40 protein-coding genes and 1 pseudogene are annotated in these 49,714 nt (G+C 68.8%); 19 read left to right on the top strand and 22 right to left on the bottom strand.

Features of this window, described 5'->3' with window-relative positions:
• From GVN21_RS16615 to GVN21_RS21250, 11 genes and pseudogenes are all read right to left on the bottom strand, one after another.
• A pseudogene (locus GVN21_RS16615) lies at positions 1-228 on the bottom strand (hypothetical protein); the annotation flags it as partial.
• Between the two features lie 65 nt (positions 229-293).
• Positions 294-2,390, bottom strand: a complete 2,097-nt coding sequence (gene flhA, locus GVN21_RS16610) for a flagellar biosynthesis protein FlhA (protein WP_166575855.1) — start codon at positions 2,388-2,390, stop codon at positions 294-296.
• 15 nt (positions 2,391-2,405) lie between these two features.
• Positions 2,406-3,776 carry a sigma-54 dependent transcriptional regulator gene (locus GVN21_RS16605; protein WP_166575854.1) on the bottom strand — a complete coding sequence of 457 codons (1,371 nt, stop codon included), beginning with the start codon at positions 3,774-3,776 and terminating at the stop codon, positions 2,406-2,408.
• A gap of 28 nt (positions 3,777-3,804) precedes the next feature.
• Positions 3,805-4,143: a flagellar motor switch protein FliN gene (gene fliN / locus GVN21_RS16600; RefSeq protein WP_166575853.1), complete on the bottom strand. Its 339-nt coding sequence runs from the start codon at positions 4,141-4,143 to the stop codon at positions 3,805-3,807.
• On the bottom strand, positions 4,136-4,804 hold the full coding sequence (locus tag GVN21_RS16595; RefSeq protein ID WP_166575852.1) for a flagellar assembly protein FliH: 669 nt from the start codon (positions 4,802-4,804) through the stop codon (positions 4,136-4,138). Before GVN21_RS16595 ends, fliN begins: the two co-directional genes overlap by 8 nt.
• On the bottom strand, positions 4,804-5,835 hold the full coding sequence (gene fliG / locus GVN21_RS16590) for a flagellar motor switch protein FliG (RefSeq protein ID WP_166575851.1): 1,032 nt from the start codon (positions 5,833-5,835) through the stop codon (positions 4,804-4,806). Before fliG ends, GVN21_RS16595 begins: the two co-directional genes overlap by 1 nt.
• Complete coding sequence (fliF, locus tag GVN21_RS16585; RefSeq protein ID WP_166575850.1) at positions 5,832-7,505, bottom strand: flagellar basal-body MS-ring/collar protein FliF; 1,674 nt, start codon at positions 7,503-7,505, stop codon at positions 5,832-5,834. Before fliF ends, fliG begins: the two co-directional genes overlap by 4 nt.
• A gap of 193 nt (positions 7,506-7,698) precedes the next feature.
• Complete coding sequence (locus tag GVN21_RS16580) at positions 7,699-7,983, bottom strand: DUF1153 domain-containing protein (protein ID WP_166575849.1); 285 nt, start codon at positions 7,981-7,983, stop codon at positions 7,699-7,701.
• A gap of 168 nt (positions 7,984-8,151) precedes the next feature.
• Positions 8,152-9,555 (bottom strand): flagellar hook protein FlgE, encoded by a 1,404-nt coding sequence (locus GVN21_RS16575; RefSeq protein ID WP_166575848.1) that lies wholly within the window; start codon positions 9,553-9,555, stop codon positions 8,152-8,154.
• A 100-nt stretch (positions 9,556-9,655) separates the two neighbouring features.
• Complete coding sequence (locus GVN21_RS16570; RefSeq protein WP_166575847.1) at positions 9,656-10,312, bottom strand: flagellar hook assembly protein FlgD; 657 nt, start codon at positions 10,310-10,312, stop codon at positions 9,656-9,658.
• Between the two features lie 9 nt (positions 10,313-10,321).
• Positions 10,322-11,629 (bottom strand): flagellar hook-length control protein FliK, encoded by a 1,308-nt coding sequence (locus GVN21_RS21250; protein WP_166575846.1) that lies wholly within the window; start codon positions 11,627-11,629, stop codon positions 10,322-10,324.
• Between the two features lie 425 nt (positions 11,630-12,054).
• Between GVN21_RS21250 and flgK the strand changes: the two genes are divergently transcribed.
• Positions 12,055-14,166, top strand: coding sequence for a flagellar hook-associated protein FlgK (gene flgK, locus GVN21_RS16560; protein ID WP_166575845.1), 2,112 nt, complete (start codon positions 12,055-12,057; stop codon positions 14,164-14,166).
• A gap of 8 nt (positions 14,167-14,174) precedes the next feature.
• Complete coding sequence (locus tag GVN21_RS16555) at positions 14,175-15,101, top strand: flagellin (RefSeq protein ID WP_166575844.1); 927 nt, start codon at positions 14,175-14,177, stop codon at positions 15,099-15,101.
• A gap of 24 nt (positions 15,102-15,125) precedes the next feature.
• On the opposite strand, the gene GVN21_RS21245 is transcribed toward GVN21_RS16555, so the two are convergent.
• On the bottom strand, positions 15,126-20,372 hold the full coding sequence (locus GVN21_RS21245) for a Calx-beta domain-containing protein (protein ID WP_166575843.1): 5,247 nt from the start codon (positions 20,370-20,372) through the stop codon (positions 15,126-15,128).
• Positions 20,373-20,663: 291 nt separating this feature from the next.
• On the opposite strand from GVN21_RS21245, the gene GVN21_RS16545 reads away from it, so the two are divergent.
• Genes GVN21_RS16545 through GVN21_RS16535 form a run of 3 tightly spaced genes read left to right on the top strand, consistent with a single transcriptional unit; the run spans position 20,664 to position 22,321 of the window.
• Positions 20,664-21,077 (top strand): VOC family protein, encoded by a 414-nt coding sequence (locus tag GVN21_RS16545; protein ID WP_166575842.1) that lies wholly within the window; start codon positions 20,664-20,666, stop codon positions 21,075-21,077.
• Between the two features lie 22 nt (positions 21,078-21,099).
• Complete coding sequence (locus tag GVN21_RS16540) at positions 21,100-21,498, top strand: DUF4345 family protein (RefSeq protein ID WP_166575841.1); 399 nt, start codon at positions 21,100-21,102, stop codon at positions 21,496-21,498.
• A 7-nt stretch (positions 21,499-21,505) separates the two neighbouring features.
• Positions 21,506-22,321 carry an alpha/beta hydrolase fold domain-containing protein gene (locus GVN21_RS16535; RefSeq protein ID WP_166575840.1) on the top strand — a complete coding sequence of 272 codons (816 nt, stop codon included), beginning with the start codon at positions 21,506-21,508 and terminating at the stop codon, positions 22,319-22,321.
• Between the two features lie 63 nt (positions 22,322-22,384).
• On the opposite strand, the gene GVN21_RS16530 is transcribed toward GVN21_RS16535, so the two are convergent.
• Positions 22,385-24,931: a TonB-dependent receptor gene (locus tag GVN21_RS16530; RefSeq protein WP_166575839.1), complete on the bottom strand. Its 2,547-nt coding sequence runs from the start codon at positions 24,929-24,931 to the stop codon at positions 22,385-22,387.
• A gap of 310 nt (positions 24,932-25,241) precedes the next feature.
• On the opposite strand from GVN21_RS16530, the gene GVN21_RS16525 reads away from it, so the two are divergent.
• On the top strand, positions 25,242-26,687 hold the full coding sequence (locus GVN21_RS16525; protein WP_166575838.1) for a protein adenylyltransferase SelO: 1,446 nt from the start codon (positions 25,242-25,244) through the stop codon (positions 26,685-26,687).
• Here the strand turns inward: GVN21_RS16525 and GVN21_RS16520 are convergent.
• The 4 genes from GVN21_RS16520 to GVN21_RS16505 form a co-directional block, all read right to left on the bottom strand.
• A complete protein-coding gene (locus tag GVN21_RS16520) occupies positions 26,684-28,153 on the bottom strand; it encodes a HAMP domain-containing sensor histidine kinase (RefSeq protein ID WP_166575837.1) in 1,470 nt (489 codons plus the stop codon). The two genes, GVN21_RS16525 and GVN21_RS16520, sit on opposite strands and share 4 nt — an antisense overlap.
• 58 nt (positions 28,154-28,211) lie before the next feature.
• Positions 28,212-29,249, bottom strand: a complete 1,038-nt coding sequence (locus GVN21_RS16515; protein ID WP_166575836.1) for a quinone-dependent dihydroorotate dehydrogenase — start codon at positions 29,247-29,249, stop codon at positions 28,212-28,214.
• 196 nt (positions 29,250-29,445) lie between these two features.
• Entirely contained in the window at positions 29,446-29,787 is a 342-nt protein-coding gene (locus GVN21_RS16510; protein ID WP_166575835.1) for a DUF952 domain-containing protein, read from the bottom strand.
• Entirely contained in the window at positions 29,784-30,293 is a 510-nt protein-coding gene (locus GVN21_RS16505) for a histidine phosphatase family protein (protein WP_166575834.1), read from the bottom strand. The genes GVN21_RS16510 and GVN21_RS16505 overlap by 4 nt, the downstream gene beginning before the upstream one ends.
• A gap of 66 nt (positions 30,294-30,359) precedes the next feature.
• On the opposite strand from GVN21_RS16505, the gene GVN21_RS16500 reads away from it, so the two are divergent.
• Genes GVN21_RS16500 through GVN21_RS16490 form a run of 3 tightly spaced genes read left to right on the top strand, consistent with a single transcriptional unit; the run spans position 30,360 to position 32,868 of the window.
• On the top strand, positions 30,360-31,499 hold the full coding sequence (locus GVN21_RS16500; protein WP_166575833.1) for a homoserine O-acetyltransferase: 1,140 nt from the start codon (positions 30,360-30,362) through the stop codon (positions 31,497-31,499).
• Complete coding sequence (gene metW / locus GVN21_RS16495) at positions 31,469-32,143, top strand: methionine biosynthesis protein MetW (RefSeq protein ID WP_166575857.1); 675 nt, start codon at positions 31,469-31,471, stop codon at positions 32,141-32,143. Before GVN21_RS16500 ends, metW begins: the two co-directional genes overlap by 31 nt.
• A complete protein-coding gene (locus GVN21_RS16490) occupies positions 32,140-32,868 on the top strand; it encodes an endonuclease/exonuclease/phosphatase family protein (protein ID WP_166575832.1) in 729 nt (242 codons plus the stop codon). Before metW ends, GVN21_RS16490 begins: the two co-directional genes overlap by 4 nt.
• On the opposite strand, the gene GVN21_RS16485 is transcribed toward GVN21_RS16490, so the two are convergent.
• On the bottom strand, positions 32,865-34,373 hold the full coding sequence (locus GVN21_RS16485) for a phospholipase D-like domain-containing protein (RefSeq protein ID WP_166575831.1): 1,509 nt from the start codon (positions 34,371-34,373) through the stop codon (positions 32,865-32,867). The genes GVN21_RS16490 and GVN21_RS16485 overlap by 4 nt on opposite strands.
• Positions 34,374-34,431: 58 nt before the next feature.
• Positions 34,432-35,697 carry a phosphoribosylamine--glycine ligase gene (gene purD, locus GVN21_RS16480; RefSeq protein ID WP_166575830.1) on the bottom strand — a complete coding sequence of 422 codons (1,266 nt, stop codon included), beginning with the start codon at positions 35,695-35,697 and terminating at the stop codon, positions 34,432-34,434.
• A 143-nt stretch (positions 35,698-35,840) separates the two neighbouring features.
• Between purD and pstC the strand changes: the two genes are divergently transcribed.
• Genes pstC through phoB form a run of 5 tightly spaced genes read left to right on the top strand, consistent with a single transcriptional unit; the run spans position 35,841 to position 40,784 of the window.
• Positions 35,841-37,277 (top strand): phosphate ABC transporter permease subunit PstC, encoded by a 1,437-nt coding sequence (pstC, locus tag GVN21_RS16475; protein ID WP_166575829.1) that lies wholly within the window; start codon positions 35,841-35,843, stop codon positions 37,275-37,277.
• Positions 37,270-38,550 (top strand): phosphate ABC transporter permease PstA, encoded by a 1,281-nt coding sequence (gene pstA, locus GVN21_RS16470; protein ID WP_166575828.1) that lies wholly within the window; start codon positions 37,270-37,272, stop codon positions 38,548-38,550. The genes pstC and pstA overlap by 8 nt, the downstream gene beginning before the upstream one ends.
• A gap of 4 nt (positions 38,551-38,554) precedes the next feature.
• Positions 38,555-39,394: a phosphate ABC transporter ATP-binding protein PstB gene (gene pstB, locus GVN21_RS16465; RefSeq protein ID WP_166575827.1), complete on the top strand. Its 840-nt coding sequence runs from the start codon at positions 38,555-38,557 to the stop codon at positions 39,392-39,394.
• Positions 39,395-39,405: 11 nt separating this feature from the next.
• Positions 39,406-40,095, top strand: coding sequence for a phosphate signaling complex protein PhoU (phoU, locus tag GVN21_RS16460; RefSeq protein ID WP_166575826.1), 690 nt, complete (start codon positions 39,406-39,408; stop codon positions 40,093-40,095).
• Positions 40,092-40,784: a phosphate regulon transcriptional regulator PhoB gene (phoB, locus tag GVN21_RS16455; protein WP_166575825.1), complete on the top strand. Its 693-nt coding sequence runs from the start codon at positions 40,092-40,094 to the stop codon at positions 40,782-40,784. Before phoU ends, phoB begins: the two co-directional genes overlap by 4 nt.
• 22 nt (positions 40,785-40,806) lie before the next feature.
• Here phoB and GVN21_RS16450 read toward each other — a convergent pair whose 3' ends face one another.
• On the bottom strand, positions 40,807-41,478 hold the full coding sequence (locus GVN21_RS16450) for a YggS family pyridoxal phosphate-dependent enzyme (protein WP_346764282.1): 672 nt from the start codon (positions 41,476-41,478) through the stop codon (positions 40,807-40,809).
• Between GVN21_RS16450 and GVN21_RS16445 the strand changes: the two genes are divergently transcribed.
• On the top strand, positions 41,460-42,089 hold the full coding sequence (locus GVN21_RS16445) for a thiamine phosphate synthase (RefSeq protein WP_166575824.1): 630 nt from the start codon (positions 41,460-41,462) through the stop codon (positions 42,087-42,089). The genes GVN21_RS16450 and GVN21_RS16445 overlap by 19 nt on opposite strands.
• Here GVN21_RS16445 and GVN21_RS16440 read toward each other — a convergent pair.
• Both GVN21_RS16440 and phaZ read right to left on the bottom strand, forming a co-directional pair.
• Positions 42,086-42,811, bottom strand: a complete 726-nt coding sequence (locus GVN21_RS16440) for a SprT family zinc-dependent metalloprotease (RefSeq protein ID WP_166575823.1) — start codon at positions 42,809-42,811, stop codon at positions 42,086-42,088. The two genes, GVN21_RS16445 and GVN21_RS16440, sit on opposite strands and share 4 nt — an antisense overlap.
• A gap of 40 nt (positions 42,812-42,851) precedes the next feature.
• On the bottom strand, positions 42,852-44,138 hold the full coding sequence (phaZ, locus tag GVN21_RS16435) for a polyhydroxyalkanoate depolymerase (protein ID WP_166575822.1): 1,287 nt from the start codon (positions 44,136-44,138) through the stop codon (positions 42,852-42,854).
• A 149-nt stretch (positions 44,139-44,287) separates the two neighbouring features.
• Between phaZ and GVN21_RS16430 the strand changes: the two genes are divergently transcribed.
• The 4 genes from GVN21_RS16430 to GVN21_RS16415 all read left to right on the top strand — a co-directional run.
• Entirely contained in the window at positions 44,288-44,842 is a 555-nt protein-coding gene (locus tag GVN21_RS16430; RefSeq protein ID WP_166575821.1) for a sigma-70 family RNA polymerase sigma factor, read from the top strand.
• An 81-nt stretch (positions 44,843-44,923) separates the two neighbouring features.
• A complete protein-coding gene (locus GVN21_RS21410) occupies positions 44,924-45,646 on the top strand; it encodes a cupin domain-containing protein (RefSeq protein ID WP_166575820.1) in 723 nt (240 codons plus the stop codon).
• Between the two features lie 174 nt (positions 45,647-45,820).
• Positions 45,821-48,946 carry a M10 family metallopeptidase C-terminal domain-containing protein gene (locus GVN21_RS16420; RefSeq protein WP_166575819.1) on the top strand — a complete coding sequence of 1,042 codons (3,126 nt, stop codon included), beginning with the start codon at positions 45,821-45,823 and terminating at the stop codon, positions 48,944-48,946.
• 84 nt (positions 48,947-49,030) lie between these two features.
• On the top strand, positions 49,031-49,714 hold a 684-nt coding region (locus tag GVN21_RS16415), incomplete at its 3' end, for a DNA translocase FtsK 4TM domain-containing protein (protein WP_205690131.1).

The following is a 49,714-nucleotide window of genomic DNA, read 5'->3' as shown; positions in this document are numbered from 1 at the left end:
GCCGGGGGCCGGGGCGGTGACGGTGTCACCCTGGGTGGCGGGCACTTCAGCCGGTTCTTCGACCGGGGCCGGCGGCTTCATCGGCTTGGGCGGCGTCTGGGTCGGGGCGACGATCGGCGGGGCGGTGGCTGCCGGCGGAGTCGGCGGCGAGGGGGTCTGGGCCTGGGCCGCGAAGCCGAGCGCGGCCACCGCGGCGGCGGTCAGAAGGGATGACAAGGTCTTGTTCATGGGGCTTTCTCCTGGCCCCCCAACCCATGGCTAACAGCAATTGGCGAGAATCGTTCCGCGGGAGTTCAGACCATGCCGACCGTGCGCAACCGCGCCTTGGGGTGGACCTCGCTCTGGCTCATCACCACCGTCTGGCCCCGGAAGCGCTCGATGATCGAGCGGACGTAGGGGCGGGCCATGGGGCTGGTCAGCAGGACGGCGGCGTCGCCGGCCAGGGCGGCGCGTTCGAAGGCCTCGCGCACCGACTTGATGAATTCCTGCAGCTTGGACGGGGCCATGGCCAGCTGGCGCTCCTCGCCGCCGCCGATCAGGCTGTCGGCGAAGGCCTGCTCCCAGTCCGGTGACAGGGTGACGATCGGCAAGGCGCCGTCCTCGCCCCGGTTGGCCCAGCAGAGCTGCCGGCCGAGGCGGACGCGGACCGCTTCGGTCAGCTGGGTGAGGCTGCTGGTATGGGGGGCCGCCTCGGCGATGCCTTCGAGGATGGTGCCGAGATCGCGGATCGAGACCCGCTCGCGCAGCAGGGACTGGAGCACCCGTTGCAGGGTGGAGGCGCTGATCACGCTGGGGATCAGCTCGTCCGCCAGCTTCTTCTGCTCGGGGCCCAGTTCTTTCAGCAGCTTCTGGACCTCGGCGTAGGACAGCAGGTCGGCCATGTTGTCCTTGAGAATCTCGGTCAGGTGGGTGGTCAGCACCGTCGCGGGGTCCACCAGGGTGTAGCCGCGGAAGGTGGCCTCCTCCTTCAGGGCGTCGTCGATCCAGGTGGCCGGAAGCCCGAACGCCGGCTCGCGCACATGTTCGCCGGGGATGTCGACCTGGCCGCCGCGCGGGTCCATGGCCATCAGGCTGCCGATGCGCACCTCGCCCGCGCCGCTCTCCATCTCCTTGACGCGGATGGCGTAGCCCTGGGTCGGCAGGCGCATGTTGTCGAGAATGCGCACGCTGGGCATCACGAAGCCGAAGTCGCCCGCCAGGGTCTTCCGCAAGGCGCGGATCTGGTCGGTAAGGCGGCGGCCCTCCAGGTCGTTGATCAGGGTCAACAGGCCGTAGCCCAGCTCGATCTTGATGTCGTCGATGGCCAGGGCGGCGCCGATCGGCTCCTCCTCCGGCTCGGCCGCAACCGGCAGGGTGGAGACATCGACCACCGGTCCCGCCTTGGCGTCCTGTGCCCTTCGCCAAGCCAGCCAGCCGGTGGCGATGGCCACCGCGATGAAGGGCAGCTTGGGCATGCCGGGGACCAGGGCCATGACCCCGGCGGCGGCCGAGACCATGCCCAGGCCCACCGGGTTCATGGCCAGCTGGGTGACCAGGGCCTTGTCGGCGGCGCCGTCGACCCCCGCCTTGGAGACCAGCAGGCCGGCGGCGATCGAGATGACCAGGGCCGGCACCTGGCTGACCAGGCCGTCGCCGATGGTCATGATGGTGTAGGTCGAGGCCGCCTCGCCGGCCGGCATGCCGTGTTGCAGCACGCCGATCAGGATGCCGCCGATGATGTTGATCGCGGTGATGATCAGGGCGGCCACCGCGTCGCCGCGCACGAACTTGCTGGCGCCGTCCATGGCCCCGAAGAAGGTCGATTCCTGCTCCAGTTCCTTGCGGCGTTTCTTGGCCTCGTCCTGGTCGATCAGCCCCGACGACAGGTCGGCGTCGATGGCCATCTGCTTGCCGGGCATGGAGTCGAGGGTGAAGCGGGCGGCCACCTCGGCGATGCGCCCCGAACCCTTGGTGACGACCACGAAGTTCACCAGGATCAGGATGGCGAAGACGATCACCCCGATGATGAAGTTGCCGCTCATCATCATCTCGCCGAAGGCTTCGATGACCTTGCCGGCCCCATGGGTGCCCTCGTGGCCGTGGCTGAGGATCAGGCGGGTCGAGGCGAGGTTCAGCCCCAGGCGGAACAGGGTGGTAACCAGCAGCACCGTCGGGAAGGCGGTGAACTCCAGCGGCTTCTTGATCAGCAGCGCCGTCATCAGGATCAGCACGCTGGAGGTGATCGACAGGGTCAGCAGGAAGTCGAGGATGAACGACGGGATCGGCAGGATCAGCAGGACGATGATCCCGACGATCCCGATCGCCAGCCCCACATCCCCACGCGCCACCCATCCCCAGACCTGGCGGACGGTCATTGGGTTGGAGGCGGAGGTGGGGGACAGGTCGCTCATCGCTTACTCGAAACTCTAGGCGGCGTTGGCGCCGAGGCCCGCCTGGGGCGGCGGCACCGACACCCCGGCGTCGCCGTACTCCTTGAGCTTGTTGCGCAGGGTGCGGATCGAGATGCCGAGGATGGTGGCCGCGTGGGTGCGGTTGCCGGAGCAGTGGACCAGGGTGTCCAGGATCAACTGCTGTTCGACCTCGGCCACCGTCTGGCCGACCAGGGTGCGGCTGACGGCCTCGGCCGCCATCGAGGCGGTCCGAGCGACCGCCGCGTCGGGGGCCGGCGACAGGGGCTGGCCGTCCGGCAGGCGGATGGCGAACTCCTCGATCTCCGGGCCCGTGGACAGCAGCACCGCCCGATGCATGGCGTTTTCCAGCTCCCGCACGTTGCCGGGCCAGCGATGGGCGGCCAGGCGGCGGCGGGCCTCGGCCGCGAGCGGCTTTTCAGCCATGCCGTTGGCCTTGGCGTACTTCTTGAGGAAGTGGTCGCAGAGGGCGGCGATGTCGCCCGGACGCTCGCGCAGGGGCGGCAGCCGCAGGTTCACGACATTGAGGCGGTAGAGCAGGTCTTCGCGGAAGGTCCCCTCCTTCACCGCCTGAGCCAGGTCGCGGTTGGAGGTGGCGAGGATGCGGATATTGACCTTCACCGGCTTGGCGCCGCCGACCCGGTCGATCTCCCGCTCCTGGATGGCCCGCAGGAGCTTGGCTTGCAGCCGGCCGTCCATCTCGCTGATTTCGTCGAGCAGGAGCGTGCCGCCGTCGGCCTCCTCGAACTTGCCGACCCGGCGGGCCACGGCGCCGGTGAAGGCGCCCTTCTCGTGGCCGAACAGTTCGCTTTCCAGCAGGTTCTCGGGGATGGCGGCGCAGTTGACGCTGATGAACGGCTTGGACGAGCGCTTGGACTTGGTGTGGACGTAGCGGGCCATCACCTCCTTACCGACACCGCTCTCGCCGGTGATCAGGATGGAGGCGTCCGAGGGCGCGACCTGGTCGGCCAGCTTGATGACCTGTTCCATCACCGGGTCGCGGGCGACCATCGGACGGTTGTCGTCCGACACGGCGGCCAGCACGGCGGCGATCAGGTCGGCTTCCGGCGGCAGGGGGATGAACTCGATGGCCCCGGCGCGGATGGCGTCGCCCGCACGCTGCGCATCGGCCCCGACGCCGCAGGCGACCACCGGCACGCGGATCCGCTCGGCCTCGTTGGCGGCGATCAGCCCGCCGATGTCGAGCTCATAGTCGACCATCAACAGGTCCGCGCCCTGGCCGGCGCGCAGGGCCTGGGTGGCGGCCGCGGTGGTCTCCACATGGGCCACCTTGGCGCCCGTGTTCATCGCCATCTTCACGGCGACGGACAGCTGTCCGTTCAGTTTTCCGACGACCAGAAGCCGCATCTCTTACTCTCCATCGACGCCCCGGCGATCAGGCCGCGGTGTCGCCGTCCTTGATGATTTCGGTCATGGTGACGCCCAGCCGGTCGTCGACCACGACGACCTCGCCCCGCGCCACCAGGCGGTTGTTCACATAGATGTCGATCGCCTCGCCGACCTTGCGGTCGAGTTCGAGGACGCTGCCGTTGCCCAACTGCAGCAACTGGGCGACCGACATGTTGGCCCGGCCGAGCACGGCGGAGATGTTGACCGGCACGTCGAAGACCGGCGCCAGGTCGGTGGCGGTCTTTTCGTCCATATCGACCGGCATCTCGCTGGCCAGGGTCTGGTCGGAGCCAAACTCCTCGAGGGTCAGATTGTCTTCAGCCATGGGTTTCGTCCTGGGGGATCAGGGGTTCGGCGTGGAGGCCTTCGGCGGCGAGTGCCTGGTCGAGGGCGTCCTGGATGCGGCGGGCGGCGTCCTCGGGATCGAAAGCGGCGCGCCCGTCTCCCCAGTCGAGGACGAAGGCGGCGCCGGCAAAGCCGGGTTCGGCCCGAGCCTCGATACGGCCGGGATGGCCGAGGCTTTCGGCTAGGCGGTCGAGCACCGCCTGAACCGGCTCCCGGGCGTCCGCGGCGACCTTGACCACCAGCCGGGGGCTGGCCTCGACCTCGCGGGACAGGGCTTCCAGCGCGGCGGCGACCGGCGCTTCGGGATGACGGCTGAGGGCGCTGTCGGCGATCTTGCGGGCGGCGGCCATGGCCAGGTGGGCGCTGTCGGCGCGGTGGCTGTGGGCGACCTCCGCCAGGGCGCCCAGGCCCAGGCGGGCGCTGGCGGCGACCTGTTCCAGGGCTGCCGCCGTGGCATGTTCGGCGCGGGCAATGGCGGAACGCTCACCCTCGGCGAAGGCCTGCTGGCGGACCTGCTCGACCTCTTCGGGGGTGAAGCTGCGCTTCTGGCGCGGCGGCTCATAGGCGACCGCGCCGCCCTCGTCGAAGACGGTGTCGAAGTTGAAGGGGGTGTGCCCCGAGCTGTTGAGGATGGCGGCCATCAGTAGATCAGCTCATCGTCACCGCCGGCCCCGGCCAGCATGATCTCGCCCTTGGCGGCCAGGTCCTTGGCGACCTGGACCATGGCCATCTGGGCTTGGTCGACGTCTTTCAGGCGGACCGGGCCCATGCCCTCCATGTCTTCGCGCATGATCTTGGCGGCGCGTTCGGACATGTTGGAGAAGAACATCTCGCGCAGGGCGTCGGAGGAGCCCTTGAGGGCCAGGCCCAGCTGGTCCTTCTCCACCGCCCGCAGCAGGGTCTGGACCCCGCCGGGGTCGAGCTTGCCGAGGTCTTCGAAGACGAACATCAGGGCGCGGATACGCTCGGCAGACTCTCGGTTGCGCTCCTCCAGGGCGGCGATGAATCGCCCCTCGGTCTGGCGGTCGAAGTTGTTGAAGATGTCGGCCATCAGTTCATGGCTGTCGCGCTTGGACGTGCGCGCCAGGTTGGACATGAACTCGACGCGCAGGGTCTGTTCGATCTTGTCGAGGATCTCCCGCTGCACCGGCTCCATGCGCAGCATCCGCTGGACGCATTCGAGGGCGAAGTCCTCGGGCAGGCAGGTGAGCACGCGGGCGGCGTGGTCGCTCTTGATCTTGCTGAGCACCACCGCGACGGTCTGGGGGTATTCGTTCTTCAGATAGTTGGCGAGCACCGCCTCGTTCACGTTGCCCAGCTTGTCCCACATGGTGCGACCGGCCGGACCCCGGATCTCCTCCATCAGGTTGTCGACCTTCTCCGGCGGGAGGAAGGCGGACAGCAGCCGCTGGGTCTGCTCGAAGCTGCCCATGATGGCGCCGGAGCTGGACATGCCGGAGACGAATTCGACCAGCAGCTCCTCGACCACGCTGGCCGCGACGGTGCCCAGGCTGGCCATGGCCTGGGAGATCTCCTTGATCTCCTCCTCGTCCAGCTGTTCCCAGATGTGGGTGTGCTCCTCGCCCAGGGCGAGCAGCACAACGGCGGCCTTCTCCGGACCGCTCAGCCGGCCGGCGTCAACGATCGCCTTGCTTTTGCCGGACCTGCTCATGCGGTCTCATGCAGCCAGCTGCGGAGGATCGAGACCGACTCCTCCGGGTGGGTGTCGACGAACTCGCTGACCCGCTTGACGCTGCTGGCCTTCACCTGGCCCTCGATGCGGGCGATGTCGATCCGCTGATCCAGCTCGCCGCCGGGCAGGGCCAGCATCTCGCCGGTGGCGGGGTCGTACTGGGTCTGGAGCTGGGCGACGTCGCCGGCGGCGGGGGCGCGGCCGGCCGCGCCGGCAGAACCGGCGAGCATCGGCAGCGGGCCGCCGATGGCGCCGGACTGGCCCAGGCTCTTGAGCAAGGGCCGAAGCCCGAAGAACAGCAGCAGCAGGACCACGAGCGCGCCGGCGCCGAGTTCGACCGCCCGCATGATGTCGTTCTTGTCGAAGCTGGTCAGCGGATTGCCGGCCTTCTCCCCGGCGTCGCCGACATCCGAATAGGCAAAGGGCACATTGATCACCTTGACCACGTCCTTGCGCTCCGGATTGAAGCCGACGGCGGCCTTCACCAGCTCTTCCAGCTTTGCCATCTCTTCAGGCGAGCGGGGGGTATAGGCGCCGGGCTTGCCGTTGGCGCCGGCCGCCCGGATGCCATCGACGGCGACCGAGACCGACAGGTTCTTGATCATGCCGGGCTCGATCACCTCGGTGCGGACGGTCTTGGAGTTGTTGTAGTTGGTGGTCGAGGTGGCGCCGCGGGCGGTGTTCTTGTTCAGCGGGATGGCCTGAGGGTTTGGCGGCTCGCCCGGAATGTTGGCGGCGGCCGAGACGCCGTTGTTGCCGTCATTGGCGCCCTCTTCGCTGGCCTCTTCGGTTGTCTGTTCTGAAACGATCACCTGGCCGTCGGGGTCGTAGGTCTCTTCCTGCTGGGTGACGCGGGCCAGGTCGATGTCGGCGGCGACCTCGACACGGGCCTTGCCCGGGCCGACGACGGGCTCCAGCTGTTCCTTGATGCGGGCGGCCAGGCGTTGCTCAACCTCGCTGCGGCGATCGTCGGCCATGCGGCCGAGCGCCCCGGCCCCGCCGCCCCCGGCCGACAGGGTCTTGCCGTCCTTCTGGTCGACGACCACCACGCTCTCGGGCTTCAGCCCATCGACAGCGGCGGCGATCAGGTTCTGCACCCCCTGCACCTGTTCGGCGCTGGGCTTGCGGCCGCTGATGGTCAGGGCGACCGAGGCCGAGGGCTGGGCGGCTTCTTCCTCGAACAGCTGGCGCTTGGGCAGCACCAGATGGACCCGGGCGTCGCTGACCCCGCCCAGCGAGCGGATGGTGCGGGCGAGCTCGCCTTCCAGGGCGCGCTGCTTGTTGAGCTGCTGGACGAAGTCGGTCTGGCCCAGGGCGGAGCCACCGTCAAAAAGTTCGTAACCGACCGAACCGGAGGTCACCAGGCCCTTGCCGGCGACCAGCAGGCGGGTGGAAGCGACCTTGTCACGATCGACCAGGATGCTCGATCCGTCGCCCTGGACCTCATACTTGATGCCGGCCTGGTCGAGCGCCTCGGTGACCGCCGCGGCTTCCTTCAGGTCCATGTTGGCGTAGAGCAGCTGCTTGGGCTGGGTGAAGAACCCGGTGGTCAGGGCAAGGATCGCCGCGAGCAGGCCCACGCCCACCCCGACCATCACCAGCAGCCGCACCAGGCCGCCACCCTTCAACGCGCCTAAAAGCCTGTCCACCCTGGGATAGCCCCTCGAAACGACACCAACGCCCGCTTCTGCCGGGTCCGCTAGGCAGGATTTACCGGGTGCAGGGTAAACGGGGGTTTAAGAAGTTGGGGGTGGGTGCAGTGACCCCCAAACAGCAACGGCCGCATCCCCGTCGGGATGCGGCCGCGCTTACACGCCGAGCCTTGAAGGGGGGCGGAGCGGCTCAGCGATACTGTTGCAGACGGGTGGTGCGCAGGCCGGCAAGGCCGTGGCGGTCGATGGAGGACTGCCAGTTGAGGAATTCCTCGTTGGTCAGCCGGTACCTCTCGCAGGCGTCGTCGAGGGTGAGCAGGCCGCCACGGACGGCGGCGACCACCTCGGCCTTGCGGCGGATGACCCACCGCTCGGTGTTGGCCGGCGGCAGGTCGGACAGCGTCAGGGGCGCACCGGTCGGCCCGATGACATATCGCTCGCCCTTGCTGTTCACGCGCTGCTGCTGCTGAAGCATGGTTCTACGCCTCTCTGACGATCACTGTTGAGGCGAACCATAGCGACCGGGCGATAACATGCCGTGAATCGGTCTAGTAAAAGCGACAGTAACCACGGATTTGCCCCTTCTAACCCCGTTGTCTCAACTTGGCACGACAGCGTTAACTGCCGTTAGTCTCTTAGTTAATTATCTCTTGATGTTCAGAAGCTCTTCCAGCATCTGGTCGGCCGTGGTGATGACCTTGGACGAGGCCGAATAGGCCCGTTGGGTCACGATCAAACCGGTGAACTCGCTCGACAGATCGACCGTCGAGGCCTCCAGGGTGGAGGGCGCGATGGAGCCCGCCCCGCCGGTGCCGGCAGCCTTCAGGCTGTAGGTGCCGCTGTCCTGGGTCACCCGGTAGGCGTTGCCGTTGGTGGCGCGCAGGCCGTCCGGGTTGGCGAAGGTGGCGATGGCCACCTGGGCGATCCGGCGGCTGATGCCGTTGTCGAAGATGGCGGTCACGAAGCCCGCGTCGTCGATCTCGATGTTGGTCAGGTTGCCGAAGGCGGTGCCGTTGGTGTTGACCCCCTGGACGATCGACTGGCTGTCGTACTGGGTCAGGCCGCCGGCCCCACCGGCCAGGTCGATGCGGATCTCCTGGGTGTCGACGCCCAGGCTCTCGGCCCAGGACACTTCACCCGCGCCCGGCGTGGTGTCGGTCGAGGCGCCGAAGGTCAGGATCGGGTTCTCGGGATCGAGCAGGGTGGTGGCGTCGGTATCGAGACGGCCATCGGGGGTGAAGGCGACGATACCGGTCTTCAGCTGGCCATTGGACAGGCCGGCCCCGGTGACCACGTCACTGGCGGGCACGGCGCGGATTTCGGCCAGCCACTGGTTGGGCTCGTCGCTCTTGAGGAAGTCGATCTGAATCGTCCGCTTGCCGCCCTTGGAGTCGGAGACCGGAACCTGGATCGAGAAGTCCGGCTTCACCCCGACGCCCAGCTCGGCGTCGTACATGGCCATCGAGTTGGTCACCGAGTCGTAGCCGGCCAGCTCCGGCGAGACCGCCTGGCTGGATTTCAGGTTGGCGCTGATCGCCGCCCGGGTGGTGCGCTCGGCGGCGCCGCCAACGTTGGAGACGTTGATCGAGCTCAGGCGGCCCAGGTCCGACGGGTCGGTGGTGATCACCCCGGCATCGTCGACCAGCCAGCCCTGCAGGTAGAGGCCGGCGTCGTTCTTCAGGTAGCCCAGGTTATCGAGCTGGAAGCTGCCGGCGCGGGTGAAGGCGCGAGCGTCGCTGGCCTGCAGGCCCTCTGGCTTTTCGGTCACCACGAAGAAACCGGCCCCGCTGATCGCCAGATCGGTGGAGTTGGTGGTGGTCTGGGGCAGGCCCTGCTGGGTGACATACTGGCGCGTCTGGGCGCTGACGCCGCCGGCGGCGTAGGTGGCCGTGCGGTTGTTGCCCGACACCAGGGTCTGGAAGTTGGCCTGGCTCCGCTTGTAGCCGACCGTGTTGACGTTGGAGATGTTGTCGGAAATCGCGGCCAGGGCCGACGAATTGGCGACCAGTCCAGACACCCCGGCGAGCATGGCGCTGTTGATGCTCATGTCGTTTTTTCCTTTTGAACGCTGTGTTGAGGCGCCTGCTGCGGATGCGGACGGGCCGCGTCGGGGCGGTTCTGGCCCCGGAGATTGAGGAAGGCCGTCATCAGACCGTGTTGGCCACGGCCGTGACGGCGCTGATCGGCACCTTGGTCTTCCCAATGGTGACAATGTTGGTTCCGTTGACGGTCTGAACGGCGCTGGCGATACCGGTCAGGGTCTGGGAGGCGGTGATGGCGGACCCGGCGGTATCCTTGGCGGTGATCCGCAGGCCGTAGTCTCCGTCGGCCAGCTGGTTGCCCAGGCTATCCTTGCCGTTCCATTCGAAGGTCTGGTCGCCGGCCTTTGTTGCGGTCAGCACCTTGCTGGCCACCACCTTGCCGGAGGTGTCGATCACGTCGAGCTGCACCGAGGCGGCGTCGCGCGGCAGGTTGTAGCTCCAGTTTGCTTGGCCGTCTTGCAGGTAGGAGGCGCCGGTCGTGGCGGTCACCGTCTTGCCGATCAGGTTGACCGACTCCGCCAGCCCGCCATCGTTCATCCCCACCAGGGCGGCCAGCAGGTCGTTGGTCAGCAGCTGCTGCTCGACCCCGGTCATCTGCACGATCTGCTGGGTGAACTGGGTGGAATCCATCGGCGACAGCGGATCCTGGTTTTTCAGCTGGGCGGTCAGCAGGGCCAGGAAGGTCTCGGTGCTGTCGGCCAGCCGCGTCCGGGACGAGCTGATCTTGTCGAGGGTGGAGCCAACTGAGGCGACATCGGTCATGGCGGGCTCCTAGACCAGCAGGTCCAGGCCGCGTCGGGCCTGGTAGCGAATGGGGGCGGCGTCGGCCTCGGCTTCCAGGCCAAGGGCGCGGGCGAAAGCCTGGCCGGAGGCCGTGGAGGGCTGGCTCTCGCCCTCGGGGGTCTGACGGCGCTGTTGGCCGGTGAAGTCGAAGGACAGGCTGTTTTCGGCCAGGGAGAATCCGGCCTGTTCCAGCGCCTGGCGCAGTTCCTGGGCGCGGCCGCGCAGCTCGCTCAGGCCCAGAGCGCTGTCGAAGCCCAGCTGAGCGGTCAGCCGGCCGTCGGAAGCGATCTCGACGCTGACGTCGACCTTGCCAAGACCATGGGGGTCGAGCTGCATGTCGAACCGGGTCGTCTTGCCCTCGAGGCGGTCGAGAATGCCGGCGGCCAGCTTGGCCACCGTCTCGGGCGCGCCCCGCACCTGGGCGGCCACGGCGGCGGCGTTGGCCGACAGGGCGTCGAGCCGGCCGATCAGGGCCTGGGTAATGGTTTCAGGCCGCTCGGCCTGCCGGGCCGGGGCGGCGACCTCGACCTCAGTCGGCGGGACTTCGGGCGGCGGCGCCTCGGTCGCGGTCTCGGAGGCTTCGGCGGCGGCGGCGGTTTCGACCGGCTGGACCGCCTCGAGCCCGGCGTCCTGGCGCTCGGTCTTCAGTTCGGCGGCGGCGCTGGCCGCGGCGCCCTTGCGGGCGTCGGTGGGCCGTGGATCGGTCGGCGCGGCGGCGGCCGCCGCCTGACGAGCGGCCTCTGGGGCCGCGGCCTGGGCGGTGGCCACCGGGGTCGGCGTGGTGGCGGTTTCGATCTGGTCGGCGATCGCTGCGGGCAGGGTCTCGGTGGGAACCGCCTCGCGCAGTCGGGCCAGAGCCGCGTCGGCGTCGGCCTGCGTCCGGGCTCCGAAGGTTGCGGGCGTCGCGCCGCGCCAGGGCGTCTCCGCCGCGGCTTGACCGGTCGTGGCCGGCGCCTGTGTCGCCTCGTCCTCGCCCAGCAGGCCATCGACGATCGACTTTACCGACACGGCGCAGGTCTCGGGCGACTCCTCGGCTTCGGCCTCCGCGCCCAGGGTCTGGGCGAGCACGGCGTTCTCGGGCACACGGGCCAGCCAGCCGGCCAGGCTGGGATTGCCGGCGGTCTCTTCCGCGTCGCTCGTCGCGGCGTCCTGCTCGCTGGTCGCGCCCTCCTGCGTCCCGTCCAGAGCCTGGGTCAGCATGGCCAGAAGCGCGTCGAAGCCGGTCAGCCCCGCGCCCACGGCGTCGCCCATCGCCGCGCGGGCGGCGGGCTGGGCAAGGCCGGCGAAGAGGGACACGGGCGCGGTCATGGCGCGGCGAGGCCTTTGGGCGGGAGGGATGGAAGGCGGCGCCTGCTGCGCCCGGCTCATTCGATCCGGTCCAAGCAACGATAGGGCCAACTGTGCCAGAGGGCGTTATCGCTTTGATTTTACGACCTTATTTCCGACCAGGAACCGAACCGGTCGTTCCGCCCTCATGCGGAAATTGCCGAGCTTGCCCGGTCGAAAACGCCCCACCTTCCCAACTCGCAACGGCTGCGAACAGGCGCTGAGCCAACTGGCGCCACTCTTGCGACCCTTCCCCTGACAGCCTTGGGCGCTTCAGAAGGAAGGCCATGTAATTCAAAGGCTTGGTAGATGTCCTCACGTGCGGGCCTCGCGCCCGCCCGGCAGAAACAGCCGGTTCGCGTCAGGCATTGCCGGGCAGGAAAGTGCGACGGGCCATGTCCCTGAACAGTATCATGTCCTCGGCCACCACCGGCCTGATGGCGGCGCAGACCGGCCTGCGCGCGGTCTCGGACAACGTCGCCAACGTCAATACCGCCGGTTACGTCCGCAAGCTGGTCCAGCAGAAGCCGCTGATCTCGGCGGGCCTGGGGGTCGGGGTCGATGTGGCCCGGATCATCCTGGCCTCTGACCAGTATCTGCAGAAGGCCGCCGCCACCGCCAACGCCAGCGCCGCCCAGGCCAGCGTCACCGCCGACAGCCTGGACCGGGCCCAGGCCCTGTTCGGCGACCCCAGCGGCAAGGACAGCTTCTTCGCCCGGCTGGACACCCTCTACGCCGCCTTCAGCGCCGCCGCCGACGAAGCGGCCTCCTCCGTGCGGCGCGGGGCGGCCCTGGACACCGTCAACACCTTCCTCAGCGAAGCCGGCCGTATCGACGCCTCCCTGGGGGACCTGGCCCGCGAGGCCGACAGCCGCATCGCCGCCGGGGTCGACCGGGTCAACCAGCTGCTGCTCGAGATCAACGACCTGAACGGCCAGGTGACCAGCGCCCGCGTGCACGGCGATTCCACCGGTTCGGAAACCATCCAGAACGGCTTGATCGACGAGTTGGCCACCCTGATCGACATAAACGCCACCCGGCGGGAGAACGGGGCGGTGGTCATCCGCGCCTCCGACGGCGTGCCGCTGGCCGGCATCGATGGGGCCGCCAAGCTCAACTATGTGCGCAGCGACGGGGCGACCGGCGAGATCACCGTGACCCTGCCGGGCGCCGCCGGCCAGTCCTCGCTGCGGGCCCGGCTGACCGGCGGGGAGCTGCGCGGGCTGCTGGACCTGCGCGACAAGGAGCTGCCGGCCATCGGCCAGCAGCTGTCCGAATTCGTCACCCGGGCGGTGGACGAGCTGAACCGGGCCCACAACGCCGCCTCGGCCGTCCCGCCGCCGGCCAGCCTGACCGGCCGCAACACCGGGCTGGACCTGCCCACCGCCGTCTCCGGCTTCAGCGGGACGACCAGCCTGGCCATCGTAAGCCCCAACGGGACCCTGCAGCGCCAGGTGGACATCAACTTCTCCGCCGGGACCATGAGCGTCGACGGCGGCGCGGCCACCGCCTTCACCCCGGCCAACTTCCTGACCCAGCTCAACGGCGCCTTGGGCGGCATGGGCACGGCCAGTTTCGCGAACGGGGCGCTGAGCCTGAACGCCTCGGGCGGCAACGGCATCGCCTTCACCGAGAGCGCCGCCAACCCCTCGGCCAAGGTCGGCAAGACCTTCTCCCATTTCTTCGGGCTGAACGACCTGGTCACCTCCGACCGCTTCGCCTTCTATGACACCGGCCTGAAGGCGACCGACGCCCACGGCTTCACCGCCGGCGAGACCATCACTTTCCGGGTCGCGGACAGCGAGGGGGCGCGGATTCGCGACGTGGCCGTCGCCGTGCCGGCGGGCGGGAGCATGCAGGACCTGCTGAACGCCCTGAACGCCACCAGCGGCGGGGTGGGGCTGTATGGCCAGTTCAGCCTGGACGCCGACGGCCAGATGGCCTTCTCCCCCACCAACGGCGGGATCAGCGTCATCTCCGACAACACCCAGCGCGGTGCGGGCGGCCCCTCGATCAGCGAGCTGTTCGGCATCGGCGGCGCCCAGCGCAGCGGCCGCGCCGGCCGGTTCGAGATCCGCGCCGACATCGCCGCCGATCCCTCGAAGCTGGCGCTGGCCAAGCTGGACCTGACGCAGGACGCCGCCGGTCGGCCGGTGCTGTCCAGCGGCGACGGGGCCGGCGCCCTGCTGCTGGCCAAGGCCGGCGAGACCAACGCCGCCTTCGACGCGGCCGGGGGCCTCGGCTCGGTCACCATGTCGGTCAGCCGCTACGCCTCGGAACTCGCCGGCTCGGTCGGCCGCCGGGCCGAGGCCGCCATCGCCCGCCGCGATACGGCCCAGGCCGTGGCGGCGGAAGCCACCGAACGACGCGCCTCGGTCGAGGGCGTCAACCTCGACGAGGAGCTGGTCGCCATGACCACCTATCAGCAGGCGTTCAACGCCTCGGCCCGGGTCATCCAGGCCAGCAAGGACATGTACGACACCCTGCTCGGCATGATGGGAGCGTGAACTGATCCATGACCCGCGTCGCCACCGCCAATAACTACTCCATCGTCCTGTCGGACCTGATGCGGGCCCAGTCCCGGCAGGCCGAGGCCAACCAGCAGGTCTCCAGCGGCAAGTCCGCCGATGATCTGAAGGGTTTCTCCCGCCACGCCGAAACCCTGATGGCCGCCCGTTCGGTGCAGACCCGGGTCGAGGGTTTCCTCGAGCAGGGCAAGGTGCTGACCGCCCGGCTGGAAGCCCAGGATCTGGCCCTGAACCAGGCCGCCGACTCCGCCCAGGGCGCCCGGCAGGCCATCGCCGAGGCGCTGGCCGCGGGCCGGGCCGACGCCCTGGCCGGGGAACTGTCGAGCTGGTTCGGCTCGGCGACAGAGGCGCTGAACACCCGCCACGGCGGCCGTTATCTATTCTCCGGCGGCCAGATCGACACCAAGCCGGTAACGGCCGAGGGCCTGGCCGACCTCACCGCCGCGCCGGCCATCGCCGACCTGTTCACCAATGATGGCCTCAAGCCCGTCAGCCGGCTGGACGAATCGACCACCATCGAGAGCGGCTTCCTGGCCGACGAACTGGGCAGCGACCTGTTCGAGGCCTTTCGCCAGGTGCAGGCCTATATCGAGACCAACGGCGCCTTCTCCAGCCCGATGACCGATGCTCAGGCCAGCTTCCTGGAAGGCATGCTGGACGACTTCGACGCCGCCCGCGTGGGCCTGACCGAACAGACCGCCCGCAACGGCCTGAACCAGAACCGCCTCGACGCCTCCCTGGAGCGGCAGGAGGCGCGCAGCGCCATGCTGCAGGGCGTGGTCGCCGATGTGACCGAGGTCGACATGGCCGAGGCGATCAGCCGGCTGCAGCAGGCCCAGACCGCCGTCCAGGCCAGCGCCCAGGTGTTCTCAACCCTGCGCGACAGCTCTCTCCTGAACCTGCTGCGCAGCTAGCGCGGCAGGTCAGGGCGAGACGCCTCAACCGAACAGGTACCAACCGCCGCCCGGCGCATCCTGCTGGCCCACGATGGTGGTGTTGCCGGTCTGGTTGCCGTTGATGCGCAGGGCGTAATCGACGTTGTTGTCCCCATTCACATCGAGCTGGAACAGCGTGGTGTTGCTGCTCAGCGTGTAGGTCAGCTTGGCCTGGTAGGCCGTGCCGTTGAAAGCCGACTGGAAGTGCAGTTCGGTGATGCCCAGGCCGATCACCTCGCCGGCTTCGTAGTCGGTGATGGTGTCCAGCGGGGCGCCTTCACCCGGCAGCGATGCGCGAACAACGTCGGCGGCTTCGAAATAGTCCCGGCCGGCGCCACCGATCATGATGTCGTTGCCGTCCCCGCCGTAGAGGAAGTCGTCCCCGTTGCCGCCGTTGAGGTAATCGTTGTCCCCGCCGCCGAACAGGTCGTCGGCGCCGCCGTTGCCGAACAGCCGGTCGGCGCCGCGGCCGCCGTCCAGGCTGTTGTTGAACTCGGTGCCGATCATGGTGTTGGCCAGCAGATTGCCCGTCCCGTCCTGATTGCCTGTCCCGGTCAGGGTCAGGTTTTCGACGTTGGCGGTCAGCACATAGCCGTCCAGAACGGTCTGGACGGTGTCGGTGCCCTCACCCTCCAGCTCGACGACCTGGTCGGAGAAGTTGTCGACCACAAAGACGTCGAAGCCGAGGCCGCCTTCCATGACGTCGGCGCCAAGGCCGCCGTTCAGGGTGTCGGCGCCGTCCAGGCCGATCAGGGTGTCGTTCCCCGCCCCGCCGGTGATCCGGTTGGCGGTGTTGCTGGCGGTGACGCTGGCGCCCCCGGCCGCCGTGACGATGATCGTCTCGATCTCCGAGGTCGCGCCGAGGACCAGTGCGCCCGCGGTGACATAGACGGTGTCCTGGCCCTGGCCGGCGGTCTCGACGACCGTGTCGCCGGCGTTGTCGACATAGTAGGTGTCGTTGCCCTGACCACCCGTCATGTCGTCGGCGTCCGCCCCGCCGTCCAGGATATCGGCGCCCAGGCCGCCGATCAGGTCATCGGCTCCTGCGCCGCCGTACAGCCGGTCGCTGTCGGCTCCGCCGTCGAGGGCGTCATCCCCGCCATTGCCGTTGATCACGTCGGTGCCGATCGCGCCGTTCAGGATGTTTGCGATGGCGCTGCCGTTCATGGCGTTGGCCAGGTCGTTGCCGGTCCCGCTGATCGCCGCGCCCTCGAGGGTCAGGACCTCGATGCCCAGGCCGAGGGTGTAGGCTGCGGCCGTTGAGCGGACCGTGTCGTAACCGGCGGAGTCGATGACCGTGTCGCCAGCGCTATCCACAAGATAGGTATCGGCATCCGCGCCGCCGTCCATGACGTCATCGCCCGCGCCGCCGTCGAGGATGTCGTTGCCGGCCCCGCCGACCAGCTGGTCGATGCCGCCCATGCCCCAGAGGCTGTCGGAACCGGCGCCGCCTGTCAGGACGTTGGCGCCGCTGTTGCCGGTGATGTGGTTGGACAGGGTGTTGCCGGTCCCGTCGATGTCGCCCGTGCCGGTCAGCACCAACTTTTCGAACACGCCGCTGAGGGCCGGGTTGTCGGCGTTGACCAGGGTGTAGCTGATCGCGGCGAACACCGTATCGATGCCGCTGGACTCGATCAGCTGGTCACCGGCGTCATCGACATAGTAGCTGTCGTTGCCGGCGAGGCCCGTGAGGATGTCCGCGCCCGCGCCGCCATCGAGGATGTTGGCCCCGGCGTCGCCGTTGAAGACGTCCGCCCCGCCGCTGCCGATCACGTACTCGATGCTGATCAGGGTGTCCCCGTCGCCAAAGCCGCCGGACACGGTGCCGGCCGCCAGGTCGACGTTCACCGGGAAGGACGAGCCAGAGTAGTCGACCGTGTCGATGCCGTCCCCGCCATCGATGTAGTCGGCGCCCTCGCTGCCCTCGATCAGGTCGTTGCCGCCCCGGGCGTAGATGATGTCGTCACCGGCCATGCTGCCGCGGATGGCGCCGAAGCGGGCGATGTAGGCTGCCTCGGTCAGGGCGTCGTCCCCGTCGCCGGCCAATGCGGCGGAACGGTCGAAGACCAGGGAGGCGAGGCCCGGGTCGTGGTCCGACAGCTGGGTCGAGAACTCGGAGTTGATGTGGACGATGTCGTACTGGGCGTCGATCAGCAGATCGAGCGTGGCGATGATATTGTCCAGCGCCTGGGCGTTGCCATCGAAGCTGTAGCTGTAGCGTTCTTCCGGCGGCAGCAGGTTGATCAGGGCTTCCAGGACCTGCGTCCCGCTGACGAAGGTGCTGGCCGTATTGCCCGTGCCGGCGGCCAGCCGTTCGATCTCACCGGTGATGATCTCGATCACCGGGAAGATCTGGAAGTCGTTGAAGTCGCCCAGGGCGATGATCTTGTCGTTCAGCGGATTGCCGTCGGCGAGGATGCCGTCGATGAAGGCCTTCACGGCGATGGCCTGGCCCTCGCGCTTCACCGAGTCGGAGTTCAGCGGCTCGGCGTAGTATTCGCTGTCGAGGTTGGCGCCGATCAGGACGGCCGAGCCGCCCTTGCTGCTGAAGTGGTTGTTGATCACCCAGAAGCTGCCGCCCTCGGTCTCGGTGTAGCCGGCCGGGGTGAACTCGATGGGGATCGATTTGCGGGTGGCGTCGAAGTCGGTGTTGCCCGTTCCGATCCGGTCGGCGGTCGGGAACTTCGAGATGTAGGGGTTGCTGGTCGGGACTAGGCCATTGCCGAGGGTCGGGGTGACCGCGTCGGCCTGGTAGAGGAAGGCCACCTGGATGTTGCCGCCGCCGGCGCCGCCTTCGGCGCCGTCCACCGGGTCTGATAGAATGCCGTAGTACTGCACGCCGGTGCGATCAAAGATCGTCTGGATGAGCTGGCTCATCGTCAGGGTGGCGTCCCCATCACCCGTCGTGCTGGTCCCGTTGAAGTCCTGCAGCTCCTGCAGGCCGATGATGTCCGGGGTCTTCAGGTTCGTGCCGATGGCGTCGGCCAGATTGTTGAGCGTAGTCTGGGTGGTCACCCCATCGCCGCCGTTGAAGCCGATGGGCGCCAGGTTGCGGACGTTGAAGGTGGCGATGGTCAGCCGGTCGAGGTTCTCCTCGATGGTGGTGACTTCCTTGACCAGGGTCGAGGGATCGAAGGTCACCGCCTGGGTGACGTTCACGTCGTAGAAGCCCTGACCATAGCTGACGACGCCCGTGACATCCCCGCCGACCACGGTCTGGCCCGTGGTGGTGATGGCCCCGATGGAGCCGCCCAGCGCCTCGTCGTCCAGCTGGATCCGCTCGGGGTTGAAGTCGAAGGTCTTGTCGACCGGCAGCACCCCGTCGGGGCTTTCGTCGCTGATCGTGAGGCCGCCCCGGCCGTTGGCGCTGTCGTTGGCGCCCACGTCCATCGTGACCATGACTTCGCCGAAGCTGGACTTGAACGGGCTGGTGGTCCGCACATCCTGCAGGGTGACCAGCATGCCTTCCAGGCTTTCCCAGAAGTCGACGCCCTCGGTCGTCGGATCGAAGGCGTTGGTGGTCGAGCCCAGGTTGACCAGCGGCGGGGTGTAGTCAGCGCCGTTGGCCGTATCGCCGATGGTCACGGCGGTCGGCACGCCGTAGCCGGCCTGCAGCAGCGTGGTGCTGGTCACACTGACGATTTCGGTCAGGCTGAGGTTCGCTGCGCCGCCGGGCTGGAACTCATCGACCGTACCGGTGACGCGGACAAGGTTGCCGACCACGATGGACGAGGGCAGCGCCCCGCCCACGAACACATAGATGCCGTCAGAGGTGTTGCGGTTGCCGTCGCCGTTCGGGTCCTGGATCCAGTAGGCGTTGTTGTCCTTGTCGATGGCGGTGACCACGCCGATGGTGGTCACCTGCTGGCCATCAAAGGTCGAAAGGTGGCTCTCGCCCTGGATGTCATAGATCCGGGTGGTCACATCGTCGTTGAGGATGGTCCCGGTCGCCGCGCCGTCGGCGATGGTGGTCGCGCCGACCGTGTTCTGGATATTGCTGATCTCGACGGCGATCGTCTCGTCGCCCTCGATGTCCAGGTCGCCGTCGATGGTGACCGTGACCGTCTGGGTCAGCGAACCGCCCTGGGTGAAGGTGACCGTACCGCCGCTGACCACCTCGTAGTCCACGCCAGCCGTGGCCGAGCCGCCAACTACGGTGTCGAAGTCGAGGGTGAAGGCAGTGTCCTCTTCCGTCCGGGTGACGGTGAAGGTCAGCAGGCTGGTCCCGGCGTCGCCCTCGGCGATCGAGACATCGCCGATCGAGACGGTCGGCGGGAAGTCGTCGTTGGTGATCGTGCCGACACCCTGGGCGTCGGTGACCGTGGCTGTGCCGGTGGTGTTCACCACGTTGGAGAGATTCACGAAGAAGCTCTCGTTGGCCTCGATGTCGATATCGCCGTCGATCACGACGGTGAAGGTCTGGGTCAGGATGCCGCTGCCGGCGGCGAAGGTAATGGTGCCGCTGGTGGCGTCGAAATCGGAGGCGTCCGAGGCGCTGTCGCCCAGGGTGGCGTAGTCGACCGTGAAGGCGCCGGTGTCGTTGCTGCGGGTAACAGTGAAGGTCAGCAGGCTGGTTCCGCTGTCACCTTCGACTATGGAGACGTCGCCGATGGTGACGTTGGAGGCGCCGGCGTCGGGGATGCTGACCACGACATTGTCGATACCGACCTCGTCGCGGCTGCCAGACCCACCGGCGTCGTCGCTGTTCCAGCGTAGGTAGAACTGGGCATTGGCCGCGATGTTCACGCCGGTGATGTTCAGGGACTGGGCGGCTTCGACCAAGGTGGCGCCGACGGCGGTCGTCCCGGTCGACAGGTCGGCCGCGACCACGCGGGTGAAGTTGGTCCCGTCTGTGGAATACTCGAACCACAGCGACTGACCGTAGCCTTGATCATTGCGGTAGAGCCAGTCGAAGGCGACCGTGAACTCGCTGATTGCCGCCCCGGTAGTGTTCGTCAGACGCAACTCGATGTAGCCGGGGGTGAAGTCGGCGCCGCCCGGCTGAATCAAGAGGGCGCGGTCGCCGCTGCCCTGGTCAAGGCTGTAGAGGCCACCCGTGCTCGGAACCGCGGCCGACACCGAGCCCCGGGCAAAGTCGCCGGTCGTGTAGGAAGTCCCGTAGACCGGCGCGGCGTTGTCGCTCATACCGGTCACGCGCCAGACGTTGGAGCTGAGCTGACCCGCCGCCGGCGTGGTCGCCAGGCCCGTGCCCGTGAAGGTGTTGAAGTTCTCGGAGAAGATAACGGTCATTGGAAAGCCTCACGGGAAATCGCCGCCCGGACGAGGGCGGGGGAAATTGGGGTGTAGGGATGTGCGGAGGGGTTGGCGGACGCCGACACGCAAGCGGTGCGCAGGCGAAGAAACGAACGCAAACAGGCCCCCGGCGAACTGGAAGAGTTACCAAACCCTTAAGGGCTCACCATGACAGCGCGACGACGATGGAGTCGAATCGATTCCTCTGACGGGGACGGATCGTCGCGGTTGCCAGGCCGTTGCTGAAAAAGCAGGCTGGCGGCCGGGGTGGAAAGAAGGATCAGACCGATGATCGATCACCTGGGCATCAACGTCAGCGATTACACCGCCCACAGACGATTTTACGATGCAGCCCTTGCCCCACTCGGCATCAGCGTCGTGCAGGAATACGGGCCGGACCAAACTGGCGGTACAAACACCTGCGGCTACGCCAACACCTCCGACCGGCGCGACATTCAGTCAGGCAAGCCGAGCTTCTGGCTGAGCGACGCCCCGGCGGGCACGGGCGCGGCCCACATCTGCTTCCTGGCCCAGGACCGGGCCGCGGTGGACGCCTTCCATGCCGCCGCCCTGGCCGCGGGCGGAACCGACAACGGCCCGCCCGGCCTGCGCCCGCAATACCATCCCGGCTACTACGGCGCCTTCGTGCTGGATCCGGACGGTCGCAACGTCGAGGCCGTGCACCACACTTGGCCGGGGTGAGGGGGCGGGGTAAGGCCAGGGCATGCATGTCCTCGCCAACCTGAACCTCGCCGTGATGATCGCCGTGATCGCCTGCTGTCTTGGCGGGGTGATGGGCGGTCTGCGGATCGCCCGGCCCCGGACGGTCAAGGCGCGGGGGCGGGCGGAGGAGCGGGCGCTGGCCGGGGCGCTGATCCTCAGCCATGCCGGCGCCGCGATGGCCCTCGGCTATGCGCCCAGCATGGGTCGGCTGATGGTCGGGGCCCTGTCGCTGGCCTGGCTGGGCTCGGCGATCGGCCGGACCGCGTCGCTGGTGGTGGACCGCAACAGCGACCCGATGCTGCGCCAGGCGGCGATCGTCGAACTGTTGATGGGGGTGGCCCTGGCCCTGCCCTGGCTGGGCGTCGGCTCGGCCAGTTTCGGCGGGTCGGTGGAGGTCTAGAGGCATCGTGCTGGTCAAGCTGATCCGCGACCGGCTCGACCCCTGGCTGGCCCGGCCCGATCCAGGCGCGCCGGATCTCTACGAGATTTCCGATCATCGGGCCGGCTCGGTTCCGGTGCGGCTCTATCGGCCTGACGCGGAGGCCCTGGACCTGATCGTCTTTCTGCACGGCGGCGGGCTGGTCAGCAGCAGCCTGGCCACGCACGACGCCGCCTGCCGCCGACTGGCCGCCTCGTCCGGGTTCAACATCCTGGCGGTGGACTACCGGCTGGCCCCGGAAGCGCCCTACCCGGCCGCGCATGACGACGCCGAGCGCGCCCTGGCCTGGGCGGCCACGACGGAGGCCTTGTCTTTCAAGCCCCGCCGGTTGCTGGCCGGAGGCGACTCTGCCGGCGGATTGCTGGCGGTCGCCGCCGCCTTGAGGCGCGCCCATGTCGGCTCGCCCGTGGATGGGTTGGCCCTGTTCTATCCGCTGCTGGCGCTCGATCCGGTCGAGCACGATCCGCCGCTGTTCGCGGTGACCCGCCGCTGGCTGCGGCGGGTCTATGTAGGGGACGGGGTCGCCGACCCGCGCGACCTGACCCTGCTGTCGACGCAGGCGCCGGTCCTGCCACGAACCTTTATCGCCAGCGGCGGACGAGATCCGACCCGGCTGGACGCCAAGCGGCTCTGCCGCCGCCTGCCCGAGGTGGTCCACCATATCGAGCCCAGGGCCACCCACGGCTTTCTCAACCTGGCCGTCGTCTCGGATCGCGCGCGGGCGCAGTCGGACCGAAGCGCGGCGGCGCTGCGCGAGGCATTTTCCGGAAACCAAGCCCCCTGAAACGAAGAAGGGCGGCCCGGATTGCTCCGGACCGCCTCAACGCTTCGCGTTGAAGTTCTAAGCTTAGAACTTGCTGCGCAGGGTCACGCCCCAGGTGCGCGGGGCGCCCAGGAAGGCGTCGTAGGTGGAGATGTTGTCATCCGCCGCCTGGTTGTAGGGGTTGGAGGTGTCGACCTGGAACGGGCCGTTGAAGGCCACCTGGATGTACTCCTGGTCGAACAGGTTGTTGGCGAACAGCTCGACGGTCCAGCGACCGTCTTCGCTGCCGATGCCGACGCGACCGTTCACCAGCGAGAAGCCTTCCTGTTCCTTGACCGGGTGCAGGTCGGAACCGGTGTTGTAGCTGGTGGTGTACTTCCACGACAGGTTGCCGCGGAAGGTCAGCGAACCGATGTTCCGCTCATAGCTGCCGGCCAGCGAGGTCGACCATTCCGGCGCGAACGGGGCGGTGGACCCCGGCAGGCGGAAGATGCCGTTGAACTTGCTGGGGTCGGTCAGGTCGAGCGCGTCGAAGTCGCCGAACTCGGTCTGGGCGTAGGTCACGCCGCCCTGGATGGTCAGGCCGTCCAAGGGGGTGAACCACAGGAAGTCCGCGTCCACGCCGGTCGACGTCAGCTCGGGGATCGACTCCACGATGAAGGCGGTACCCACGAAGGTGTTCAGCTGGAAGTCAGTGAACTTCTGGTGGAACAGGGTAGCGTTCAGCAGGAGGCTGTTGTCGAACCAGTTGGTCTTGATGCCCAGTTCCCAGCTGTCGGCCTTTTCGCCTTCGAAGCTGGTGTCCGGGTTCGGCTGGAAGTCGACCGGCAGGGTGGTGTTGACGCAGGCCAGGCCGGCGATGGTGGTGGTGGTGCGGCCGCCGAACGGGCAGGCGATGTTGACCCGGTCGAGGTTGAAGCCGCCCGACTTGTACCCACGGGCATAGGAGCCGTAGAGCATGATGTCGTCGTTGATGTTCCAGGCCAGCTTGATGGTCCCGGTCAGCTCTTCTTCGCTGCGGTCCTGGGTGTAGACGCCCAGCGCGTCGAAGTCGTTGTTCTGGGCGTTGAGGCAGAGGCCGCCGACGATGGTGGTCGCGGTCGGCACGCCGACCAGGCCGGCCAGGGTCGAGAACGCCGCTTCACCCTGGTCACAGGACGAGCCCGTGGTGGTGTAGTCGGTGGTCAGCGACTTTTCCGACCAGGTGTAGCGCAGGCCGGCGGTCAGCTTCAGGCTTTCGGTGATCGACCAGGTGTTGTCGGTGAACAGCGCGAAGGTTTCGTCCGACTGCTTGTAGCGGTCGTCCGAGCCGTTGCCCGGCTGGTAGATCGTGCCCGAGGTGAGGCCCAGCAGGGCCGGCACACCGCTCAGCACGCGGCCAGCGAAGTAGTTGTAGTAGTCCACGCCGTAGTTCAGGCGCGAACGGGTATCCAGGTCTTCGCTGGCGTAGAAGGCGCCGACCAGCCAGTTGACCGGACCGGCTTCGCCGTTGGCGCGCAGCTCCTGGCTGAACTGGTCGAAGTTCACGAAGTTGGTGCCGTCGTTCGGACGGTAGACCAGGTCGGCGGCGGTGAAGTCGCTGTCCTGGCCGGTTTCGGCGGTCCAGGTGCGGGCGGCCGTGATCGAGGTGATCGAGATGTCCGGGGTGATGTCCCACTCGACTTCAGCCGAGAAACCCTTGTCCTGGATGAACTGGCGGGTCGACCGGTTGCCGTAGGCGCGGCGGCTGAAGGGGTCTTCGTTGGTGTTGGCGTTGATGCTGCCCGGACGGGTCAGGTTGACCAGATTGGCGCGGCTGTTGGCGGCGTTGCCGACCTGCAGCTGGGTGGCCAGGCAGCAGTTTTCGTTACGCTCGGTGTAGTCGGCGATCAGGCGGATGCTGAGGTCGTCCGACGGGGTGGCGAGGATCTGGCCGCGGATGGTCCAGAAGTCCTGGTCCACATCCTCGGTGTTGCCGCGCGGGCCGGGGCCGGTGACCACGTCGAGGAAGCCGTCGCGCTCACGCTTGGCGAAGAACAGGCGGCCGGCGACGCTGTCGCCGAAGATCGGGCCGGTGACCGAGGCGGAACCGCCGATCTGGCCGTAGTTGCCGGCGGTCAGCTCGGCGGCGCCGCCGAACTCGAATTCCGGCTGGGCGGTCAGGATATTGATAACGCCGGCCGAGGTGTTCTTGCCGAACAGGGTGCCTTGCGGGCCCTTCAGCACTTCGACGCGCTCCAGCTCGCCGAGGTCGCCGAAGCTGACGCCGTTACGCGGACGGTAGACGCCGTCGATCACGATGCCGACCGAGCTTTCCAGGCCGGGGTTGTCACCCACGGTGCCGACGCCGCGGATACGGGCGGTGGTGACGGTTTCGTTCGAGGTCGAGGTGACGGTCAGGCCGGGGGTCAGGATCTGCAGATCCTTGATGTCCTTGACGCCGGCGTCCTGCATCAGCTCGCCCGACAGGGCGGTGACGGTGGCGGGAACCTCTTGCAGGCTCTGCTCACGCTTGTTGACGGTCACGATAATGGTGTCGACGGTGTTCGCCTCTTCCTGCGCCGGGTCTTCCTGAGCGAAGGCGGCCGAAGTCATAACGGCGGAAAGCACGACGGCGGATGCCGACGCGCGCAGCAAATGACGGATACGCATGTCCTGTCCTGGGTCTAGGTTTTTGCGCGCGGGTGTCAGCCGCACGGGTGTTTGGGGAGGCCGACGGGACCGAGGAAGCCCTATCAACTTGACGGCGATCACCTAGGGTGAGTGAACAGGCAGGAGCAAGATTAATCCCTTGTAACACAGGGGAAAACGGCGGCCTCGTGTCGGCTATGTGACAGCACCGGCGTCAAAAAACCGCGTTATTCTGACGCGGGATTCAAAACCGCCGAATTATTGGGCGCCGCGGGGCCTGACCGACGAGTCCACGCTTGCGCCGGGCCGGTTTGCCGCCCATCGAAGCATCATGCCCGTCTCCGCCGCCTATCGCCCCGATCCGCGCTTCATGACCCTGGGGCCGGAGTTTGGCGACCCGGTTGCGCCGGCGGCGTTTCCACAGACGACCCTGCGATGGCGCCACGACCGGGCCGCCGCCACGGTCGGGCTCGATACCCTGACCGATGCCGAATGGCTGGCCCATTTCGGCCGCTTTCAGCCGTTGCCGGACAACCAGCCCGGCCCCCTGGCCATGCGCTATCACGGCCATCAGTTCCGCACCTACAATCCCGAGTTGGGCGACGGACGAGGCTTCCTGTTCGCCCAGCAGCGCGAGGCGGGGACCGATCGCCTGCTCGACCTGGCCAGCAAGGGCAGCGGCCAGACGCCATGGTCCCGGCGGGGCGACGGTCGGCTGACCCTCAAGGGCGGGGTGCGGGAGGTGCTGGCGGCCGCCATGCTGGAGGCCCTGGGGGTCCCGACCAGCCGCGCCTTCTCCCTGGTCGAGACCGGCGAGGCCCTGGAGCGCGGCGATGAGCCCAGCCCCACCCGTTCGGCGGTGCTCACCCGGCTGTCGCACAGCCACATCCGCTTCGGGACCTTTCAGCGGCAGGCCTATTTCGAGCGGGCCGACAACGTCGGGCTGCTGGTTGACCACGTGATCGACAGCTACTTCCCGCATCTCGCTGACGCGCCCGACCGGCCGGTGGCCATGCTCACCGAGACCGTGGCCCGGACCGCCCGCCTAGCGGCGCGCTGGATGACGGCGGGCTTCGTGCACGGGGTGCTGAACACCGACAACATGGTGGTGACCGGCGAGAGCTTCGACTACGGCCCTTGGCGGTTCCTGCCGAGGAACGATCCCAACTTCACGGCGGCCTATTTCGATGAAACCGGCCTCTACAGCTTCGGCCGCCAGCCGGAGGCGGCCTTCTGGAACCTGCAACAGCTGGCCGGTTGCCTGACCCTGGTGGCGGAGAGCGACGCCCTGATCGGGGCCTTGAACGGATTCGCGCCGGCCTATCGGGATGAGCTGCGGGCGGCGATGCTCGCCCGGTTGGGGGTGAAGAGCCGCGATGCCGACGCGGACCTCGACCTGGTCAACGCCGCCTTCAAGGCCATCGCCGAGGGGGCCGAGGCCCAGCGCTGGGAGCCGTTCTTCTTCGACTGGTTCGGGGGCGAGGCGTCCGAGGCCCGGGCCATGGCCGGGCCTCGGGCGGCGCTCTACGAGGCCGAGGCGTTCGTGGCGTTCCGGCGACTGCTCAGCGGTTTCGAGATGGATCGGCCGGAGCGGCTGGCGCACCCGATGTTCGCGGCGGCCGAGCCGGTGGAGATGCTGATCGACGAGGTCGAGGCGCTGTGGACGCCGATCACCGAAGCCGACGACTGGGGGCCGCTATACGCCAAGCTGGAGAAGATCGAGGCGGCGCGGGTCGCTTGGGGGCTGGCCGCTGACTTTGGGCAACGCGCCGGTTAGTCGCTGTCTTTCGGCTTGCGCGACCTCGCGTCCACCGGCGCCGGCAACCGCAGTTCGAACACCGTGCCCTCCGGACCGCTGCTGGCCAGCGTCAGATCTCCGCCGTGCGCCACCGCCAGTTCTCGCGAGATCGCCAGCCCCAGCCCCGTCCCGCCATGGCGCGCGGAGCCGGCGAACGGCTGGAACAGGTGCGCCAGCGCCCGTTCTGGCAGCCCGGGCCCGTTGTCGGCCAGGCGAAGCACGCTCGCCTCGGGCTCCCGCACGAGCGAGACCGTGATCCGGCCCCTTTCCTCCCGCGCCATGCCGGCCATCGCCTGGCGGGCGTTGCGCATCAGGTTCATCAGGATGCGGTGCAGCTGGTCGGGATCGGCCAGGAGGGTGGCTCGCGCCGGCGCCTCGATCTTCAGCTCGACGCTGTCCTTCTCCAGCGCCGCATCCTCGGCGGCGGCCTCGAGGGCGGCCTTGAGGGGCACGGGCTTGAGGTCCGGGGCCGTCTCGTTGGTTCGCCCATAGGCCAGGACGTTGGTGGCCAGGGTCACCGCCCGGTCCAGCGCCCGCTCCAGGCGGGGCAAGGCCTGGGCCACCTTGGGGTCGCCGATGGCGGCCAGGCGGTCCGAGGCGATCTGGGCGCTGGTCAGCATGTTGCGCAGGTCGTGGTTGATCTTGGCCACAGCCTCGCCCAGGGCCGCCAGCCGGGCGCGGCTGTTGAGGGCCGCCAGCAATTCCTGCTGCATCCGGTCGAGCTCGGCCTCGGCGCGGCCGATCTCGTCGCGGCGGCCGCTGGTCTCGACCCGGGCGCCGGGGTCCTCCGGGTCGGCGCGGAAGCGTTCGATGGAGCGGGTGATCCGCTGCATCGGCCGCACCAGGAAGGCGTTCAGCGACAGATAGACCGCCCCCCCGACCACGATGGCCGCGAACACAGTGACGAACAGCGCCTGCCACAGATAGCTGATCAGCTCCGCGCGCAGCGGATCGTCCGGCACGACCACATCGACCAGCTGGCTGCCGCGAATCAGCCGCGGCTCGGCGGTGACCCGGACCATCCGGCCCTTGGGCCCGAACAGGGTCTGGAAGGGGGCGGCGAACCAGGACAGCGGGTTCTGCTCGCGCAGGTGGACGGTGTAGGAGACCTCCAGGTCGCGGGGGGCGGCCAGCACCAGGCGGCGCATCTCCTCGGTCTCGATGGCCACCGACTGGACCCCGGCGCCGTCGAGCATCTGACCAGCGATCTGGGGGGTGATTCCGTCCGGCGCGGCATCGGTGGCCAGCACCACCACCTCGGCGGCGCGGATGCGGTCGAGCAGCCACTGCTCCTCAAAGCTGGCCAGGGCGGCGGGCAGGACGAAGAGGGCCGCCAGGGTGACGAACAGGCTGGTCAGAACCAGCAGGCGCGCCGATAGGCCGCCGGGCCAGAGCCATCGGCGGGTGCGGGGAGCGGTCTCCGGCGGCGGGGCGGCCTCGGCCATGGAATCAGGTGTAGGTCAGGGCCGCGCCGGGGGCAACGCGGTCGCGTGACGCGCGAGTCTAGCCGGCGCCCACGGCGTCCGCGACGGAACGGAAGCCATCCGCCTTCAGACGGGCGGCGAGGTCGCAGCGGATGTGGGTCACCAGGCCAGGGCCATCGTAGACCAGGGCGGAGTAGAGTTGCACGGCCGAGGCCCCGGCGCGGATCTTGGCGTAGGCGTCCGCCCCGCTGGTGATGCCGCCGACGCCGATCAGCACCAGGCCCCGGTCGTTGGCGGCGTGGAAGCGGGACAGGACGGCGGTGGAGCGCGCCATCAGCGGGGCGCCGGACAGTCCGCCGGCTTCCGATCCCCGTGGGTCGGTGAGGCCATCGCGCTCGATTGTGGTGTTGGAGACCACGATGCCGGCCAGGCCATGGGTGGCGCAGGCCGCCACGATCGCCTCCACCTCGCCGTCGGCCAGGTCGGGTGCAACCTTCAGGAAGATTGGGGCGGCGCCGGAAAGGGCGGCGCGAGCCTCGGCCAGGCGGCCCAGCAGCTCGGCCAGGGCGTCGGCGGTCTGAAGTGCGCGCAGGCCGGGGGTGTTGGGCGAGGAGATGTTGACGGTGAAATAGTCGGCCAGGCCCCAGAGGCGGGTGAGGCCTGTGACATAGTCGCCGATCCGGTCGGTCGCCTCCTTGTTGGCCCCGATGTTGGCGCCGACGATCCCGCGCCGAGGGCGACGCTTGAGACGGGCGGCGAAGGGCTCCAGCCCCTGGTTGTTAAAGCCCATGCGGTTGATGACCGCCCGGTCGGCGGTCAGGCGGAACAGGCGCGGGCGCGGGTTGCCGGGCTGGGCCAGGGGTGTGACCGTGCCGCATTCGACGAAACCGAAGCCGGCGCGGAGCATGGCGTCCGGAACCTCGGCGTTCTTGTCGAACCCGGCGGCCAGGCCGATGGGGCTGGGCAGGGCGAGGCCGGCCAGGGTGGTGGCCAGGAGGGGATCGCGGCGGACGGCAATGGGGCCAAGGCCGAGCTTCAGCGCCTGGATGGTGGCGGCGTGGGCGTCCTCCGGATCGAGGAGGTGGAGGGCGCGGGCGGCGATGTCGTGGGCGATCACCTGAGCCTCCCCCCCACGTAACGCGCCATCGCATGCCCTTTGGCGGCAGGCTCTTCCTGGCCCCTCTCCCACGAGGGAGAGGGCGGGGCCCGCCGCGACGCGGTGGGAGGGAGAGGGTTTACGGTGTCGGCAGCGTAGACCCTCCCCCTACCCCCTCCCTCAGGGAGGGGGGCGTCAAGAGGCCTAGTCCGAATGCTCACGCCAGATCGCCGAGCTGGATGTGGCCATCCTTGCCCAGCGGCGCGGCGCGTTCCTCGAGCGCCAGTTTTGGATCCAGCGGCCCGTACAGGTGCGGAAACAGATCGCCCCCGCGCGATGGCTCCCACTTCAGCCCGGGACCCAGGTCGTCGGCTTCGAAAGCCACCACCAGGATGTCGTCCAGCCCGGCGAAATACTTCCGCGCGGTCTCGCCCGCCTGGGCGGCCGTCGAGAAGTGGATAAACCCGTCCGTCACATCGACCGGCGAGCCCAGGAACACCCCGGCCGCCTTGGCCGCCGTCCACTCCCACCGGGGGACCAGTTTGTAGATCCGGCTCATTCGCTCGCCCCGCCGCCATGGTCGCTGGCGTGGAACAGCCCGTCGTAGGTCGGGCGGCCCGCCGCATCGAAGGTGAAGGCGGAAACGCTGGAGGTGGCGAACTTGTCCTGGGCGCGGGCCATCACCGCCGCCCCGGCTCCGCCTTGGCGCAACAGGCCGAGGGTCAGCATGTGGAGACCCGGATTGTGGCCGACGATCATCACCGTGCCTGCGCTCCTGCCCAGGGTTTCGGCCAGGTCGACGATCACTGCCTCGTCGGCGAGGTAGAGGTCTCGGCGGACCAGCAACCTGGCGCCGGGGAAGGCCGGCGAAGCGGCTTCCCAGGTTTCCTGGGTGCGGGCGGCGCTGCTGACCAGGGCCAGGTCCGGGACCAGCCCCTGGGTGGCCAGGACGCCGCCCATAATCTCGGCGTCGCGGCGGCCGCGGTCGGTCAGCCGGCGTGCAATGTCGCCGCCCGGCGCGGTGCGCTCGGCCTTGCCGTGGCGAAAGAGGATCAGCCGGTCCATGACGCCCTTCTACTCGCCCGCTCCTTGGGCGTTGACAATCCCCATTCCCGGCGGTCTTGGGAGCCGATGGATTCCGGAGGCGCGATCACGGCCGAGGACGGCGGGACCTGGGCCTTCGGCCCGGCGGCGCCGCTGCGCCTGGATTCGGGCGGTCAGCTGGCCAATGTCGAGATCGCCTGGCGCAGCTGGGGCACGCTCAACGCCGACAAATCCAATGCCGTCCTGATTTGTCACGCCCTGACCCTGGACCAGCACGTGGCTGGGACTCATCCGGTCAGCGGCAAGGAAGGCTGGTGGACCCGGCTGGTCGGGCCGGGCCGGCCGCTGGACCCGGCCGACTGGTTCATCCTCTGCTCCAACGTGGTCGGCGGCTGCATGGGCTCGACCGGTCCCGGCTCCATCGACCCGGCCACCGGCGCCCCTTACGGCCTGACATTCCCGGTGATCACCATCGGCGACATGGTGCGGGCCCAGGCCATGCTGGTCGAGGCGATGGGGATTTCGAAGCTGGCGGCGGTGGTCGGCGGCTCGATGGGCGGGATGCAGGTGCTGCAATGGGCGGCTGACTATCCCGAGCGGATCGGGGCCTGCGTCTGCGTCGCCAGCGCCGCCCGCCATTCGGCCCAGAACATCGCCCTGCACGAGGTCGGCCGCCAGGCGGTGATGGCCGACCCCGACTGGCGCGGAGGGGCCTACGCCAGGGACGGAGTGCGGCCTGAGAAGGGCCTGGCCGTGGCCCGGATGGCGGCGCACATCACCTACCTGTCCGAGGCGGCGTTGCAGCGCAAGTTTGGCCGAGAGCTGCAGAACGACGGCTTGAGCTGGGGCTTCGACGCCGACTTCCAGGTGGAGAGCTATCTGCGCCACCAGGGCGGGGCGTTCGTCAACCGGTTCGACGCCAACAGCTATCTCTACATCACCCGGGCCATGGACTATTTCGACCTGGCGGCGCCGCACGGCGGGGTGCTGGCCGAAGCCTTCCGGCCGGCGCGGAACGTGAAGTTCTGCGTGCTCAGCTTCACCTCCGACTGGCTGTACCCGACCCCGGAAAGCCGCCACATCGTCCGGGCGCTGAACGCCGCCGGGGCGCGGGCGAGCTTCCTGGAGATCGAGAGCGACAAGGGGCACGACGCCTTCCTGCTCGACGAGCCGGTGATGGATTCGGCGCTGCGAGGATTTCTGGATTCGGTGAGGACCGGGCGGTGAGGGAAGACTTCCGCGAGATCCTCCGCCTCGTCCGCCCCGGAACGCGGGTGCTCGATGTCGGCTGCGGCGAGGGCGAGTTGCTCGAACTGCTGAGCCGCGAAAAATCCGTCGATGGGCGCGGGGTGGAGTTGGAGGCCCAGAACGTCTCCGCCTGCCTGGCGCGGGGGCTGGCCGTGGTGCAGGGGGACGCCGACCGCGACCTCGACCACTTCCCGACCAAGGCCTTCGACTACGCCGTGCTCAGCCAGACCCTGCAGGCCACCCGCAACCCGCGCCATGTGCTGAGCGAGCTGTTGCGCATCGCCGACCAGGCCATCGTCAGCTTCCCCAACTTCGGCCACTGGCGGGTGCGCTGGAGCCTGCTGACCCGAGGCCGGATGCCCGAGACCCGCGCCCTGCCCGAGCCCTGGTGGTCGACGCCCAACATCCATCTCTGCAGCCTGGCCGACTTCGCCGCCCTGACCGACGACCTGGACCTTCGGGTCGATCACGCCGCCGCCCTGGTGCGCGGCCAGGCGGCGCGGCCCATCGATCCGGGCCGGGGAATCGAGAACTGGCGCGCCGAGAACGCCCTCTTCCTGCTGAGCCGCCGAGGCGCCGAACCGGAACCAACCGGTGAGCAGCGCGATCTTTTCGGGGCATGAAGCTTCGTTTGATGACCTGGAACGTCCACCGCTGCGTGGGCGTGGACAAGCGGCTGGACGTGGAACGCTGCGCGCGGGTGATCGCGGCCGCCAAGCCGGACATCGTCGGCCTGCAGGAACTGGACGTCGGCCGCCGGCGCACCGGCGGGGTGGACCAGGCCCACCGGCTGGCCCAGCTGGTGGAGATGCGCAGCCACTTCAACGCCGCCATGCATATCGAGGAGGAGCGCTACGGCGACGCCCTGATGACCCACCTGCCCGAGCGGCTGGTGCGGGCCGGGCCCCTGCCGGGCTATCCGAAAATCCGGGCGCTCGAGCCGCGCGGGGCGGTGTGGATTGCCGTGACCTTGCCCGATGGCCGCGAACTGCAGGTGATCAACACCCACCTTGGCCTCGTGCCCCAGGAGCAGAAGAAGCAGGCGACCGCCCTGGTCGGGGACTGGATGGCCGACGAGGCGTTCATAGCGCCAGCCGTGCTGATGGGCGACTTCAACGCCACCCCGTTTAACGCGCCCTACCGGATCCTGGCGGCGGCCATCCAGGATGCCCAGCTGATGTGGCCCGGGGCGCCGATGTCAACCTATCCTTCGGCCTTCCCGTTCATGCGGATCGACCATGTGTTCGTTTCGAAGGGGATCACGGTGAAGCGGGTCGAATCCCCGTTTGACCTGGAGGCCCGCAAGGCTTCGGACCACCTGCCGCTTATCGTGGATATCGAGGTCTAACCCTTCCGAGGCTTGGTCAGGGGCGGAAGGCCGTTTTCCTCCATCGCCACCTGGATGCAGTGGCGCCGCGTCCAGGGCCGCCAGGCGTCCGACGGGGCCAGGGGATCACCCAGACTCCAGCCGGCCACCAGCCGCCCCAGCCGTTCGATCGGCGTTCGATCCACCGGCAGCAGGCGGCGGGGGTGACCGTCGAGGGCGTCAATGGCCCCGGCCACCGAGCCCGTTTCGCGGATCGCTTCCTGGGTCTCCGCCAGACCCCGTCCGAAGTAGTGGCCGATCAGCAGGGTGCGGAAGGCGGCGATGGTGCGCCGGGTCTCAGCGCTCTCGGAGCTGTCGCCGGCCTCGATGACCGCGTCGACCTCGGTGTCCAGCCCGCCCGAGCGGTTGTTGAGGTTGGCCGAGCCGATGCGGAGCAGCCGGTCGTCGAAGATCGACACCTTGGAGTGGACGATGATCGGCTCGTCATGGGCCGTGCGGGCGGTGAAGGCGCGGAAGCGGTTGTGCAGGTCCGACTGCTCCAGCCGGTTGATGGCCGCGTGGCGGGCGCTGTCCATGGTCATCCGGTCGAAGAAGCTGGGACTGGAGCTCGGTCCGATGGCGATCACCTCCGGTCCGTCCGGCTCCTCCAGCCGCCGGCAGAGCGCCGAGACGATCAGCGGCGAGGCCAGGTACTGGTTCTCAAGGAAGATGGTCCGCCGCGCCTGGGCGATGCAGTCCAGGTGAAGCCGCAGGCCCTCCTTCGTTCCCTGGTGATCCTTCCAGTTGGGCTCGGTGCGGGTCAGGGCGACGTCGACCTTGACCAGGTCCTCGGCGAATCCGTCGGGCCAGACGCTTTCTTCGGCCGGCTCGGGAACCTCCAGATAGCCGCAATCGGCGCGCGTCCAGCGATCGACGAACAGCTGGCCGGCGGCCTGGGCGATCGGTCCCTCGGCCATCAGGGCGACGTCATGCCGGGCCGGATAGCGCTGGCCCCACGGCAGGCGACGGTGCGGGTCCTCGTCCAGGTGGTCGCAGGTGTCCCAGCGGTCGGCGCCCAGATCCCCGCCGCTGATGAAGCAGAGCCGGCCATCGACGATCAGCACCTTCTGGTGGTGGCAGGCGCTATTGGGCAGGGAGTTGTCCAGGCGGAACTTGACCGGAGAGCCCTTGAACGCCGCCTTGGCCCGCTGGCCCGGAAACCGCTGCGTGAAGGCCATCAGCGGCGGCATGTCCCAGGCGAGGATGCGGACATCCAGCGCCGGGTTGAGCACCGCCAGGCGCCGGAGCAGCAGACCCAGGCGGTCGGGATTGGCCGGATCCCGGCTGCGCTCGATACGGTCCGGCTCGAAGCGCGTCAGGGGATCGAACACCCAGGCCAGCAGCCAGATTGACTGCTTGGCGCTGAGCATCGCGGACTTCACAGCGGCGAAATAGTCGGCTCCGTCGACCAGAAACGAGGCGCGGTCGGCCTGGTCGATGCGCCAGCAGGTTTCGCCGGGGATCAGAAGGCTGTCTGTGCGGCTCATGAGGGTCCCGGAAGGTCTGGCGCGAGCCTAACGCAGCAAACGGCCGGTGGCTGCAACTCTACAGCGCTCGCCAGCCGATATCGCTGCGATGGAAGCCGCCGGGGAAGTCGATGGCGCCCACAGCGGCATAGGCCAGGTCCCGCGCCTCGTGCAGGGTCGCGCCCAGGGCGCAGACGTTGAGCACCCGGCCGCCGGCCGACCGCAGGGTTCCGTCCTCATCGCGCTTTGTCCCGGCGTGGAAGACCACCGCCTCGCCCCCGAAGTCGGCGCCCGCGCCGCGGATCACCGCCCCGCTGACCGGGCTGTCGGGATAGCCGTCGGCGGCCATTACCACGCACACCGCCGCCTCCTCGCGCCAGCTGGGGCCGGACAGGCGCGACAGCTGGCCTTTCGCGGCGGCCTCCAGCCATGGGAGGATGTCGTCAGCCAGCCGCAGCATGAGCACCTGGCATTCGGGGTCGCCGAAGCGGGCGTTGTACTCGACCAGCTTGGGACCTTGCTCGGTCAGCATCAGCCCCGCGTACAGCACGCCGACGTAGGGATTGCCCTCCTCGGCCATGCCGCGCACGGTCGGCGCGATGAGTTCCTCGAAGGCCTGCTGGATGAGCGCATCGGTCAGCACCGGCGCCGGGCTGTAGGTGCCCATGCCGCCGGTGTTGGGGCCCTCGTCTCCGTCATAGGCCCGCTTGTGGTCCTGCGCCTGGCCGAACAGCACCGCGCCGGTCCCGTCGCAGAGGGCGAACAGCGACGCCTCCTCGCCGACCATGAATTCCTCGATCACCACCCGCGCCCCGGCCGAGCCAAACCGGCCGCCCAGCATGTCGAGCACCGCCGCGTCGGCCTCGGCGCGATCCTGGGCGATCACCACGCCCTTGCCGGCCGCCAGGCCGTCGGCCTTGATCACGAAAGGCGCCGTCAGGCTGTCGAGGAAACCGGAGGCCGCCTCCGTGTCCTCGAACACGCGGTACGCGGCCGTGGGCAGGCCGTGCCGCTGGCAGAAGTCCTTGGTGAAGGCCTTGGAGGTTTCCAGCCGGGCCGCCGACCGGCTCGGCCCGAAACAGGCGATCCCCGCCTCGGCCAGCGCATCGGCCAGCCCCGCCTCCAGCGCCACCTCGGGACCGACCACCACCAGGTCGGCGGCGATCTCCCGCGCCAGGCTCAGCAGCCCGGCCACGTCGTCGGCTTTCACCGCCCGCGTTTCGCAGAGGTCGGCGATGCCGGGATTGCCCGGGGCGGCGACCAGCCGGGTCAGCATGGGCGACTGGACGATCTTCCAGGCCAGCGCATGCTCGCGCCCGCCGAATCCGACGAGGAGGACGTTCATACGGCGCGGTGTCGCTTGAAGCGGCCCCGCCGGTCAACCGCCCTCACTGTCACCAAGTTGTCACTGAAATGTCGTGTAAGGCCAGCAATGGCCGGGCATGGGAGCCTCACGCGCGGCCTTGGCGCACGATTCTCCGGAATGTCATGAGTTTCACCCTCGCCTTCGCCCTGCTCCTGGCCTTCTCGGTCGGAGTCTGGTGGCTGGGCCGCCGCCGCGCCTCGGCGCTGGCCGGCGGCGAGCGGCTGCATTCGCTGCCCGGCTACTACGGAACCTGGGTGGCGCTGTGGACCGGGATTCCGGCCGCCCTGATCCTTCTGCTGTTCCTCACCGCCGGCCCGCGCCTGGGCGAGGCGCTGATCGCCGCCGATCCGCCGGCCGCCGTCGCCAGCCTGCCGTCCGAGACGGCCCAGGCCTTCTGGAACGACGCCCAGTCCCTGGCCAGGGGCGAGCCGACCACCGCCATCCAATGGACGCCCGAACAGCGCGCCGCCCTCGAACAGAAGGCCGAGCAGGCGCGGCAGTACAACGGCTTCTCCGCCTTCGCCGCCCTGGCCCTGGCCGGGGTGCTGGCGCTGGGCGGCTTCCTGCTGGCCTGGCCGCGCATCTCGCCGACCCTGCGCGCCCGCAACCAGGTCGAGGGCTGGATCAACATCGCCCTGATGGCCTGCTCGGCCATCGCCGTGCTGACCACGATCGGCATTGTCGCCAGCCTGCTCTACGAGGCGATGCGTTTCTTCGCCTCCGTTCCCCCGCTCGACTTCCTGTTCGGCCTGCAGTGGCAGCCGCAGATCGCCATGCGCGAGGACCAGGTGGCCGCCAAGGGCGCCTTCGGGGCCGTGCCGCTGTTCGCCGGCACGTTCCTGGTGATGATCGTGGCCATGTGCGTGGCCGCGCCCGTCGGGCTGTTCTGCGCCATCTACCTGTCGGAATACGCCGGCCGCACCACGCGGGGCGTCATCAAGCCGCTGCTGGAGATCCTCGCCGGGGTGCCGACCGTGGTCTACGGCTTCTTCGCGGCGCTGACCGTCGGGCCGCTGTTCCGCGGCTTCTTCAACTGGATCGGCAGCTGGCTGGCCGAGGGCCCGCTGGACCCGCTCGGCCAGTACCTTATGGCCGTTCAGAACGAGATGGCCCTGACCGCCGGGGTGGTGATGGGCATCATGCTGATCCCCTACATCTCCAGCCTCTCCGACGACATTATCAACGCCGTGCCCCAGTCCCTGCGCGACGGCAGCTACGCCATGGGCGCCACCAAGTCGGAGACGGTGAAGCGGGTCATCCTGCCCGCCGCCCTGCCCGGCGTCATGGGCGCCATGCTGCTGGCCATCAGCCGGGCCGTGGGCGAGACGATGATCGTCACCATGGCCGCCGGCAGCCAGGCCCGGATCACCGCCAACCCGCTGGACTCCGTGACCACCGTCACCCGCCAGATGGTCGAACTGCTCACCGGCGACCAGGAGTTCGACAGCCCCCGCACCTTGGCCGCCTTTGGCCTGGGCTTGACGCTGTTCGGCGTCACCCTGGTGCTCAACATCATCGCCCTGCGCATCGTGCAGAAGTACCGGCAGGCCTATGACTGACGCCCGCAACCTTCCCTCCAGGGACCTCTCCGAGAAGCGGCTGAAGCAGCGCCACGCCGCCGAGGCCCGTTTCAAGCTCTATGGCCAGCTGGCGATCGTCATTGCCCTGGGCTTCCTGGTCGTCCTGCTCGCCCGGGTGGTCCAGCAGGGCTACACGGTGTTCTGGACCCACTCGATCACCACCAGCGTCTACCTCGACCCGGCCCGCATCGACCGCGCCGACCTCGAGGGCAACAATTTCGACTACCTCGCCGCCCAGAACCTGTTGAAGCGCCTGAAGGTGCAGGACGACGCCCTCGGCCTGGCCTCGGGCGAGGCCATGGACCTGGTCTCCCGCGATCTCGGCTACCGCATCCTGGGCGCCATCAAGGACGACCCCAAGGTCATCGGCACGACCCTGACCTTCACGGTCCCGGTCAAGGCCAACGCCGACCTCTACTACAAGGGCGAGATCGAGCGCTCGACTCCAGAAACCGACCGCAAGCTCTCCAACCGCCAGCTCGACTGGCTCGACCGGCTGGAAGCCGAGGGCCTGGTCAGGTCGCACTTCAACAGCGACTTCTTCACCAACTCCGACTCCACCGAGCCGGAACAGGCCGGGGTGCTGGGGGCGGTCGTCGGCTCGGCCCTGATGCTGCTGGTCGCCGCCTTTATCGCCGTGCCGGTGGGGGTGCTGGCGGCCGTCTGGCTGGAAGAGTTCGCCCCGCGCGGCCGGCTCAGCGGCTTTATCGAGGTCAACATCAACAACCTCGCCGCCGTGCCCTCCATCGTCTACGGCCTGCTGGGCCTCGTTCTCTTCATCAACTGGCTGGGCTTTCCCCGCTCGGCTCCGCTGACCGGCGGTCTGGTGCTGGCCCTGATGAGCCTGCCGACGATCATCATCGCGACCCGCGCGGCGCTGAAGGCCGTGCCGCCCTCGATCCGCGAAGCGGCGCTGGGCATGGGCGCCAGCCGCACCCAGACCGTCTTCCACCACGTCCTGCCCCAGGCCGCGCCGGGGGTGATGACCGGCATCATCCTCTCCCTCGCCCATGCCCTGGGCGAGACCGCCCCGCTGCTGATGATCGGAATGGTCGCCTTCACCCCGGGCCTGCCCGAAAGCCTGGCCAGCGCCGCCAGCGTGCTGCCCGTACAGGTGTTCATCTGGGAAAACGCCGCCGAGGCGGCCTTCCATGAGCGCACCGCCGGGGCCATCATCGTGCTGCTGGTCTTCATGATCCTGATGAATGCGACGGCCGTGATCCTGCGCCGCCGCTTCGAGAAGAGGTGGTAGCTTCATGGCCGCCGAAGGAAATCCTTTGCCCCACGACACCCAGCTCCGCCCCCCGGCGGTGGCCGCCCACACCCCTGTCGCCAACGCCGGGGTGAAGATCCACTGCCAGGGCGTCAGCGCCTTCTATGGCGACAAACAGGCGCTTCACGACATCAGCATCGACATCCCCGACCGGGCGGTGACCGCCTTCATCGGCCCGTCCGGCTGTGGCAAGTCGACCTTCCTGCGCTGCATCAACCGGATGAACGACACCATTCCGGGGGCCCGCGTCACCGGCCGCATCGAGATCGACGGCGAGGACGTCAACGCGCGCTCCGTCGACCCGGTGGTGCTGCGCTCGCGCGTCGGCATGGTGTTCCAGAAGCCCAACCCCTTCCCCAAGTCGATCTTCGAGAACGTCGCCTACGGCCCCCGCATCCACGGCCTGGCCAATGGCAAGGCCGAGCTGGAAGCCATCGTCGAGGCCTCGCTGAAGAAGGCCGGCCTGTGGGACGAGGTGTCCGACCGGCTGCACCAGTCGGGCTCCAGCCTGTCGGGCGGACAGCAGCAACGCCTGGTCATCGCCCGCGCCATCGCCGTGCAGCCCCGCGTCATCCTGATGGACGAGCCCTGCTCGGCGCTCGACCCGATCGCCACCGCCCGGATCGAGGAACTGATCGACGAGCTGCGCCGACAGTACTGCATCGTGATCGTGACCCACTCGATGGCCCAGGCCGCGCGGGTGTCGCAACGCACCGCCTTCTTCCACCTCGGCCAGCTGGTCGAGCAGGGCTCGACCGAGGACATCTTCACCAACCCCCGGGAAAAACGCACCCAGGACTACATCACCGGCCGCTTCGGCTGAGGTTCCCCCCCATGCAACAGCACATCGTCACCTCCTACGAGGAAGAACTGAACCACCTGACCGCCGAGGTGGCCCGCATGGGCGGCCTCGCCGAAGCCCAGGTGGCCGACGCGGTCAACGCCTTCGCCCGCCGCGACGTGGCCCTGGCCGCCCAGATCGTCGAGCGCGACGTTCGGTTGGACGCCCTGGAGCTGGAGATCGAGCGGGCCGCCATCCGGCTGATCGCCCTTCGCCAGCCGATGGCGGTGGACCTGCGCCGCACCGTGGCGGCGATGAAGATCGCTTCCAACCTCGAGCGCTGCGGGGACCTGGCCAAGAACATCGCCAAACGCTCCCTGGTCCTGGCCGAGACCGACCCGGCCGGCCCGGTCACCCGCAGCATCGAGCGCATGGGCAAGCTGGTCTCCAGCCGGCTGAAGGACGTGCTCGACGCCTACACCTCCAGCGAGCTGGAGGCCGCCACCTCGGTCTGGACCCGCGACGACGAGGTCGACGAACACTACGAGAGCCTGTTCCGCGAACTGCTGACCTACATGATGGGCGATCCCCGCACGATCACGCCGGGCGCCCACCTGCTGTTCGTCGCCAAGAACCTCGAGCGGATCGGCGACCACGCCACCAACATCGCCGAGATCGTCCATTACGAGATCACCGGCGAAGACCTGCCCGACCAGCGCCCCAAGGGTGAGACCCTGACATGAGCACGCCCACGATCGTCATTGCCGAGGATGAAGACGCCCTGGCGACCCTGCTGCAGTACAACCTCGAGAAGGAGGGCTATCGGGTGGCCGTCGCCGGCGACGGCGAGGAGGCCCTGATCGTCATCGACGAGGCCAAGCCCGACCTGCTGCTGCTCGACTGGATGCTGCCCAAGGTCAGCGGCATCGAGGTCTGCCGGCGGCTGCGCCAGAAGACCGAGACCCGCAACCTGCCGGTCCTGATGCTGACCGCCCGCGGCGAAGAGAGCGACCGCATCCGCGGCCTCGACACCGGCGCGGACGACTATGTGGTCAAACCCTTCTCGATGACCGAACTGCTGGCCCGCATCCGCGCCGTCCTGCGCCGCATCCGCCCGGGTCTGGCCGACGACCGCCTGGCCCACGGCGACATCCTGGTCGACCGCGTCGCCCACCGGGTGAAGCGCGACGGCCGCGAGGTCCACCTCGGCCCCACCGAGTTCCGCCTCCTCGATCACCTGATCCAGCATCCTGGCCGCGTGTTCAGCCGCGAACAGCTCCTCGACGCCGTCTGGGGCTCCGACGTCTACGTCGAGGCCCGCACCGTGGATGTCCACATCGGCCGCCTGCGCAAGGCGCTGAACACAGGCAAGGAAATCGATCCCATCCGCACGGTGCGTTCGGCGGGCTACTCGCTCGACATGGAACGCTGAACCAGCGGCCAGCCCGCCCCGCCTACCGCGCTCCGAACAGGGCGGTCCCCACCCGCACGCTGGTCGCGCCGAACCGCACCGCCGTCTCATAGTCGCCGCTCATCCCCATGCTGAGCTTGGCCACCCCGTTTCGCGCGGCGATCTGGCGCAGCAGGGCGAAATGCAGGCCGGCCGGCTCGGTCTCCGGCGGGATGCACATCAGCCCCTCGACCGTCAGGCCGTATCGCTCGCGGCAGGCCGCGATGAACCCGTCCGCCTCGCCTGGCGCGATCCCCGCCTTCTGGACCTCCTCGCCGGTGTTGACCTGGACGTAGAGCCGAACCGCCCGCCCGCTGCGCGCCATCTCCTCGGCCAGCACCGCCGCCAGCTTTTCCCGATCGACCGTCTCGATGACGTCGAACAGGGCCACCGCCTCCCGCGCCTTGTTGCTCTGCAACGGCCCGATCAGCCGAAGCTCGACCCCCTCGCGTCGCCCGTCCACCCAGCGCCCGGCCGCCTCCTGCACCCGGTTCTCGCCGAACACCCGCTGGCCGGCGGCCAGCATGGCGTCGATCTTCTCTTGCGGCTGCTGCTTGGAGACCGCCACAAGGGCGATATCGTCCGTCTCCCGCCCGGCGGCGCGGGCGGCGGTGGCGATCCGCTCCAGCACGGCGCGGCGGTTATCGGCGATGGAGGATGGTTCTGTCCGGGTCACGATCCAGTCTCGAAGCTGTGGCGGCGGCGGCCCGTGACCTACGCCCCCGTGACCTACCCTTACAGGTGGCGGCGGAAAAGCCCCTGCCGCGCCTGCTGTTCCTGACCGACCCGGTCCGCACCCCCGATCCGGTCGCGGTCGCCGAGCGGCTGACGCCGGAGGTGGCGGTGATCTACCGGGCCTTTGGAGCGCCGGACGCCATCGAGACCGGCCGCCGCCTGGCCGCCGTCGCCGGCGCCAGGGGCCTGATCCTGCTGGCCGGCGCCGACCCGCAGTTGGCCGAGGCCATCGGCGCCCACGGCCTGCATCTCCCCGAACGTCTGGCGCATGGGCTGGCCGAGCTGCGCGCCGCCCACCCGGGCTGGATCCTCACCGCCGCCGCCCACGGCCCGGTCGGCGACAGCGCCGCCGACGCGGTGCTGGTCTCCCCGGTCTTTCCAAGCAACAGCCTCTCGGCCGGCGCGCCGCTTGGAGTGGAAGGCTTCAGCCGGATTGTCGAAGGGGCGAGCGTCCCCGTCTATGCGCTGGGCGGCGTCACGGCCGCGACCGCGCCCTTGCTGGCCGATACCGGCGCGGCGGGGTTCGCCGGGATCGAGGCCTTCCTCGCCTAACGTCCGAAGGCGTGCAGCCCCGTCCCGTGCGCCCGCAGCCACGCGCGATGCGGCCCAGGCGGTCCGAAGATGCGATCGACCAGTGTCCAGAACCTCGGCCCATGGTTGGCCTCGATCAGGTGGGCGCATTCGTGGGCGGCGACATAGTCGGCCACCGCCAACGGGGCCAGGGCCAGCCGCCAACTGTAGCGGATCGAGGCGGGCTTCGCGATGCGGGCCGGGGTGCAGCTGCCCCAGCGGGCCTTGGCGTCGACCACGCTGACGCTGGGGACCGGAACCCCCAGCATGTCGGCGTACCCCGCCGTGAGCTCGGTGAAGCGGCGCTTGGCCTCGGCCTTGACCAGCCGCACCACCCGGTCGGCGAAGGCGGCGTCGTCTGGGGCGGAGATGGTCCCCGCCTCAAGGTCGATCCGCGCCCGGCCGGGGCGCGCGACCAGGTCGAACGGTCGTCCGAACAGCTCTACCGTCATCCCCGGCGACACCGGCCGGGGGGCCGGCAGGTCGGCCAGCTGGGCCTCGATCCAGCCGATCCGCTCGCGGGCGAAGGCCACCGCCTCGCTCAGCCGCTTGGCGGTCGGCGCCGTGGCCACCACCTCGCGCCGGGTCCGGTCGACCCGCAGGGAGATGCGCCTGGCCCGGGCGTTGACCGACAGCCGCAGCACATGGCCGGCGGCCTCCAGCCGGTCGCCATGCGAATAGGCGGGTGGACGAAAGAGACTCATCGCCTCTTCGATTAATCCGTAACCGCCGCTTCGGAAACGATCATTTCGCAATCTGGAAGGACGGCCCGGTCGCACTGGCGAAATCAGGGTCCACCCGGCGAATGAAGGCGGCCAGGCGCGGATAGATCTCATCCCGGAACCGCCGACCGTTGAACACCCCGTAGTGGCCGACGCCCGGCTGGACGTAGAGCTCCTTCAGATCCTCGGGGATGTTCTGGCACAGGCCATGCGCCGCCTGGGTTTGGCCGACGCCGGAGATGTCGTCCAGCTCGCCCTCGACGGTCATCAGGGCGATGTCGGTGATCTTGCCCGGATCGACCGGCCGCCCGCGATGGGTCAGCTCGCCCTTGGGCAGCAGGTATTTCTGGAACACGATATCGACCGTCTGGAGATAGAACTCCTCGGTCAGGTCCAGGACAGACAGATACTCGTCGTAGAACACCCGGTGCTTGTCGGCGCTGTCCTCGTCGCCGACCACCAGTTGTTCGAAATAGCGTTGGTGGGCGTCCTGGTGCTTTTCCAGGTTCATCGACATGAAGGACGCCAGTTGCACGAAGCCCGGATAGACCCGCCGCATGACGCCGGGATGCGGCGGCGGCACGGTGTGGATCATGTTCGATTGGAACCAGGTGAAGGGCCGTTCCTCGGCCAGCTTGTTGGTCACCGTCGGCGACAGGCGGGCATCGATGGGCGAGCCCATGAAGGTCATGCTGCGCGGGCGGTTGGGATCGTTGTCCGCGGCCATCAGGGCGGCGGCCGCGAGGACGGGCGGTCCCGGCTGGCAGACGGCGACCACATGGGCCCGCGCCCCCATCACCCCCAGCATCGAGCGGATGTGGTCGATATAGTCGTGGAAGTCGAAGCGGCCTTCCATCATCGGCACGTCGCGGGCGTTCGACCAGTCGGTGACGAAGACGGCGTGGTGCGGGATCAGCGCCTCGACCGTGCCGCGCAGCAGGGTGGCGTAGTGGCCGCTGAGCGGCGCCACCAGCAGGACCGCCGGGTCCAGCTGCAGCTTCCCGGCCCGGCGCATGTCGGCCATGTCGCGGTCGAACTGGATCAGCCGGCACCAGGGGCTTTCCCAGACCACCTGCTGGCGCACCCGCACCTCGACCCCGTTGACCTCGCACGTGTCGATGCCCCAGTCCGGCCGGCCATAGCGGCGGGTGACGTTGGCGTAGAGGTCGCTGGCGGCATAGAGGCTGCGGCCCAGCGTCGAGTCGCGGGCCGGGTTCAGCGGCGACGACCAGAAGTCCCGCGTCGCCCGAGCCAGCGCCCGCATGGGGGTGGAGGCGTAGTAGGTGGCTTCCTGCAGGGAATAGAGCATTGGCGTCCGACCTGTTTTGCAGTGCAGCATAACACGCATCCACTTAACGAAGTCCAGCGCCAAAGGCTGCGGCCGGTTGCCCATGTCGGCGACCGGTGGTGTATGGTCCCCTCTGGAGAAAGGAAGCGGCGAACGTGCGGGATGGGCTTTTGTCAGCAGGGGCGGACCCCTACGCGGCCCTTGTCCTGGCCATCGCCGAGCGGGGCGACCGGGCCGCCTTTCGCCAGCTGTTCGATCACTATGCACCCCGGGTAAAGGGCTATCTCGTCCGCCTGGGCCTCGACGGCGCCCGCTCCGAGGAACTGGCCCAGGAGGTGCTGGTCACCGTCTGGCGGAAGGCCGCCAGCTTCGATTCGCGCCGGGCCTCGGTCTCGACCTGGATCTTCCGCATCGCCCGCAACCGGCGCATCGACATCTACCGCCGCGACCGCACCGCCGACATCGATGGCGAGGACCCGGCCCTCAAACCGCCCGAGGCCGTCAGCCCCCACGAAGAGGTCAATGCCGGCCAGCAGCAGCGTCGCATCGCCGCCGCCCTGCTGGACCTGCCCGAGGAGCAGCGCGACCTGGTTCGCCGCGCCTTCTATGACGATCTCAGCCACAGCGAGATCGCCGAGGCCACCGGTCTGGCGCTCGGAACCGTCAAGTCACGGCTGCGGCTGGCTTTCGGAAAGCTGCGCGCCCTGCTGGAGGAACCGGCATGACCTGCGACGCCGCGCCGCGCCTTGACGAAGGTTCCCCCCGATCCATATCGCCTTTCCGTGATCAACAAGGCTCTCATTGACGTGACTGTCGACCCCCACATCGACGTTTTCGCCGACCGGCTGCGGGACGCCCCCGACGCCGGCCTCAAGCTGCTGGCCTCGGCCGCCGCCGCGGTGCGCGACGAGCGCCCGGCCGCCAACGAGACCTGGGCCGGCGCTTTCCTGGAAGACGAGGCCCCGGTGGCCCTGGCCAGCGGCGCGGACGCCGCCCTGGCCCGCATCGACGCGCTTGCCGACCTGGACGCTGCTCTCGCCGATCGGCGCGCGACCCTGCCGAAAGCCGCCCCATCCCAGGCGGCGCTGCCGCAGGTGGCGCGCGGCGCCGCCAAGGGTCTTACCGAACTCAACGCCCTGCCCGATCCCGTGCGCGAGGCGGCCTTCTCCGCCATCATGGCCGGAGGCCACTTCGGTTTCGCCGGCTTTGGCATTCGCCGCCTGGCGATCCCGATGGACACGCCCCTGCCCGGCGGGGGCCATGTCGACCTGCTGCGCATCGAGCCCGGCGCGGGCGTGGCCACCCACGATCACGAGGGCGAGGAATTCACCCTGGTCCTGACCGGCGCCTTCGATGACGGCCACGCCACCTACGGGCCCGGCGACATCAACGTCGGCCTGCCCGGCTTCAAGCACGAGCCCAAGGCTCTGCCTGGCGATGTCTGCTTCGCCTTGGCGGTGTCCTATGGCTCGGCGAAGTTCGACGGCTCCATCGGCCTGTTGCAGAGACTGACCGGCTTCGGGAACTAGCGGCCAGCCGCCTTCTTCCGACTTGCAATCCCCATATTCGCCCCCCGCACGAGGGTGACCCATTTTCGGTAACGCCGTCGTTCTGGTTTTCGCCGGAGACGGCTAGATGACGAGGGTCCCGCTGCGGGGACCCCGCGCTGCGCCGTCGCCGCCGGGTAGCGAGGGGGCGAACCTATGGCTGATTCCGACAACGCCAATCCGGCAATCCTTGACCTCAGCAACCTGCAACCGGGGGACGGGGTGGTCGTCACCGGCTTCCGGGACTACGCCTATGTCGGGCGCGGTTTCGCCGCCGGGGATGTGAACGGCGACGGCTTCATCGACCTGGTGATCGGCGCCTGGCAGGAGCCTCCCTACGATCGCCGTGGCGCTGTCTATGTGGTGTTCGGGACCGCCGACGGTATTCCCACCGGTGTCGATCTCAACAGCCTCGATCCGAGTCAGGGCTTCAGCATCCGGGGCGCTGAGGCGGGCCACGCAATCGGCGAAGAAATAGCGGTCGCCGACATCGACGGGGATGGTGACGCCGACATCCTAATTGGCGCCCGCGGCGCCAACCCGGGACTCAACAATCTGCCCTATGGCGCCGTCTATGTCGTTTTCGGTGGCGACACCCCCCAACAGCCCATCGAGCTGTCGACCCTGACCGCCAGCCAAGGCTTCCGGATGCAGGGCGCGGTTTACAACGCCCAGTTGGGCACGGCCGTTCGATCAGCCGGGGACGTCAATGCCGACGGCATCGAAGACTTCATCCTCGGGGCGCACAACGCCCTGTCCAGGACAGGCGCCAGCTATGTCGTCTTCGGCTCCGCAACGGGCTTTCCCCTCGATTTCGATCTCTCGACCCTCGACGGTTCCGACGGCTTCACGCTGGTCGGCGAGGCTGACAGCCGCGCCGGCTATTCGGTAGCCTCGGCGGGCGACGTCAACGGGGATGGCATCGACGATCTGATCATCGGCGCGATTACCGGCGGCGATCAGCAGGCCGGGTCCTGGGCCGTCTACGGTGTCGGCGCCAGCTATGTCGTGTTCGGCAGCGATAACGGCTTCGCGGCCACCATCAACCTTGCCGACCTCGACGGCTCCGACGGTTTCAGGGTGACTGGCGGCAGCATCGGCGACCACGTCGGCCGCCGGGTCTCGGCCGCCGGTGATGTCAATGGCGACGGCATCGGCGACGTGATCATCGGCGCGCCGCTCCGCGGCAATCAGCTCGGAAGCGCCTATGTCGTGCTGGGATCACGCGATGGTTTCGCCCCGGACATCGATATCGCCGACTTCGACGGAACCGATGGTTTCCGCATCACTGGCGAGGCCATGTACGGCCGCATCGGCTGGAGCGTGTCTTCGGCGGGGGATTTCAACGGCGACGGGCTGGACGACCTGCTGATCAGCACGCCCTATGACCATACCATCGGCTATGGCAGCGGCGCCGCCTTCATCGTCTTTGGGCGGAGCCAGTTCGATGCGGATATCGACCTGTCTGCAATCGACGGCACAAATGGATTACGCCTCCATGCCGCTGCGAGCAGCTGGTTCGGCATCGCCGCCGGGGCGGCGGGGGATGTCAACGGGGACGGCTTCGACGACATCATGGTCGGGGCGCTGTTCGATGACGGGGGGGGCTACAACGCGGGCGCGGTGTACCTGATCTACGGCCGGCCGACGGCGGGCGCCAGCGTGGTCGAGACCGGCACCAGTGGGGCGGACGACTATCTTGGCGGCGACGCGGACGACAGCCTGAGCGGCGCTGGCGGGGACGACATCCTCAACGGGGGCCTGGGCGCCGACAGCATGATCGGCGGGACCGGCAATGACACCTACCATGTCGACAACCTGGGCGACACGGCGGACGAGACGGGTGGCGACGGGGTCGACACGGTCATCTCGACCATCGACTGGACCCTCGACAGCGGCCTCGAGAACCTGACCTTCACGGGAACGGCCAACCTCGGTGGCGCCGGAAACGCGCTGGCCAACGTGCTGACCGGCAATGACGGGGCCAACACCCTCGACGGCGGGGACGGGGCCGACAAGCTCTACGGCGGGCTGGGAGCGGACGACCTGATCGGCGGCGCGGGTGGCGACCTGCTGGACGGAGGCCTCGGGGCCGACGCGATGGCCGGCGGTCTGGGTGACGACACCTATGTCGTCGACGATTTCGGCGATGTGGTTTCCGAAGCCGGCGGCGGCGGGTCCGACCGGGTCCGGGCGAGCGTCGGTTTCATCCTCGGCGCCGACTTCGAGAATCTGCAGCTGACCGGTACGGGCAACATCAGCGGCACGGGCAACAGCCTGAACAATCAGATCGACGGCAACAGCGGCAACAACATCCTGAACGGCGAGGGCGGCAACGACATCATCCGCGGCAACGGCGGCCTGGACGACATGGGCGGCGCCGACGGCAACGACCAGCTGCTGGGCGGTGACGGAAACGACACCCTCTACGGCGGCGACGCCAGCGACATCCTGCAGGGCAATGCCGACGACGATTTCCTCTACGGCGGCGCCGGGATCGACACGCTCGAAGGCGGAACCGGCCTGGATGTGCTCTACGGCGAAAACGGCAACGACAAGCTGCTCGGCGGCGACGGAGACGACCAGCTGTTCGGCGGGGCCGACAATGACCAGCTCACGGGCGGGCTCGGCGTCGACAGGCTCGAAGGCGGTTCCGGGGACGACACCTACATCGTCGACGACAACTCCGACACCCTGGTCGAGAACGCCGGCGGCGGCAACGACATCGTGAGGACAACGATCGACTGGACGCTGGCCGATCACTTCGAGCGGCTGATCCTCGAGGGCCCGGGCGACATCGATGGAACCGGCAACGGGTTGGTCAACCAGATCACCGGCAACGGCGGTGCCAACGTCATCGACGGGGCGGGCGGAAACGACACTCTGAACGGCGGACTGGGCAACGACATCCTGATCGGCGGAACCGGGGGCGACATCCTGATCGGCGGCGGCGGGAACGATGTCTTCCTGATCCGCCAGGAGTCGGCGTTCACCAGCGCCGCCCCCGGCGGTCGCGCCATCGAGACCGACACGATCAGCGACTACGTCATCGGCCAGGACCGCATCGACCTGTCCGACATCGACGCCATCGCGGGCACTGTGGGAATCGACGACGCCTTCAGCATCGTTTCGGCCTTCGACGGCGTCGCCGGCCGGATGACTCTGACCTTCGCCGGCGGGATCACGACCCTGCAGCTTGATGTCGATGGCGACCGATCCGCCGACTACCGTCTGCGGATCAACGGCGATGTGCGGGGCGATACGGCGGGTTGGGCGCTTTAGTCGCGTGCCGGGTTGAGGTGGTAAATCGCCCCTTAACCCTCTGACGTCACAACGGACCCCTAACCAGACTGGGGTGCGATTGGGATGGCCAAGGCGGCGCGGCGTTCGGGCGCGGAACTGCTTCTGGAGGCGGGTGCGATCGCCTGGGGCCTGCCTGGCGCGGCGCGGCTGCGCGGGGGGCTGACGGCCGCCGCCGGCGCGGGGCTGGCCGTGGCCCTGGCCACCTACAATCCCGCCGATCCCAGCCTCAACGCCGCCGGCGCCGGAGCCGCAACCAACGCCCTGGGCGGCGGCGGGGCGGTGATCGCCGACCTGGCCATGCAGTCGCTGGGCCTGGGGGCCTGGCTGACCGCCGTGTTGATGACCGCCTTCGGGATGAGCCGGGTGCTGGACGTCGAGCCAGACCGCAATCGCGCGGCCCTGCGCCGCCGGGCGGCGGTGGCGGCGCTGGGCGTGCTGCTGCTGTCGGCGGCCGTGGCGGCCCCGCCGCCGCCGGCCGCCTGGCCGCTGGCGCTGGGTCTGGGCGGGCTGTGGGGCCAGGGCCTGTTCGGCCTGGTCCGCGACCTGCTGGAATTTGTGCGCCTGCCCGGCGCGGCCCTGTTCGCCGGCCTGGCGCTGGCGGCCGGGGGGTTCACCGCCGTGGTCTGGTCGCTCAGCCTGCAGCGGCTGGCCGCCGGCTTCGACGCCGAGGCCCTGGCCCGGCTGATCCAGCCCCGGCCAAAGGAGCCGCCCCCGGCCGCTGCCGCCCCGGCCCGCAAGCCCGCCGGC

Origin of the sequence: Caulobacter sp. SLTY, from assembly GCF_009905535.1 — a bacterium.
Lineage (GTDB): Bacteria > Pseudomonadota > Alphaproteobacteria > Caulobacterales > Caulobacteraceae > Caulobacter.
This window is presented reverse-complemented; position numbering and strand designations above follow the sequence as displayed.

Excerpts from the sequence above, each read along its gene's own strand:
- fliN (WP_166575853.1), bottom strand. The coding sequence starts at position 4,143 with ATGGCTGAAGACAATCTGACCCTCGAGGAGTTTGGCTCCGACCAGACC.
- GVN21_RS16595 (WP_166575852.1), bottom strand. The coding sequence starts at position 4,804 with ATGGCCGCCATCCTCAACAGCTCGGGGCACACCCCCTTCAACTTCGAC.
- GVN21_RS16500 (WP_166575833.1), top strand. The coding sequence starts at position 30,360 with ATGGATTCCGGAGGCGCGATCACGGCCGAGGACGGCGGGACCTGGGCC.
- GVN21_RS16445 (WP_166575824.1), top strand. The coding sequence starts at position 41,460 with ATGGTTCTGTCCGGGTCACGATCCAGTCTCGAAGCTGTGGCGGCGGCG.
- GVN21_RS16485 (WP_166575831.1), bottom strand. The coding sequence starts at position 34,373 with ATGAGCCGCACAGACAGCCTTCTGATCCCCGGCGAAACCTGCTGGCGC.
- GVN21_RS16545 (WP_166575842.1), top strand. The coding sequence starts at position 20,664 with ATGATCGATCACCTGGGCATCAACGTCAGCGATTACACCGCCCACAGA.
- phaZ (WP_166575822.1), bottom strand. The coding sequence starts at position 44,138 with ATGCTCTATTCCCTGCAGGAAGCCACCTACTACGCCTCCACCCCCATG.
- pstB (WP_166575827.1), top strand. The coding sequence starts at position 38,555 with ATGGCCGCCGAAGGAAATCCTTTGCCCCACGACACCCAGCTCCGCCCC.
- GVN21_RS21245 (WP_166575843.1), bottom strand. The coding sequence starts at position 20,372 with ATGACCGTTATCTTCTCCGAGAACTTCAACACCTTCACGGGCACGGGC.
- pstC (WP_166575829.1), top strand. The coding sequence starts at position 35,841 with ATGAGTTTCACCCTCGCCTTCGCCCTGCTCCTGGCCTTCTCGGTCGGA.
- GVN21_RS16570 (WP_166575847.1), bottom strand. The coding sequence starts at position 10,312 with ATGACCGATGTCGCCTCAGTTGGCTCCACCCTCGACAAGATCAGCTCG.
- GVN21_RS16505 (WP_166575834.1), bottom strand. The coding sequence starts at position 30,293 with ATGGACCGGCTGATCCTCTTTCGCCACGGCAAGGCCGAGCGCACCGCG.
- GVN21_RS16555 (WP_166575844.1), top strand. The coding sequence starts at position 14,175 with ATGACCCGCGTCGCCACCGCCAATAACTACTCCATCGTCCTGTCGGAC.
- pstA (WP_166575828.1), top strand. The coding sequence starts at position 37,270 with ATGACTGACGCCCGCAACCTTCCCTCCAGGGACCTCTCCGAGAAGCGG.
- GVN21_RS16525 (WP_166575838.1), top strand. The coding sequence starts at position 25,242 with ATGCCCGTCTCCGCCGCCTATCGCCCCGATCCGCGCTTCATGACCCTG.
- fliG (WP_166575851.1), bottom strand. The coding sequence starts at position 5,835 with ATGAGCAGGTCCGGCAAAAGCAAGGCGATCGTTGACGCCGGCCGGCTG.
- GVN21_RS16510 (WP_166575835.1), bottom strand. The coding sequence starts at position 29,787 with ATGAGCCGGATCTACAAACTGGTCCCCCGGTGGGAGTGGACGGCGGCC.
- GVN21_RS16520 (WP_166575837.1), bottom strand. The coding sequence starts at position 28,153 with ATGGCCGAGGCCGCCCCGCCGCCGGAGACCGCTCCCCGCACCCGCCGA.
- GVN21_RS16575 (WP_166575848.1), bottom strand. The coding sequence starts at position 9,555 with ATGAGCATCAACAGCGCCATGCTCGCCGGGGTGTCTGGACTGGTCGCC.
- purD (WP_166575830.1), bottom strand. The coding sequence starts at position 35,697 with ATGAACGTCCTCCTCGTCGGATTCGGCGGGCGCGAGCATGCGCTGGCC.
- GVN21_RS16530 (WP_166575839.1), bottom strand. The coding sequence starts at position 24,931 with ATGCGTATCCGTCATTTGCTGCGCGCGTCGGCATCCGCCGTCGTGCTT.
- GVN21_RS16540 (WP_166575841.1), top strand. The coding sequence starts at position 21,100 with ATGCATGTCCTCGCCAACCTGAACCTCGCCGTGATGATCGCCGTGATC.
- flgK (WP_166575845.1), top strand. The coding sequence starts at position 12,055 with ATGTCCCTGAACAGTATCATGTCCTCGGCCACCACCGGCCTGATGGCG.
- flhA (WP_166575855.1), bottom strand. The coding sequence starts at position 2,390 with ATGAGCGACCTGTCCCCCACCTCCGCCTCCAACCCAATGACCGTCCGC.
- GVN21_RS16440 (WP_166575823.1), bottom strand. The coding sequence starts at position 42,811 with ATGAGTCTCTTTCGTCCACCCGCCTATTCGCATGGCGACCGGCTGGAG.
- phoB (WP_166575825.1), top strand. The coding sequence starts at position 40,092 with ATGAGCACGCCCACGATCGTCATTGCCGAGGATGAAGACGCCCTGGCG.
- GVN21_RS16420 (WP_166575819.1), top strand. The coding sequence starts at position 45,821 with ATGGCTGATTCCGACAACGCCAATCCGGCAATCCTTGACCTCAGCAAC.
- phoU (WP_166575826.1), top strand. The coding sequence starts at position 39,406 with ATGCAACAGCACATCGTCACCTCCTACGAGGAAGAACTGAACCACCTG.
- GVN21_RS16580 (WP_166575849.1), bottom strand. The coding sequence starts at position 7,983 with ATGCTTCAGCAGCAGCAGCGCGTGAACAGCAAGGGCGAGCGATATGTC.
- GVN21_RS16605 (WP_166575854.1), bottom strand. The coding sequence starts at position 3,776 with ATGCGGCTTCTGGTCGTCGGAAAACTGAACGGACAGCTGTCCGTCGCC.
- GVN21_RS16490 (WP_166575832.1), top strand. The coding sequence starts at position 32,140 with ATGAAGCTTCGTTTGATGACCTGGAACGTCCACCGCTGCGTGGGCGTG.